The sequence below is a fragment of the Streptomyces sp. NPDC057486 genome (assembly GCF_042802415.1).
Taxonomy (GTDB): Bacteria; Actinomycetota; Actinomycetes; order Streptomycetales; family Streptomycetaceae; genus Streptomyces; species Streptomyces yanii.
In genome coordinates, this window is sequence record NZ_JBHVEE010000006.1 from 1 (window position 1) to 57,671 (window position 57,671).

Genomic DNA, 57,671 nt, shown 5'->3' on the forward strand with positions numbered 1-57,671 from the left:
CCCGCACCTGATGTGGTGCGGGGCCGCTCTCCTGCCGTACGGGTGGTGCGGGCTACTCGACGGTGACGGACTTCGCGAGGTTCCGCGGCTTGTCGATGTCGCGGCCCATGGCCAGCGCCGTGTGGTACGCGAAGAGCTGGAGCGGGATGCCCATCAGGATCGGGTCCAGCTCGTTCTCGTTCTTCGGCACGACGATGGTGTGGTCGGCCTTCTCCTGGACCTGGTGCGCGACCGCGAGGATCCGGCCGCTGCGGGCCTTGATCTCCTCCATCGCGGCGCGGTTCTTCTCCAGCAGGTCGTCGTCCGGCACGATCGCGACCGTCGGCATCGCGGGCTCGATCAGGGCCAGCGGGCCGTGCTTCAGCTCGGACGCCGGGTAGGCCTCGGCGTGGATGTACGAGACCTCCTTGAGCTTCAGGGAGGCCTCACGGGCGACGGGGTAGCCGCGCACCCGGCCGATGAACATCATCGACTTGGCGTCCGCGTACTCCGCGGCCAGCTTCTTGATCTCGTCCTCGTTCTCGAGGATCTCGGTGATCTGCGCGGGCAGCCTGCGCAGCCCCTCGATGATCCGCTTGCCGTCGGCGACCGACAGGTCGCGGATGCGGCCCAGGTGCAGGGCGAGCAGCGCGAACGCGACCACCGTGTTGGTGAAGCACTTGGTGGAGACGACGCAGACCTCGGGGCCGGCGTGGACGTACGTACCGCCGTCGGCCTCCCGGGCGATCGCCGAGCCGACCACGTTGACCACACCGAGGACCCGTGCGCCCTTGCGCTTGAGCTCCTGGACGGCGGCCAGCACGTCGTAGGTCTCACCGGACTGGGAGACCGCGACGTACAGGGTGTCGGGGTCGACGACCGGGTTGCGGTAGCGGAACTCGGAGGCGGGCTCGGCGTCCGCGGGGATGCGGGCCAGCTCCTCGATGAGCTGGGCGCCGATCTGGCCCGCGTGGTACGAGGTGCCGCAGCCCAGGATCTTGATCCTGCGGACCCCGCGCGCCTCACGGGCGTCCAGGTTGAGACCGCCCAGGTGCACGGTGGAGAACCGGTCGTCGATGCGGCCGCGCAGCACCCGGTCGACGGCGTCGGCCTGCTCGGAGATCTCCTTGTGCATGTACGTGTCGTGGCCGCCCATGTCGTACGACTCGGCCTCCCACTCCACGGTGGTCGGCGTGGCCGTCGTGGACGAGCCCTCCGTCGTGTACGTACGGAAGTCGTCGGCCTTGAGGGTGGCCATCTCGCCGTCGTCGAGGGTGACGACCTGGCGGGTGTGGGCGACCAGCGCGGCGACGTCGGAGGCGACGAACATCTCCTTCTCGCCGATGCCCAGGACGACCGGGGAGCCGTTGCGCGCGACGACGATGCGGTCGTTGAAGTCGGCGTGCATGACGGCGATGCCGTACGTGCCCTCGACGGAGCGAAGCGCCTCGCGGACCTTCTCCTCGAGGGTGTCCGCCTGCGCGCGGGCGATCAGGTGGACCAGCACCTCGGTGTCGGTCTCGGAGAGGAAGACGATGCCGTCGGCGACGAGCTTCGCACGGAGCTCGGAGGCGTTGTCGATGATGCCGTTGTGGACGACGGCGACCTTGTTCTCGGCGTCCAGGTGCGGGTGGGCGTTCTCGTCGCTCGGGGCGCCGTGGGTGGCCCAGCGGGTGTGGGCGATGCCGGTGGTGCCGGTGAAGCGCTTGGGGACGCGGGCCTCCAGCTCGCGGACCCGGCCCTTCGCCTTGACCATCTTCAGCGTGGCGGGCTTTCCGGCCGCTGCCTTGCCGGTGATGACGATGCCCGCGGAGTCGTACCCCCGGTACTCCAGTCGCTGCAGCCCCTCCAGCAGCAGCGGTGCCACATCACGCTTTCCGATATATCCGACGATTCCGCACATAGAACCTCTGCCCCTCCATCGACGTCGTTGTGGTGCCTGGTGCTCAGCCGTAGACGATGCGGCGCAGCTGGCGGAGCGAGAGCTCCGGCGGCGCGACCGCCCGGTGCGGCAGCTCGGCCGCGATGCGTTCGAAGATCTCCGTGTTCACCAGGCCGCCGGACTGCAGTTCGCGGTGGCGGCGGCGGACGAAGTCGTCGGTCGTCTCGTCGAAGTACGCCAGCACATCGAGGATCACCCGGGCGGCTTCGCCGCGCTGGAGCGTGGTGGAGCGCACCAGGTGATCGATGAGGTCGTCGTGTGACGAGCGGCGTTCAGGCACTCGTTGATATTGCGGTGCACGGGGCCTCAACGCAACAATTCTGCCCGATTTCGGGCAAGGGTGAGTGTGATCAGACTCTCCTTCGCGCCCGGACCGGTGCCGGAACCGCCCGGGAGTCACTCCGAGGCGCTTCGGCCCGACCTGCTCGGCGGCGGTGAACCCGCCCGGCGGCGGGCGTCCCGCCACCCCTCGCCGGAGGACTGCCCGCTACTCCACTCCGGCCCTTCTGTGCGCGCTGTGCCGCCAGGGATGACGGCGCAGCCTCCAGCGGTCGCATGCCGGGTGATTCCGTCGGTCGCGGAACGGGGAAGTGGTCTACACCTTGACCACGCGTGAGACGCACGATACGCATGGTGATGGTTCGTTGCTCAGGAGATCCACAGGTGTGAACCCGTCGAAAGGGACCCGGCTTGTGAGACTGCACATGACACAGCGCACCGCACTTCCCCGTCTGCTCGGCTCGCTGCTGCTCGTCACGGCGGCCGGAATCTCCAGTGTCGGCGCGGCTCCGGGGGGAGCCGCAGCGCACAGCGGCCAGGCCTCCGCCACCGCGCCCCGTCCGCTCGGGCAGATCGTGCCCGCCCCGGCCGAGGTGAAGGCGGGCGGATCCCCGTTCACCATCACCGCGGGAACGAAGATCCGCGTCGACGGCGACTCCGCCGAGACCCGGAGGATCGGCACCTACCTGGCGGGCGTACTGCGCCCCTCCACCGGGTATGCCCTGCCGGTCACCGACCGCGGGGGCAGCGACGGCATCCGGCTCCGGCTCGGTTCCCACGACAGTGAGCTGGGCGCGGAGGGCTACACGCTGAAGTCGAGCCCCGGATCCGTCACCATCACCGCGCGCGGCCCGGCAGGCCTCTTCCACGGCGTCCAGACGCTCCGTCAGCTGCTCCCCGCGGACGTGGAGAAGAACAGCCGCCAGGCGGGGCCGTGGCAGGTCGCGGGCGGCACGGTCACGGACGCGCCGCGCTACGCGTACCGCAGCGCGATGCTCGATGTCTCCCGGCACTTCTTCTCCGTCACCGAGGTCAAGCGCTACATCGACCAGCTCGCCCTCTACAAGATGAACAAGCTCCATCTGCATCTCTCCGACGACCAGGGCTGGCGCATCGCCATCGACTCCTGGCCGCGGCTGGCCACGTACGGCGGGCAGACCGAGGTCGGCGGGGGAGTCGGCGGCTACTACACCAAGAGCGACTACAAGGAGATCGTCCGGTACGCCTCCTCGCGCTACCTGGAGGTCGTCCCGGAGATCGACCTGCCGGGCCACACCAATGCGGCACTCGCCTCGTACGCCGAGCTGAACTGCAACGGGGTCGCACCGCCGCTCTACACCGGCACGAGCGTCGGTTTCAGCTCGCTGTGCGTGCCGAAGGAGATCACGTACACGTTCGTGGACGACGTGGTCCGTGAGCTGGCCGCGCTGACGCCGGGCAAGTACCTCCACATCGGCGGCGACGAGGCGCACTCCACCAGCCACGACGACTACGTGACGTTCATGAACAGGGCGCAGGCAATCGTCGGCACGTACGGCAAGACCGTGGTCGGCTGGCATCAGCTGACCGGGGCCACGCCCGTCGCGGGCGCGGTCGCCCAGTACTGGGGTTACGACCGGACGGGCGCCGCCGAGCGCAAGCAGGTGGCGGACGCGGCGAAGAACGGCACGAAGCTGGTGCTGTCCCCTGCGGACCGTACGTACCTCGACATGAAGTACGACAAGGACACCAAGCTGGGCCTGGCCTGGGCCGGCTATGTCGAGGTGCAGCGTTCGTACGACTGGAACCCGTCGACGTACCTCGAAGGCGCCCCGGAGGACTCGATCCTCGGGGTCGAGGCGCCGATCTGGTCGGAGACGGTGACGAACAGCGACGAGGTCGAGCAGATGGCGTTCCCGCGGCTGCCGGGCGTTGCCGAGCTGGGCTGGTCGCCTGCGTCCACGCATGACTGGGACGCGTACAAGGTGCGGCTCGCGGCGCAGGGGCCGAGGTTCGCCGCGCTGGGGATCGACTACTACCGGTCGGCGCAGGTGCCGTGGCCTGCGCAGTGAGGTGACCGGGCGTCCGGCGGACGCTCCGTCCCCGATCGCAGGGCGGGTTCGATCTTCCGGACCCGCCCGGCGATCGGGGTAACCGTTGCCGGTCAAGGCACTAGAATCCCGCGATCGGGTTCCTGAGTGTGCCGACGAGCTGCAGCGCACCCGAAGGGTCCGTCAGGTCGACCATCTGCTTGTTGTTGCGCAGCTGGAGCCGGTTCAGGCAGGACAGTGCGAATTCCTCCGTGAACATGTCGTACCGCTTGAACTTGTCCGCGAGCTGCGGCACCGACTCCTGGTAGCCGGACACACAGGCGGCGACCGTCCGCCAGAACGTCTCCTCGTCGAGGATCCCCTCGGTGGCGAGCCCGGCGCCCAGGAAGCGGAGGAAGCAGTCGAAGACGTCGGTGAGGACCGACAGCAGTTTCATGTCGTCCGGGACCTCGGCGCGGATCCGCTCGACCTGGGGCGGCAGGACCGCGTCCGGGTCCATGACAGCGATCTCCTCGGCGATGTCCTTGAAGACCGTGCGGGTGACGACGCCGTTCTCGACGACCAGGATGACGTTCTCGCCGTGCGGCATGTACACCAGGTCGTACGCGTAGAAGCTGTGCAGCACCGGCACCAAATAGGCGTCCAGGTAGCGGCGCAGCCAGTCGGCGGGGGCCAGTCCCGACTCGGCGATCAGTGCGCCCGCGACGGAGTTGCCCTCGTGGTCGGAGTGGACGAGCGATGCCATGGTCGCGACCCGTTCGCCCGGCGTCAGTCCGGGCACCGGACTCTCCCGCCAGAGCGCGGCGAGCATTTTCAGGTACGGCGAGCCCTTGGCGGTGGCCGCCTCGTACGTCCGGTGGTGGTAGCCGATGGCCGCTCGCTCGCGGATGATCGAGAACCGGGCCGCGCGCAGCACCTCGTCGCGCTCGACGATCCCGGACAGCCAGTCGTTGATCGCGGGCGTCGCCTCCATGTACGCGGCGGAGAGCCCGCGCATGAAGCCCATGTTCAGGACGGACAGTGCCGTCTTCACGTAGTGCTTCTCCGGGTTGCCGGTGTTGAAGAAGGTGCGGATGGACTGTTGCGCGAGGTAGCTGTCGTCGCTCTCGCCGAGGCAGACCAGACGGTGCCGGGCGAGTTCTCCGGCGAAGGTGACGGCCAGTTTGTTCCACCACTGCCAGGGGTGGACGGGGATGAGGAGGTAGTCGTCGGGGTCGAGCCCGAGGCCGGTCAGCGTGTCGGCGAACCTTTGCCGGGTCTCCGCGCTCAGTTCGCCGCTGATCAGCGTCTCGTAGTCGAGCCCGGCGCCCGCTGTGAACGTGGCGCGGTCGCGGTGGGCGGCGAGCCAGACCAGCCGGATCGCGCTCGCCGCTTCGGGGGCGTACGCGCGGTACTCGTCGATGCCGAAGCCGAGCCGCCCGTTGTTGGCGACGAAGCAGGGGTGGCCCTCGGTCATGCCCGTCTCGATCGCCTGGAATCCGGCGGCGACGAGCGCGGCGGAGGTCACCGGTTCCTTGGTGAGTTTGTACGCGGTTCCGGCCAGCGTGGAGGAGATCTCCTCCAGGTAGACCGGCAGGATCTCCGCCGAAAGCCCCAGCGTCTCGCGTAGTTCGACGAAGAATTCCAGTGCGTCCAGGGGCAGTTCGGTGCCGTGCCGGTGGCGGGTGACGGAGGCGGCGTCGACCTGCCAGTGGTCGAGCGCGAAGCGCCGGGCGGCGAAACGGTACTCGGTCGCCGTGTCGTCGCTGCGCACGGCGTAGAGGCCGGTGCCGAGCGGCTCGGGGGTCAGCAGCCGCTCGTGGGCGAACTCGGCGAGGGCTTTGCGGACGAGCTGCCGGTTGGCGGTGGCCCAGCGCTCGGGGGTGAGGTGCGCGACGGCGGCGGTGGTGGTCATCGGGCCTCTCCTGCGCGCGCGGCGTGGAACTGTTCCCGGGTACAGGCGCTGAGCAGGGCGGTCTTCTCCGGCTTGGCGATCTCGCGGAGGACCTCGAAGCCCACGGCCTTGTTGAGCGCGTGCACGGCCGTGTTGCGGACGTCCGGTTCGACGACGACCCGGCGTACCGACGGATCGGCGAACAGCGTCTCCAGCACAGTGGTGATCACGGCGTGCGTGAACCCGTGCAGCGGGGTGTCCGTCGGGGCGACGAGGAAGTGCATCCCGATGTCGCCCGGCTCGGCCTCGTACAGCCCCTTGAGCTCCACCTCGGCGGGGTCGTACCGCTCCATCAGGAAGGCGGGCTCTCCGTTGTGCAGTCCTATGAACGCGTCGTGGTGCGGGTTGGCGGCGATCGCCATGTACTCCCGCTCGACGTCCTGCAGCCGGGCGTCGCCCATCAGCCAGAAGGACGCCTTGGGGTGGGTGACCCAGTTGTGCACCAGTTCGGCGTCGGACATGGAGCCTGATCCGCTCGGACCGGGCCGAGAGGTCGGGGAGGGATCGAGGGCGCGGACGGTGAACGTACCGAGGTCGGTGTTCATACGGCGAACTCCTGGAAGGCGATGGACTTCTCGACGGGGTAGTACGCACGGCCGAGCAGCTCGCCGATGATGTACGCGTTGCGGTAGGCACCCATGCCCAGGTCGGGCGAGGTGATCGAGTGGGTGTGCGTGCCCGCGTTCTGCAGGAAGACGCCGCGCCCGGTGGTGTCGATGGAGTAGTTGCGGGCCACGTCGAAGCGGCCGTGGCTGTCGTGGCGCAGCCGTGCGGTGATCGGCTCCAGGAAGGCCGGCGGGGTGTAGCGGTAGCCGGTGGCGAGGATCAGCCCCTCGGTGGTGAGGCTGTACTCCTTGTCCTGCTCCTCCTGGTGCAGGCCGAGCGTGTATGTGCCGCTGCTCTCCTCGTACCGCGCACTGCGCACGGCGGAGTTGGTGAGGAGGCGGGTGGGGACCGGTCCGGGCAGGTTCTTCTGGTAGAGCAGGTCGAAGATCGCGTCGATCAGTTCGCCGTCGATGCCCTTGAAGAGCCCCTTCTGGCCGGACTCCAACCGGTAGCGGGTCTGTTCGGGCAGGGTGTGGAAGTAGTCGATGTACTCGGGGGAGGTCATCTCCAGCGTCAGCTTGGTGTACTCCAGCGGGAAGAACCGCGGTGAGCGTGTCACCCAGTTCAGTCGGTAGCCGTGCACATCGATCTCGGAGAGCAGGTCGTAGTAGATCTCCGCCGCGCTCTGCCCGCTGCCGACGAGAGTGATGGACTCCTTCGCCTGGAGGGCTGCCTTTCTCTCCAGGTAGCGGGAGTTGTGCAGGAAGTCGCCGCCCAGGTCCCGGCACGCCTCCGGGATGTACGGCGGAGTTCCCGTGCCCAGTACCAGGTGCCGGGCGCGGAAGGCGCTTCCGGCAAGGGTGCGGGCGGTGTAGAGAGCGGTGCTCTCGTCGTACGTGACCGACTCGACGGTCTCGTTGAAGCGGACGCTGCTCAGCCGGGCGGCGGCCCAACGGCAGTAGTCGTTGTACTCGGTCCGCAGCGGGTAGAAGTTCTCCCGGATGTAGAAGGAGTACAGCCGCCCGCGTTCCTTCAGGTAGTTGAGGAAGGAGTACGGCGAGGTGGGGTCGGCCATCGTCACCAGGTCCGACATGAACGGCGTCTGGAGATGGGCGCCTTCGAGGAACATCCCGGCGTGCCACTCGAAGTCCGGCTTGGACTCCAGGAACACACCGCTGAGTTCGTCGATGGGTTCGGTCAGGCAGGCGAGGCCGAGATTGAACGGGCCGAGGCCGATCCCGATGAAGTCGTGGGGGTCAGGAAGCGCGGTCAAGAGAGTCTCCCAGGTACTGCTCGGCGTGGCCGGCGATCAGGTCGAGGACCGCGGCGATGTCCTGTGCGGTCGTTTCGGGGTTGAGCAGGGTGAATTTCAGGTACTGGCAGCCGCCGACCTTCGTCCCGGCGACGACGGCCTCGCCGGAGGCGAAGAGCGCCTTGCGGGCGTAGAGGTTGGCGCGGTCGATCTCGGCGGGTGAGGTGACGGCGTCCGGGACGCAGCGGAACACCAGCGTGGAGAGCTGCGGCTCGACGACGACGTCGAAACGCGGGTCGGCGGTGAGCAGCTGCCAGCCCTCGGCGGCGAGGTCGCAGACCTCGTCGAAGAGCTCGCCGATGCCGTCCGCGCCCATGACGCGCAGAGTCATCCACAGTTTGAGTGCGTCGAATCTGCGTGTGGTCTGCAGGGACTTGTCGACCTGGTTGGGGATGCGCTCGGCGGCCATGCGCTGCGGGTTGAGGTACTCCGCGTGGTACGTGGCGTGGCGCAGGGTGGCCCGGTCGCGGACCAGCACGGCCGAGGAACTCACCGGCTGGAAGAAGGACTTGTGGTAGTCCACGGTCACGGAGTCGGCGTGCTCGATGCCGTCGAGGAGATGGCGGCGCTCGCCGGAGGCGAGCAGCCCGCAGCCGTACGCGGCGTCGACATGCATCCAGGTGGAGAACTGCTGGCAGAGCGCGGCGATTTCGGGCAGGGGGTCGATCGAGCCGAAGTCCGTGGTGCCCGCGGTGGCGACGACCGCCATCGGGACGGCACCCTCGGCGGCGCACTGCTCAAGGGCGCGGGCGAGGGCCACGGTCTGCATGCGCTTGTTCCGGTCGACGGGGACGGAGACGACGGAGTCCGGTCCGAGACCGAGGAGTTTCGCCGACTTCTGGACGCTGAAGTGGCTGCACTCGGAGGTGAGGATCCGCAGTCGGTCGAACTGCCCGGGGCGGGACTTGGCCTCTTCGCGGGCGAGCAGCAGGGCCTGCAGGTTGGACTGCGTGCCCCCGCTGGTGAAGATGCCGTCGGCGGCCGGGCCGAGGCCGATCCGGGCCGCGGTCCAGTCGATCAGCCGGCGCTCGATCAAGGTGCCGCCCGCGCTCTGGTCCCAGGTGTCCAGGGAGGAGTTGACGGCCGAGAGGACGGCTTCACCGAGGACGGCGGGGATGACCACCGGGCAGTTGAGGTGGCCCAGGTAGCGGGGGTGGTGGAAGTAGACGGCGTCACGGAGATAGACGCGGTCGAGCTCGTCGAGGGCGGCGGACGCATCGCCCAACGGACGGTCCAGATCGATCGCGTCGACGACCGGGGAGAGCTCGTCGACGGAGATCCCGGAGAACGGCCGGTCGGTGGCGGCGAGTTTGGCTGCGACCCGTTCGACCCCTGCGGTCACGGAGCGACGGTAGTGCTCCGCGGTCGAGTCATTGAGCAGGTGCGAACGCATGAAGGGGTCCTCCCGGATGCGGGGAAACTTCATCGGCGCCCTCAGGGCAGAGGAATGGGGGGCGAGGGCTCGATGTCGAAGTAAGGTTAGCCTAACCTAACTTCACATCGAGTTGTTCCCTCGCCCCCCACGGGACGCCGAAGTTGTCCGGATCACGCGTCCTCGGTGGCCGCTTCCGCGCGCAGCTGCTCCTCACTCATCCCGCGACGCCAGTAGCCGACGAACGTCACCCGCCTGCGGTCGAACCGGCGCTCCTGGACCAGATGGCGGCGCAGCGCCCGTACATTCGACGACTCGCCCGCGATCCAGACGTACGGGGTTCCCTCGGGCAGCTCGGCGGCGCGTACGGCGTCCACGGCGGACGGTGCGCCCTCGTCCCGGACGAGCCAGCTGATCCGGGCGCGGGCCGCGGTGGTGAGCGCCTGGCGGTCCTCGGTGTGCTGGACCTCGAGCCAGACGCGGGCCCGCATGCGGGCGGGCAGCCACTCCAGGGCTGCCGACGCGGCGGGCAGCGCCGTCTCGTCGGCCCAGATCAGCACCCAGTCGGTGTCCTCCGGGGGCCGGAAGCGGACGGCCGTGTTGTCCTCGACGGCCGGGCCGAGCGCCTTGAGGAGATCTCCGGGGGCGGCGGTGGCGGCCCAGCGGCAGGCGGGTCCGCCGTCCTCGTGCAGTGCGAAGTCGATATCGATTTCGGTCGATCCGTCGGGAGCGCGGCGCTGCGCGCGGACGGTGTACGAGCGCATGACGGCCCGTATGTCCTCGGGCAGGGCGCGCCACGCGGCGAACCAGTTGCCGTCCTTGTCGACCGGAACGACTGGTTCCGGCTGGTTGGGGTGGGGCAGGAACAAAGACAGGCTCTGGTCGCGGCCCCCGGCGGCGAAGCCGTCGAGCCCCGGACCGCCGAAGGTGATCCGGAGCATGGAGGGTCCCAGCCGCCTGGTCCGGGTGACCGTCAGGCCGAAGAACCGGAAGGGGGCGACGGGGGGTGCGGCTGCGGTCGTCATGCGAGGGCTCCTTCCAGGAACCGGGAAGCGAAGGGAAACGGCCCGGCCCGGCCGGGGGACAACCCGGGCCGGGCCGGAGGGGAGGGTGCCTGGCGCTCGGTCAGCTGACCTTCTTCGCGTCCTCGATGGCCTTCGCGAGGTCCTCGAGGATCGGCGCGCACTTGTCGTAGGAGTAGATCGGCTCGGTGGTACGCGGGATGACCTGACCGGCCTTGACGGCGGGCAGCTGCGCCCAGGTCGGCTTGGACGTCAGGGCGTCGGGCTGCAGGGCCGAGGAGCGGTTGTCCATCATGATGATGTCGGCGCCGTACTTGTCGACGTTCTCCCAGCTCAGCTCCTCGAAGAAGCCCGCGGCGTTGACCTTCGGCTCGACGAACTTCACGCCCAGCTCCTGGAAGTACAGGGTGTCCGCGGACATCTTGGCGAGCGAGACGTAGAAGAGGTCCTGGCTGGCCGAGCCGATCACGACCTTGATGTTCGGCTTGGACTTGGCGGCGGCGCGCAGCCGGGCCGCGGCCTTCTCGAAGCGGGCCTTGGCGTCGGTCACCGCGGCGGCCTTGACGTCGGCGCCGAGGGAGGCGGCGAGATCCTCGTGGCGCTGGATCGCCTTGGGGACGGTGGTCTGGGCGGCCCACAGGGCCACGCTCGGGGCCAGCTTCAGGATCTTGTCCTTGGACTCGTCCGGCACGTACCAGAGGGCGTCCTTCTCCCACATGGCGGTCACGAGCAGCTCCGGGCCGAGCGCCGCGTACTTCTCGACGTTGAACTCGCCCCAGACGTTGCCGAGGATTTCGACCTTGCCGACGTCGAGGTCGCCGGCCTGCACATCGGCCTTGCCGTCCTTGGTCTTCGTCGGGCCGAAGACGCCCTTGACCTCGATGCCGTAGTCGTGGAGGGCGGCGGCGACACCGGTGAAGGCGACGATGTTCTTCGGGACCTTTGCGGCCTTCACGGTCTGGCCGCGGTCGTCCTTGAACGTCCACGGCCCGGACTTCTCGGCACTCGAACCCGAGCCGGAGCCGGAGTCCTTCGAGTCGCTGTCGCCGCACGCTGCGAGTACGGCGCCGAGACCGACGGCGCCGCCGGCGGCAAGCAGGCCGCGACGGGAGAGGGGGGTGGTCCGGACCTTGGGCATGGGTGTGTCTGCTTTCGTACGCGCCGGTGGGCGCCCGCTGACGAGTTCAAAGGTAGGTTAGCCTAACCTCACTAACTGTCCAGGGGGCGGCCTGCCCGACCGGCCCGGCTACCAGACGAGCACCCCGCCGCCGACGTCCTGGGCCCGCCGGGCCGCAGCGGTGATGTTCGCCAACCGCTCGCCCACATAGCCCTCGCGGTAGCCGCAGTGCGCGTCGAGCTCCCCCGCGTGCGGGCGCAGCAGTTCGCACTCGGCGAGGAAGTCCTCGATGTCCTCCGGTTCGACGTACAGGTCGTAGGACGCGAGTTCCGGCAGGAATCGCGCCCCGAGCGCCCGGACCCGCTCCGACCCCCACAAGTCGGTCCGGCAGCTCTCGAACCCCGCCGTGTCGCCGCCGTCCGGGGGGTCGTCGAGGAGGTGCGGCTTGCCGCTCCTCCCCCGTACGAAGGTGTGCACCAGGAGCGTCATCCGCCGAATTCCTTCCGGCACGCGTCGAGTCCGGCGATCCGCACATCGACGGTGCGGTGCTCCTCCCAGCGGTCGCGGTCGATCCGCAGTCGCTGCAGGGTGACGCGAGCGCCCCGCAGCGCGGCCACCTCCAGCCCGTCGGGCAGATAGCCGAGCCGGCGCGAGACGCCCAGCGAACGGGGGTTGTCCGTCATCGCGGACGAGATCGCGCTTTGGGCGCCGAGCCCGGCGAACGCCAGATGCAGCACGGCGGCCCGCATCTCGGTGCCGATGCCCTGGCCCTGGTGCACCAGCCCCAGCCACGACCCGGTGTGCACCTCACCGGTCACCGCGAAGTCGCGCGCCCCGAGGTCCTGCCGTCCGACGACCTTGCCCTCGTGCAGCACGACGAGGCTCAGGACCCACTCCCGTACCGACCAGTTGGCGACGGTGGACAGCACATGCTGGTACACGGCCCGGCCGCGTTCGGCGGGCGGGCCGTCGGTCCAGGGCACGGTGAACGGCATGCTGTCCGGCGCATGCACTCCGTCGGCGGCGACGCCTGCCAGTTCGTCGAGCAACTCCAGGTCCGGCAGGCGGAGTTCCAGGCGGGGCGTGCGGATGCGGAGCCCGTACAGGGGCCAGTGCTGGGGGTCCATGAACAGACTCTGCCGGGGCGGTCCCGGACCTGTCGAACGAATTGCCCGCGCTGCGACGTCCTACGGGACAGCCCTTAGGGCATGTGCCGCGGCGGTTCTCGGCGGGCGGTGCTCCGCGCTGAATCGTGGCGGTCTGCTCGTGGCGCAGGAAAGGCCACCGCTGACTCCTGGAGATCATCGCGCTCGAAGAACACCTGGCCACCGGAGGGAGGTTCCGCCGTGCGTCGGGTGCTCGACGCACGGCGGCTGCGGAGTCCTGCCTCACATCCCTCAGGCAGGCAGCCCCAGCTCCCGCGCGATCAGCATCCGCTGCACCTCGCTCGTACCCTCGCCGATCTCCAGGATCTTGGAGTCGCGCCACATCCGCGCCACCGGGTACTCGTTCATGAAGCCGTAGCCGCCGTGGATCTGCGTCGCCTCACGCGCGTTGTCCACCGCCACCGTCGACGAGTACAGCTTGGCGAGCGCCGCCTCCTTCTTGAACGGTTCGCCGTGCACGAGCCTCGACGCCGCGTCCCGCCAGCCGATCCGGGCCATGTGCGCCCGCATCTCCATGTCCGCAATCTTGAACTGGACGGCCTGGTTGGCGCCGATCGGCCGGCCGAAGGCGTGCCGCTCCTTGGCGTACTTCACCGACTCGTCCACACAGCCCTGCGCCAGACCCGTGGACAGCGCCGAGATCGCGATCCGTCCCTCGTCGAGGATCCGCAGGAACTGCGCGTACCCGCGGCCCTCCTCGCCCAGCAGGTTCGCCGCCGGGACCCGCACGTCCGAGAAGGACAGCTCACGGGTGTCCGACGCGTTCCAGCCGACCTTGGAGTACGGAGCGGCGACCGTGAAGCCGGGGGTGCCGGACGGCACGACGATCGACGAGATGAGCGGGGCGCCGTTGTCCTTGCGCCCGGTCACCGCCGTGACCGTGACCAGCGCGGTGATGTCCGTACCGGAGTTGGTGATGAAGCACTTGGAGCCGTTGATCACCCACTCGTCCCCGTCGCGCACGGCCGTCGTCCGGGTGGCGCCCGCGTCCGACCCGCCGTCCGGCTCGGTCAGTCCGAAGGCACCCAGTGCCTCGCCCGAGCAGAGCTTCGGCAGCCACTGCTGCTTCTGCTCCTCCGTACCGAACCGGTAGACCGGCATGGCGCCGAGTGAGACCCCGGCCTCCAGGGTGATCGCCACGGACGAGTCGACGCGGGCCAGCTCCTCCAGGGCGATCCCGAGGGCGAGATAGTCTCCGCCCATGCCGCCGTACTCCTCCGGGAACGGCAGCCCGAACAGGCCCATCCGCCCCATCTCGCGCACGATCTCGTACGGGAACTCGTGGCGCTCGTAGAAGTCGCCGATCTTCGGGGCGACCACGTCGTGCGCGAACTCCTCGACGGTGCGGCGCAGTTCCTCGTGTTCGGCGGTCAGCCGGTGATCCAGGGACATGGCGGGGGTCACTCCTTGTGGGACTGTGTTTATTGAACCGAGAGCGCGCGGACGGTACGGGACGGGCTCGGGCGGCCCAGTTGTTCGGCGAGCCACACGCTGGTGGCGGTGAGCGCGTCGAGATCGACCCCGGTTTCGATGCCGAGGCCGTGGAGCATCCACACGAGGTCTTCGGTGGCGAGATTTCCGGTGGCGCTCTTCGCGTACGGGCAGCCGCCGAGGCCGCCCGCGGAGGCGTCCACGGTGGCGACACCGTGCTGGAGCGCCGCGAGGGTGTTGGAGAGCGCCTGGCCGTACGTGTCGTGGAAGTGCACCCCGATGGTGTTGGTGTGCACTCCCTCCTCGTTCAGCTCGGAGAGCAGATCCTGCACATGGCCGGGGGTGGCGACGCCGATGGTGTCGCCCAGGGAGAGTTCGTCGCAGCCGAGGTCCATCAGCGCCTTGGCGACGCGCACGACCTGGTGGACGGGGACCGGGCCCTCCCACGGGTCGCCGAAGCACATCGACAGATAGCCGCGGACGTGCACCTTGTCCGCCTTGGCGCGGGCGACGACGGGCTCGAACATGGCGAGCGACTCGGCGACCGTGCGGTTCAGATTGCGGGCGGCGAACGTCTCGGTCGCCGACCCGAACACGGCGATCCGGCGCGCACCGAGAGCGAGGGCGCGGTCCAGCCCGCGTTCGTTCGGTACGAGCACGGGGAGCGCGACCCCCTCGATGTCCCCGAGGCGGGGGTAAAGGTCCTCCGCGTCGGCGAGTTGGGGCACCCACTTCGGATGGACGAAGCTGGTTGCCTCGATGGTGGTCAGGCCGGCCGCGGCGAGGCGGTGGATGAACTCCGCCTTCACCTCGGTCGGGACGACCGCCTTCTCGTTCTGCAGACCGTCGCGGGCGCCGACCTCGTGGATGCGCACCCGGGCGGGCAGATCCGGTGCGGGCACGGTCATGGGCAGGTTCCCGGCGGTCATGCTTCCTCCTCGCTCGGAACCACCACGGCCAGCACCTGGTCCATGGCGACGGTGGTACCGGCCGTCACATCGAGTTCGGTGACGGTCCCGGCGTGCGGGGCGGAGATGACGTGCTCCATCTTCATCGCCTCCACGACGAGCAGGCTCTGCCCGGCGACGACCTCGTCCCCGACGGCCACCTTCACCACGGTGACCGTGCCCGGCATGGGCGCGGCGAGCGTGTCCGCGCCGCCGTGTGCGGCGCCGCTGAGGGACGCCTCCACGGGGTCGTGGTCCTGTACGTGCCAGGTGTCGCCGTCTCGGCCCAGCCAGGTCCCCTCCGGCGAGGTGGCATGGGTGAACGTATGCGTGACACCGGCGAGTTCGAAGGTGAGCCGGTGGGCGGAGACATCGATGACCCTGGCTGTCTCCATGCCGCCGGGCAGTGGGGCCAGTGGGCCGCAGGTGCCCGTCGCGGGCGCCGGCGGCAGTGCGCCCTCACCGACATGACCGAACGTCAGCTCGGTGCCCGCCGGACAGGAGCGCACGCCGACCTGCACCGGGTCGTGGCCCGGCAGCCGGAAGTGGCGGACCGTGCGGGCGGGAGCGCCGCCCAGCCGCCAGCCGTCGGCCACCGAGAACGGGTCGACCCAACCTGAGCCGGCCCCGGGCGAGGTGCCCCTGGCGGCCGGCTGCCGCAGCAGCGCCGCCGCCGCGTACACCTCCTCCGGCACCCCGTCCGGCACCAGCCCGTCCACCGCGCGCTCCACCAGCCCGGTGTCGAGATCGCCCGCCACCACCGCCGGGTGGGCGAGCAGCCGGCGAAGGAATCCGGCATTGGTCGGCACGCCCAGGATCACCAGCTCCGACAGGGCGGTGCGCAGCCGCCGCAGCGCCGTGGCCCGGTCGGGTCCGTGGACGATGACCTTCGAGAGCATCGGGTCGTACAGACTGCCGACCTCGACCCCCTCGCTGAGACCCGAGTCGGTCCGTACACCCTGGCCGTTCGGCTCGCCGAGGGAGAGCACCGTGCCGCCGGACGGCAGAAAGCCGCGGGCCGGGTCCTCGGCGCAGATCCGGGCCTCGATCGCATGCCCGGTGAGCGTGATGTCCGCCTGCTTGTACGGGAGTTGTTCGCCGGAGGCGACCCGCAGCTGCCACTCGACCAGGTCCAGGCCGGTGATCAGTTCGGTGACCGGGTGCTCGACCTGGAGGCGGGTGTTCATCTCCATGAAGTAGTACGACGCGGGGTCGTTGCCCGGGACGATGAACTCCACCGTGCCCGCGCCGACATACCCGCAGGAGCGGGCCGCCTGGACTGCCGCCTCGCCCATCGCCGCCCGGGTCTTCTCGTCGAGCAGGACGGACGGCGCCTCCTCGATGATCTTCTGGTGGCGGCGCTGGAGCGAGCACTCGCGCTCGCCGAGATGCACCACGTTCCCGTGACCGTCGGCCAGGACCTGGATCTCGATGTGGCGCGGCCGGTCGATCCACCGTTCCACGAGCAGGGTGTCGTCCCCGAACGAGCCACGCGCCTCGCGCCGGGCGGCGGCAATCTCGTCGGCGAGGAGCGCCTCGTCGCGCACCAGCCGCATGCCCTTGCCGCCGCCGCCCGCCGAGGGCTTGAGCAGCACCGGCATACCGATCGTGCGCGCCGCATCGGCGAGCTGTGTGTCGCTGAGCCCGCTGCCGGAGGACCCCGGCACGACCGGAACTCCGGCCGCCGCGACGGTCTCCTTGGCCCGGATCTTGTCGCCCATCAGCGAGATCGCGGAGGCGGGCGGCCCGATGAAGACGAGCCCCGCGTCCGCGCACGCCTGAGCGAACCCCGCGTTCTCGGCGAGGAATCCGTACCCCGGGTGCACGGCCTGCGCGCCGGTGCGGCGGGCGGCCTCCATCAGCGCGGGCACGCTGAGATAGCTCTCGGCGGCGGGTGCGGGTCCGATCCGCACCGCCGTATCGGCCTCCCGTACATGCCGGGCGTCGGCGTCCGCGTCGCTGAAGACGGCGACGGACCGTACACCCAGTTCGCGCAGGGTCCGGATCACCCGGACCGCGATCTCGCCGCGGTTGGCGACCAGAACGGTGTCGAACATCGTCATCTGTTCCTCACATCCGGAAGACGCCGAAGCCGGGCTCACCCAGCGGGGCGTTGGCACACGCGGTCAGAGCGAGCCCCAGCACCTGCCGGGTCTCCAGCGGGTCGATCACCCCGTCGTCCCAGAGCCGGGCGGTGGCGTAGTACGCGTTGCCCTGCGTCTCGTACTGTGCGCGGATCGGCGCCTTGAAGGCTTCCTCGTCCTCCGTGCTCCAGTCGTCGCCCAGCTGGTCGCGCTTGACCGTCGCGAGGACGGACGCGGCCTGCTCGCCGCCCATGACGGAGATCTTGGCGTTGGGCCACATCCACAGGAAGCGCGGCGAGTAGGCCCGCCCGCACATGGAGTAGTTCCCCGCCCCGTACGAGCCGCCGACCACGACGGTCAGCTTCGGGACCCGGGTGCAGGCGACGGCCGTGACCATCTTGGCGCCGTGCTTGGCGATGCCGCCGGCCTCGTAGTCGCGCCCGACCATGAACCCGGAGATGTTCTGCAGGAAGACCAGCGGGATGCCGCGCTGGTCGCAGAGCTCGATGAAGTGCGCACCCTTCTGGGCGGACTCGGAGAACAGGATGCCGTTGTTGGCGACGATGCCGACCGGATGCCCATGGATCCGGGCGAAGCCGGTGACCAGCGTCGTCCCGTACTCCGCCTTGAACTCGGCGAACCGCGACCCGTCGACGACCCGCGCGATGACCTCCCGTACGTCGTACGGCGTCCGCGAATCGACCGGCACGACCCCGTACAGCCCCGCAGGATCGACCTTCGGCTCCTCCACGGCCTCCACGGACCAGGGCAGGGCCCCGCGCGCGGGCAGCGTGGCCACGATGTTCCGGACGATCCGCAGGGCGTGCGCGTCGTCCTCCGCGAGATGGTCGGTGACGCCCGACGTACGGGAGTGGACCTCGCCACCACCCAGCTCCTCCGCCGTGACGACCTCACCGGTAGCGGCCTTCACCAGCGGCGGACCGCCGAGGAAGATCGTCCCCTGGTTCCGCACGATCACGGCCTCGTCGCTCATCGCGGGGACGTACGCCCCGCCGGCCGTACAGGACCCCAGCACGGCCGCGACCTGCGGAATCCCGGCCCCCGACATCCGCGCCTGGTTGTAGAAGATCCGCCCGAAGTGCTCCCGGTCGGGAAACACCTCGTCCTGCATCGGCAGGAACGCGCCACCGGAGTCCACGAGGTACAGACACGGCAGCCGGTTCTCCAGCGCCACCTCCTGGGCCCGCAGGTGCTTCTTCACCGTCATGGGGTAGTACGTGCCGCCCTTGACCGTGGCGTCATTGGCGACGATCACGCACTCCCGGCCGCTGACCCGCCCGATCCCGGCGATCACCCCGGCCGCCGGAGCGGCGCCCCCGTACAGTCCCTCGGCCGCGAGCGGTGCCAGCTCCAGGAAGGGCGACCCCGGGTCCAGCAGGGTGTCCACCCGCTCCCGGGGCAGCAGCTTGCCGCGCGCCACATGCCGGGCGCGGGCCTTCTCACCCCCGCCCAGCCTGGCCGTGGCCAGGCGCGCCCGCAGCTCGTCGCCGAGCGCGCGGTGCGCCTCCTCGTTGGCCAGCCAGCCCTGAGACGCGGGATCCGCCGCACTCGCCAGCACCGGTGCCTGCTGCATCCGTCGAGCCCCCTTGCCCGGTCGGCCGGTCCGCCGATCCGGTTAATGAGCGTTAACACGTTGCCTTCAGGTTAACGCTCGCTAACGCCACTGTCTAGAATCGAATCCATGACCACCAGGACGGACGCCCCGACGCGCCGCGAGCAGATCCTCAAGGAGGCTGCCCGCCTCTTCGCCGAGCGCGGCTTCCACGGTGTGGGCGTCGACGAGATAGGCGCAGCCGTGGGGATCAGCGGCCCCGGCCTCTACCGCCACTTCCCCGGCAAGGACGCGATGCTCGCCGAGCTGCTGGTCGGCATCAGTGAGCGCCTCCTGGCCGGCGGAAGGCTCCGCGTCACGGAGGACGCGCGCTCCGGCGACGGCTCCCCGGAGGCCCTGCTGGACGCGCTCATTGAGGGCCACATCGACTTCGCCCTGGACGACCGCCCCCTGATCACCCTGCACGACCGCGAGCTGGACCGCCTCCGGGACAGCGACCGCAAGCGCGTGCGGCAGCTCCAGCGGCAGTACGTGGAGCTGTGGGTCGAGGTGGTCAGCGCCCTCTATCCGCTCCTCCCCGAGAGCGAGGCCCGCGCCACCGTCCACGCGGTCTTCGGCCTGCTCAACTCGACCCCGCACCTGGGCCGCCCCGGCGCCCTGCCGGGCCGCGCGGCGACGGCGGCGCTGCTGCACCGGCTGGCGCGGGGGGCGTTCGCCGCGGCGGCCGTGGAGCGCTGAGGCATATGCCCGCCAACCGGACCGATATCCAGCCCGGTTGGCGAACCTCACCCTTGTGGGTGACGGAAGGCAGGGCAGGGTGGGGTGGGGAGGGTGGTTCCCCAAGGGATCAAAAGCATGTGACGGCGTGGCACACCGCGTCGCGACCGCCCGGGTCCTGACCCACGGGGTCGCGGGCCACCGGGTCGCGACCGCCGCGATCCGGTGGGGCACGTCCATCCGCTCGGTGGTACGGGAAGGGCGCCCGCGCCCCGCCCCATCGGGCCGCGGGAGCACCACTGCGCGGCGGAGCACCGGGATCGGACCGCTGCGTGACGGTCCGAAGAAGGCAGCGCTTCCCGCCCCTCCGCGTCCGCCGTGCAAGACACCCGGCACACTGCGCACACCTGACGGCACAATGGGTTCATGCCGATACCCAGCCGCGCCGCCCTCGTCGAACACCTCGTCCGCACGCGTATCGCCGGAGACGTCGCCACCCCCCGCGACAACAACCTCACCCACTACCGCAGGCTCGCCAACGGGGACCGCCACTACTGGCTGGGGCTGGAGCTCGGCAACCGGTGGGCCGATGAGCAGGACGTGCTCGCCGTGATGGCGGAGCGCTGTGGGGTCAACGATGATCCGGAGCACCGGCAGGGGCAGGACACCATCGATCCCGAGCTGACCGTCGACGCGCTGGAGCGCATGGCGGCCCGGTTGCGCAAGGCGGCGGCCGGGGCAGAGCGGGTGCTGTTCGCGACCGGGCATCCGGGTGGGCTGCTGGATGTGCACCGGCAGACCGCGGATGCGCTGCGCGGCGCCGGGTGCGAGATCGTGCGGATTCCCTCCGGGCTGATGGCGGACGAGGGCATGGTCTTCCAGTTCGCCGATGTGGCCGTGATGGAGCGCGGGGCGACGCTGTGGCACACGCACTCACCGGCGCCGATGGCGGCGATCCTGGACGGTCTTGAGCGCGAGGGGCGGCCGCTGCCGGACCTGGTGGTCGCCGACCACGGGTGGGCGGGGTGCGCGGGACAGCGGGGGCTCGACGCGGTCGGGTACGCGGACTGCAACGACCCGGCGCTCTTCCTGGGTGAGGCGGAGGGCACCCTGCAGGTGGTGGTGCCGCTGGACGATCACGTGCTGGACCCACGGTTCTACGACCCGATGACGGACTATCTGCTGGACGCGGCCGGGCTGCTCTGATGCGTACGGACGGCACGGGGCAGATCCGGGCCGACAGCTGTGAGGTGCTTCGCCCTGCGGACATGCCGGAGGCGGACGGAGCGTCACAACAGTCCGGGACCCGGTGATTTCCATGCAGGAGCGACCGTCGGCAGGCGTGATCCGCCGAGGTGGGACCGGTCAGCGGTTCGTGTTGAGGAAGCCGATCGCGACCGCGCCCCACCAGCAGGCCTGGGACAGGAGCGGCGTGCTTCCGGACCCGTCCGGCCGCAGCCGCGCCGTTGCCCGGCCTCGAGCAGCTTCACCGCCGGGGCCCTCCGGCTCCCTGCGGGCACGCTGCCTGGCCGTCGCCGTATCAGGCCCCCGTACCGGTGTCCGGCCCCGCCCCCGGCCGGCCTGCCCGTCGCTGCAGCCCCAGCCCCGGCGTCGGGTCCAGATACACCCGGCGGATCGCCGGATACCGCTCCTGCAACTGCTCCTCCGCCTCCTCGCACGCCCACTCGATCTGCTCCGCAGTCGACGCGTCCCGGAAGTCGATCTTCGCGGCGACGAGGATCTCCGTCGGTCCCTGGATCAGGGTGGTGAGCTCCAGGACCTCGATGATGTGCGGTACGGAGAGAAGCTCCTCGCGGACCCCCTCCCGCATCTCCTCCGGTACCGGGCGGCCGATCAGCAGCTGGGCGTTGGAGCGGCCCAGCACCCAGGCCACGTACACCAGCAGGGCGCCGATCAGGATCGACGCGATGCCGTCCCAGACGCCCGAGCCGGTGAGCGTGCCGCCCAGGAGGCCGCCCGCGGCGAGGACCAGGCCGGCCAGGGCCGCCGAGTCCTCCATCACGACCGCCTTGACCGCGGTGTCGGGCGTGTGGCGCAAGTAGTGCGTGGTGGGTGCGCCCAGACGGGCGGCCTCACCGCGGACCTGGCGCAGGCCCGTGCGCAGGGAGTAGCCCTCCAGGACGAACGCGACGGCCAGCACGATGTACGAGACCAGCGGGTCGCCGAGTTCCTCGCCCCGGACGAGCGTGTGGATGCCGTCGTAGACGGCGAACACCGCGCCGCCGACGAACGTGGCGACCGACGCGAGCAGCGCCCAGATGTAGCGCTCGGGGCCGTAGCCCAGCGGGTGTTCCTCGTCGGCGGGCTTCTCGCTGCGCTTGAGGGCGGTGAGCAGCAGGACCTCGGTGACGGTGTCGGCGACCGAGTGCGCCGCCTCGGAGAGCATCGCGCTCGATCCGCTGATCAGCCCCGCGATCGCCTTCGCCACGGCGATACCGAGGTTGGCGATCGCCGCGACGATGACCGTGAACGTGGACTCCCCACCGGTCGCGCTGCCGCTGGTGCTGTTCTCGGCGCTCATGGTGGGGAGTATCCATGAGGGGGCGGGCCGCGGCCCGCCGGGACCGGCCGGCACATGGGAGGCGGCTTCCTCCCCCGGGTGCCGGTCGGTCTCAGTCCCGCGGGACCCGGACCACGCCCTCCTGGATGACGGTGATCGCCAGCCGGCCGTCCTGCGTGTAGATGCGGGCCTGGCCGAGCCCGCGCCCGCCGGACGCGGACGGCGACTCCTGGTCGTACAGCAGCCATTCGTCGGCCCGGAACGGCCGGTGGAACCACATCGCGTGGTCCAGGCTCGCGCCGACCACGTCGCCGACCGTCCAGCCGCCGCGCCCGTGCGCGAGCAGCACCGAGTCGAGCAGCGTCATGTCGGAGACGTACGTGGCCATGCAGACGTGCAGCAGCGGGTCGTCCGCGAGTTTGCCGTTGGTGCGGAACCACACCTGGGAGCGGGGCTCCTGCGGTGTGCCGACGTTGGCGAACGGCGGGGCGCCGACATAGCGCAGGTCGACGGCGGCCCGCGCCTCCAGCAGCCGGTCCATGACGCCCGGCTCGGTGAACGCGTCCGCGTACCGCGGGAGCATCTGTTCCGCCGTGGGCAGCGTCTCCGGGTCGGGAGCGGGCGGCATGTCCGCCTGGTGCTCCAGGCCCTCCTCGTACGTCTGGAAGGACGCCGAGAGATGGAAGATCGGCTGCCCGTGCTGGACGGCCACCACCCGGCGGGTGGTGAAGGAGCGGCCGTCGCGGATCCGGTCGACGCTGTAGACGATCGGCGCGCCCGGGTCGCCCATCCGCAGGAAGTAGGAGTGCAGGGAGTGGGCCAATGGGGCCTCCCCTGCTCGAGCGGAGCCGAGAGCTTGGGGAAGGTCCGCGGGGACGGTGCGGCCCGCGGCAACGAGTGCCTGGGCCGCGACCTGGCCGCCGAACACCCGGGGCACGACCGCCGAACGGCTCGTGCCCCGGAAGATGTCCCGCTCGATCTGCTCCAGGTCGAGCAGATCGAGCAGGGATTCAAGTGCTGCGCTCATGGAGAAGAACGTAACCGTTCTACAGACCCATGGACTTGGCGATGATCGACTTCATGACCTCGCTGGTGCCGCCGTAGATACGGTTGACGCGGTTGTCCGCGTACAGGCGGGCGATCGGGTACTCGTTCATGAAGCCGTAGCCACCGTGCAGCTGGAGGCAGCGGTCGATCACGCGGTGCGCGACCTCCGTGCAGAACAGCTTCGCGGAGGCGGCCTCGGCGGCGGTCAGCTCACCGGCGTCGAGAGCCTCCAGCGCACGGTCGGCGACGGCCTGGGCCGCGTCCACCTCGGCCTGGCAGGCGGCCAGCTCGAACTTGGTGTTCTGGAACGACGCGACGGTCTTGCCGAAGACCGTGCGGTCCTGCACGTAGCTCTTGGCGAACCGGACGGCGGCAGCGGCCTGCGCGTACGCGCCGAAGGCTATGCCCCAGCGCTCGGACGCCAGGTTGGTGCCGAGGTAGCCGAAGCCCTTGTTCTCCTCGCCGAGCAGGTCCTCGACGGGGACCTTGACGTCGACGAAGGCCAGCTCGGCGGTGTCGGAGACCTTCAGGCCGAGCTTGTCCAGCTTGCGGCCGACGGAGTAGCCCGCCGACTTGGTGTCCACGGCGAACAGGGAGATGCCGAAGCGGCGGTCGTCCTCGCGGGGAGCGGACGTACGGGCGCACACGATCACGCGGTCGGCATGCACACCACCGGTGATGAAGGTCTTGGCGCCGTTGAGGACGTAGTGCGTGCCGTCCTCGGAGAGCTTGGCGGTGGTCTTCATGCCCGCGACGTCGGAGCCGGTGCCCGGCTCGGTCATCGCGAGGGCCCACATCTCCTCGCCGGTGGTGAACTTCGGCAGCCAGCGCTTCTTCTGCTCGTCGGTGGCGAGCATCTTGATGTACGGCAGGCCGAGCAGGGTGTGCACACCCGAGCCGCCGAAGGAGACACCGGCGCGGGCGGTCTCCTCGTAGATGACGGCCTCGTACTTGTGCGAGTCGATGCCGGCGCCGCCGTACTCCTCGTCCACCTCGATGCCGAAGACGCCCAGCTCGCCGAGCTTGTGGTAGAACTCGCGCGGCGCCTGGCCGGCGGCGAACCACTCGTCGTAGACGGGGACGACCTCGGCCGCGATGAAGGCGCGGATGGTCTCCCGGAACGCCTCGTGGTCCTCGTTGAATACCGTACGGCGCACGGGGGTGCCTCCTCTGTCGGCTTCGGTCAGCTTCGGGCGAGCATCGGCCAGCGGGTGGCTAAGCGCTTGCTCAGTTCTGGTCAAAAGTTACCCGGCGGTCACTGAAGCTGTCCAGAGTTCTCCGCCGGTGGTCGCCCACATCACAGCCCGACGTCGCCGGGCGCCTCCGCATGAACCGCGGCACGCAGTCACTGGCGCCGCAGCGCGAACCACAGCTCCGTCCGTACGTCCATGTCGTCGAGGTCCGCGTCCAGCAGCGTCGCGCAGCGGGCGATGCGCTGGCGGACCGTGTTGCGGTGGACCTGCAGCGCCACCGCCGTCCGGTCCCAGCTGCCGTGCAGGCCCAGCCAGCAGCGGAGCGTCTCCGCGAGCGTGGGGGTGAGCGGGGCGAGCAGGGCGCGGGCGTGCGCCTCCGCCTCGGCGGGCGGGACGAGCGCGGCCAGGCCCTGCCCCGCGTCGGTGTGGTGATGGGCCAGTGGGGTGCGGGTGGCCACGGCCCGGCCCAGGGCGCGGGCCGCCTGGCCGTCGGCGAGGTCCAGCGCGGTGATGGAGACGGGAGCGGAGGTGCCGAGTGTCCAGCCGGGCTGCGGGGTGACCCGCTCGCCACCCGGGACCAGGACCTTGACCGCGTCGCCGCCCCGGCCCGCGTCGACCAGTGCCGATCCCAGCGCGGCCCCCAGTGCCCCGGCGGTCAGCGGGTCGACGGGGCCGCCACCGCTGCGCCGGGCATGCACCACCGTCCAGAGCTCGGCGCCGCCGAGCAGCGGGGCGACGGCCGCCGGGTCCGCGCCCAGCAGCATCCGCACCAGTGCCGCCGACCGGCCCGCGGCGTCGGCGCCCTGGTGCGGGGCGGCCAGCAGGGAGAGTAGGACGACCGCGATACCGGTGACCGTGTGGTCGCCCGCCTCGCGCCGTCCCGTCGACAGCGCCAGGACGAGCCCCTGGCCGCCGCCGAGCGCGTACGCGAAGAGATGCGTGTCGCCGACGGCGTCGGTCGCGGACGTGGGGGCGGGGGAGGCGGCAGGCGCGGCGGGGGAGACCACGCGGGTCAGCCGGGTCAGCGCGGCCCGCACCTCGGGGGGCGGGCGGCGGCCCGCCGCGTGCAGCTCCTCGCCGGCCGCGGAGAGCAGGACCGCCCGCCCCGACAGCTGGGCGGCGAGCTGGTGCAGCACCGCGGGGACCGGATCCGGCCGGGCCGCCGCCGTGGCCAGGGCCTGCTGGGCGCGCGTCACCCGGCGCAGCTCCCGGTGCCGGGCCTCGGCCATCAGGCGCCACACCGCTCGGGCGATCGCGGTGAACGGGGTCTCGGGCGGCACCTCCACCAGGGGCAGCCCATGCCGGTCGCACGCCTCGATCAGGGCCTGCGGCACGGCGTCGTGCACCGGCGTGACCCCGAAACCGAGCGCCGCCGCCCCCGCCTCCACCAGCCGGGCGACATAGGTGTCCGGGTCCTCGAGCAGCACCCCGGCGCTCAGCAGCAGCTCACCGCCGAGCAGATACGGGTACGGGTCGGCCATCTCCGAGGTGTGCACCCACAACAGGTCCGCATGGTCCGGTCCCGCGATCCGGCGCAGCCGGAGTTCCTCGCGGGCGAGCAGCTCGGCGAGCGGGATGGGCGGGGTGGGGGGAGCGGATCCGGCGGGGGAATGGCGCCCGGTGGGAATGTCCGGCATGGATGGTCCATCCATCGGCTACGACGAGAATGGATGAAACGTACACTTCAGCGCTGCTTGTGGGCCACCTACCGTCTTCACGAAACACATACCCGCAACATTTCGCGAAGCGACTGAGACGGAGGTAAGCCCATGGCTGTCGACTATGCAGTGATCATCGTCTATCTGGCCGGCATGCTCGCGATGGGCTGGTGGGGCATGCGCCGCGCCAAGTCCAAGAGCGAATTCCTGGTGGCAGGCCGCCGCCTCGGCCCCTGGATGTACTCCGGGACCATGGCCGCGATCGTCCTCGGCGGTGCCTCCACCATCGGCGGCGTCGGCCTCGGATACCAGTACGGACTCTCCGGCGCCTGGATGGTCTTCACCATCGGCCTCGGGCTGCTCGCCCTGTCCATCTTCTTCTCGGCACGCATCGCCCGGCTGAAGGTCTACACGGTCTCCGAGATGCTCGACCTGCGCTACGGCGGCCGGGCCGGACTCATCTCCGGTGTCGTCATGTGGGCGTACACGCTGATGCTCGCGGTCACCTCGACCATCGCGTACGCCACCATCTTCGACGTCCTCTTCGACCTGAACCGCACCGTCGCGATCATCCTCGGCGGCGCCATCGTCGTCGCGTACTCGACGCTCGGCGGCATGTGGTCGATCACGCTCACGGACATGGTCCAGTTCGTCGTCAAGACGATCGGCGTCCTGCTGCTGCTCCTGCCGATCGCCGTCATCAAGGCCGGCGGCTTCAGCGAGATGAAGGCGAAGCTGCCCACCGAGTACTTCGACCCGCTGGGCATCGGCGGCGAGACGATCTTCACCTACGTGCTGATCTACACCTTCGGCATGCTGATCGGCCAGGACATCTGGCAGCGCGTGTTCACCGCGCGCACCGACCGCACCGCACGCTGGGGCGGCACCGTCGCCGGTACGTACTGCCTGGTGTACGCGATCGCCGGAGCTGTCATCGGCACCGCCGCCAAGGTCATGTACCCGAAGCTGCCCAGCGCCGACGCGGCCTTCGCGACCATCGTCAAGGACGAACTGCCGGTGGGTGTACGCGGACTGGTGCTGGCCGCCGCACTCGCCGCGGTGATGTCGACGTCGTCCGGTGCGCTGATCGCCTGCGCCACCGTCGCCAACAACGACATCTGGTCGAGGCTGCGGGGCGCGGTGACCCGGAGCGGCGGCGAGGAGCACGACGAGGTGAAGGGCAACCGGGCCTTCATCCTCATCATGGGTGTGGCCGTCATCGCCATCGCCATCGCCCTCAACAACGTCGTCGAGGCCCTGACCGTCGCGTACAACCTGCTCGTCGGCGGGCTGCTCGTGCCGATCCTCGGTGGTCTGCTGTGGCGTCGCGGCACGGCCGCCGGTGCGCTGGCCGCGGTGGCCGTCGGTGGCCTCGCGGTGATCGGTCTGATGGCGTCGTACGGAATCCTCGCCAACGAGCCGGTCTACTACGGGCTGCTGGCCTCGCTCGCGGTGTACGTGATCGTGTCCCTGGCCACGAAGCCGACCGACGCGGCGGTGCTCGCCACCTGGCGCGAGCGACTGGCGGGCCGGGGCGCCGAAGCGGAGGCGCCCGACTCGGACCCGGTGACCGTCTGATCACCTGTCCTCAATCGCCGGGCGGGCCGTTCACGCCCGTCCGGCGGTTGAGGACGGAACCGTTTGCCGTGGGGGCCCTCACTCGCACTCCACCGCACCCCGCACACTGAATACCGCACGAACGCCCACGAAGCGTGCACCACCCGCATCGCCCGAAGAAAGGCACTCCACATGAGCAGCAACGAAACGCCGCGCGGCCCCGTCGACTCCTCCCGCGTCCCGCGGTACGCCGGTCCCGCGACGTTCGCGCGGCTGCCCCGGCTCGACGAGGTCGGCACCGCCGATGTCGCCGTCGTCGGTGTGCCTTTCGACACGGGCGTCTCCTACCGCCCCGGCGCCCGCTTCGGTGGCAACGCGATCCGTGAGGCGTCGCGCCTGCTGCGCCCCTACAACCCGGCGCAGGACGCCTCGCCGTTCGCCCTCGCGCAGGTCGCCGACGCAGGTGACATCGCCGCCAACCCGTTCAACATCAACGAGGCGGTCGAGACGATCGAGGCCGCGGCCGACGACCTCCTCGGCACCGGCGCCCGCATGATGACGCTCGGCGGCGACCACACCATCGCGCTCCCGCTGCTGCGCTCCGTCGCGAAGAAGCACGGCCCGGTCGCCCTGCTCCACTTCGACGCCCACCTCGACACCTGGGACACCTACTTCGGCGCCGAGTACACCCACGGCACCCCGTTCCGCCGGGCCGTCGAGGAGGGCATCCTCGACACGTCCGCGCTCTCCCACGTCGGTACCCGCGGCCCGCTGTACGGCAAGCAGGACCTCGACGACGACGCCAAGATGGGCTTCGGCATCGTCACCTCCGCCGACGTCATGCGCCGCGGTGTCGACGAGATCGCCGACCAGCTGCGCGAGCGCATCGGCGACCGCCCGCTGTACATCTCCATCGACATCGACGTCCTGGACCCGGCGCACGCGCCCGGCACCGGCACCCCCGAGGCGGGCGGCCTCACCTCCCGCGAGCTCCTCGAGATCGTCCGCGGCCTGTCCTCCTGCAACCTGGTCTCCGCCGACCTGGTCGAGGTCGCCCCCGCGTACGACCACGCGGAGATCACCTCCGTCGCCGCCTCCCACACCGCGTACGAGCTGACGACGATCATGTCCCGTCAGATCGCTGCGGCGAAGGGGACGCAGGGCAAGTGACCCACGACCACCACGACGAGCGCCCGCAGCTCACCCCCGAGCAGATCGCGGACGCACTGAACCCGGCCGCCGGACGCAACGGCGGTGACCTCGTCGTCGAGACCCTCCAGGGCCTCGGCGCGACCACCGTCTTCGGGCTGCCCGGTCAGCACGCGCTGGGCATGTTCGACGCGCTGCGCCGCTCCTCCCTCTCGTACGTCGGCCTGCGCGTCGAGAACAACGCGGGCTTCGCCGCCGACGCGTACGGCCGGATCACCGGCGAAGTGGCGCCGCTGCTGCTCTCCACCGGGCCGGGCGCACTCACCTCCCTCGCCGCGCTCCAGGAGGCGGCGGCCGCGTCCGCCCCCGTACTGGCCATCTCCAGCCAGATCCCGACCGCGGGTCTGGGCGGCGGCCGTCACGGCTATCTGCACGAACTCCGGGACCAGAAGGCGTCGTTCCGCGACATCGTGAAGTCGGTCCACACGGTCCGTACGGCGTCGCAGATCCCGTCCGCGATCGCCGCCGCGTGGGAGTCCGCGCTGACGGCCCCGCACGGGCCGGTCTGGATCGAGATCCCGCAGGACGTACTCCTGGCCGAGACCACCCTGCCCGCCGTCACGGCGATGGACGCCACCCCGCGCCCCCTGCACCCGCGTCCCGAACTGACCGCCGTGGCAGCGCACCTGCTGTCGAACGCCGAACGTCCGGCGATCATCGCGGGCGGCGGAGTCGTGCGCTCCGACGCGTCCGGCAAGCTGCTCGCCCTCGCGGAGAAGATCGACGCCCCGGTCGTCACCACCTTCGGCGGCAAGGGAGCGTTCCCCTGGGAGCACCCCCTCTCGCTCCAGTCCTGGCTGGAGGACCGCCACACGACGGACTTCCTCGAAGCGGCGGACGTCCTGCTGGTCATCGGCTCCGGACTCGGCGAACTCTCCTCGAACTACCACACGTTCAGCCCGCGCGGCCGGGTCATCCAGATCGAGGCGGACGCCGGGAAGCTGGAGTCCAACCATCCCGCGCTCGGCATCCACGCCGACGCCCGCGAGGCCCTCGCCGACCTCCTCGAAGCGGTCGACCGCCGCGAGGACGAGGCGGCGGCGGACCGTGTGCGAGCGGTCCTCGACGCGGTACGGACACGGATCGCAGGCCAGGACCTCACGCTGGAGCAGCAGCTCATCGCCTCGGTCCGCGAGGCGCTGCCCGACACGTCCCCCAGCTTCTGGGACATGACGATCCTCGCCTACTGGGCCTGGTCCGCCTTCGACGCCCGCCACCCGAACACGATGCACTCGGCGCAGGGCGCGGGCGGTCTCGGCTACGGCTTCCCGGCAGCGCTCGGCGCGGCCGCGGCCGACCGTACGAGGCCGGTCCTGGCGGTCTCCGGCGACGGCGGCGCGATGTACTCCATCGCGGAACTGGCCACGGCCCGTCAGTACGACCTGCCGGTCACCTGGCTGATCGTCGACGACGGCGGCTACGGCATCCTGCGCGAGTACATGACGGGTGCGTTCGGCGAGGCCACGGCGACGGAACTGTCCCGCCCGGACTTCGTCGCCCTCGCCGAGTCGTTCGGCGTACCGGCGGTCCGTACGACCCCGGAGACGCTCGCCGACGACCTGGCGAAGTCCTTTGCGGAGCCCGGCCCTTCGGTGGTCGTGCTTCCGGCACTGCTGAGGATGTTCGAGCCGACGCATCTGTAGGCCGCGGCCCCGCTAGGGTCCCGGGGCATGGAATCGGAACCTCCCCTCGTCCACGAGGTCTTCCCGGACCTCGTGGACGGGTCGGCCGCCCTTCTCGGAGACGAGGAGGAGCGACATCCGGCACGCCCGGATCATGTCCGTCGAGCTGCTCCGGCGGTCCCCGATGCGCGATCGGCCGCAAACCCCTTGGACACGCATCCCGCAGCCGGTGTCCCCGCGTCCGAATCCGGCCGTTCCGGCTGCGGCGCGTACAACTTTTCGGCCGGTCGTGAGTCATCCCTGACGGGTGTGCAGGGGGCGCACCGTACAGATCACTCAGGGGGGACACGTCCCATGACGGACCAGCCTCGTATATCCCGCCGCGCGCGCACCGCGCTCGCCGTCACGCTCGCCGCGGGCATGCTCGCGCCCGTGACCCTCGCGGCCACGCCCGCCGCAGCCGCGACGCCGACCGTGAGGTGCACTTCCGACAAGGCGGGACTCGCCGCCAAGCTGACGACCGACATCACCGCCGCCCTCAAGGGGCGCAGGTCGACCACGGCGATCGCGCTCTACGACCGGACCACCAAGACGTCCTGCACGATGCGGTCCACGAGCACGTACGACTCCGCGAGCATCGTGAAGGCGACCGTCCTCGCGACGCTGCTCTGGGACAACAAGAAGCACAACCGCTATCTCACCCAGCGCGAGATCAACCTCACCACCGCCATGATCACCAAGTCCGACAACAACGCGACCACCAGCCTGTGGAAGCAGCTCGGCGTGACCAAGGTGAAGGCGTTCCTGAAGGCCGCGGGCATGACGCACACCGTGCCCGGCTCCGGTGGCTACTGGGGGCTGACCCAGATCACCGCGCAGGACGAGCTGCGGCTGCTGACGCTGCTGACCGCCAAGAACTCCGTACTCAGCGACAACGCGCGCGCGTACGAGCTCGGCCTGATGCGCAAGGTCATCTCCTCGCAGCGCTGGGGAACGCCCGCCGGAGCCCCGTCCGGGGTGACCGTCCAGGTCAAGAACGGCTGGCTGCCGCGTGCCACGCACGGCTGGCGGGTGCACAGCATCGGTGCGTTCACCGGGAAGGGGCACGACTACGGCATCACCGTGCTCACCCAGGACAACAAGACGATGAACGACGGCGTCAACACCATCCAGGCCGTCGCCCGCGCCATCCACAAGGACCTGAATCCGGCCGCCGTGACCAGGGCGACCGTCGCCCCGCCGGCCACGCCGCAGGAGGCGGTCCCGGCGGTGCCCGAGGCCCCTGCCGTGCCGATGCTGACGGCCACGCCCGGGTCGTAGGGCGCGCCCGAGCCGCGCCCCCACCCCCGTGCGCTCCGTCGGACGACGTACGCCGGTCCTACTCCGATGGGACGGTCTTTGTAACGGCGGGATGAAATCCGCAGCTGATCGCGTTGGTGCCTTCCGGTAGACCAGGTCGAACGGGAGGCACCGGTGACGGACGGCGACACGGACGCAGCACAGCAGGGCTGGGCACGGCGACTGGGCGGTTACGCATGGCGCTATCGGCGCAATGTGCTGCTGGCGCTCGGTTCGTCGCTCGCCGGGATGGCCGTGCTGGCAGTCGTCCCGCTGATCACCAAGGTGATCATCGACGATGTCGTCGGCAACCACACCCGTTCCCTCGGCGTCTGGACCGGCCTCCTGATCGCCACCGCCGTGCTGGTGTACATATCGACGTACATCCGCCGCTACTACGGCGGCCGGCTCGCCCTCGACGTACAGCACGATCTGCGCACCGACATGTACCGGACGCTCACCCGGCTCGACGGGAGGCGGCAGGACGAGCTGTCCACCGGGCAGGTCGTCGGGCGCGCCACCAGTGACCTGCAGCTGATCCAGGGGTTGCTGTTCATGCTCCCGATGACGATCGGGAACGTGCTGCTGTTCCTCATCTCCCTGGTGATCATGGCGTGGCTCTCGCCGCTGCTGACCCTCGTCGCGCTCGCCGTCGCCCCCGCGCTCTGGTTCATCGCCCGACGCTCCCGCTCCCGGCTCTTCCCCGCCACCTGGTACGCCCAGGGGCAGGCCGCCGCCGTCGCCGGAGTCGTCGACGGGGCCGTCTCCGGGGTCCGGGTCGTCAAGGGGTTCGGACAGGAGGAGCAGGAGACCGGGAAGCTGCGCGAGGTCGGGCGGAAGCTGTTCGCCGGGCGGCTGCGCACGATCCGGCTGAACTCCAGGTACACCCCCGCCCTCCAGGCCGTCCCCGCGCTCGGCCAGGTCGCGATGCTGGCGCTCGGCGGCTGGCTCGCCACTCGCGGCGAGATCACGCTCGGTACGTTCGTCGCGTTCTCGACCTACCTCGCCCAGCTCGTCGGGCCGGTCCGGATGCTCGCCATGGTCCTCACCGTCGGGCAGCAGGCCCGCGCCGGTGTGGAGCGAGTCATCGAGCTGATCGACACCGAGCCGACCATGACGGACGGCACGGTGGAGCTCCCCGCCGACGCCCCGGCGACCGTCGAGTTCGACGACGTACGGTTCGGGTACGACCCCGAGCGGCCGGTCCTCGACGGGTTCTCGCTCACCATCGAACCCGGCGAGACCGTCGCCGTCGTCGGCGCCTCCGGCAGCGGGAAGTCCACCGTTTCCCTGCTGCTGCCCCGCTTCTACGACGTGGCGCACGGCGCCGTCCTGGTCGGCGGCCACGACGTCCGGGAGCTCACCCAGGACTCGCTGCGGGCCGCCATCGGCCTCGTGCCGGAGGACAGCTTCCTCTTCTCCGACACGGTCCGCGCCAACATCGCGTACGGGCACCCGGACGCCACCCAGGAGCAGATCGAGCAGGCAGCCCGCGCCGCCCAGGCGGACGGGTTCATCGCCGATCTGCCGAACGGCTACGACACCAAGGTCGGCGAGCACGGGCTCACCCTCTCCGGCGGCCAGCGCCAGCGCGTCGCGCTCGCCCGCGCCATCCTCACCGACCCCCGGCTGCTCCTCCTCGACGACGCCACATCCGCCGTCGACGCCCGCGTCGAGCACGAGATCCACGAGGCCCTCGCCCAGGTCATGGAGGGGCGGACGACCCTCCTCATCGCCCACCGCCGCTCCACCCTCGGCCTCGCCGACCGCATCGCCGTACTCGAGAACGGCCGGCTCGCCGACATCGGCACGCACGAGGAGCTGGAGCGCCGCTCCGCCCTCTACCGGCGTCTGCTCACCGACCCGGACGAGCTGGGCGGCACCTCCCCGGGCCACCAGCCGGTGATGACCGACACGGCCGTCGAGGACAACCGGGCCCTCCAGGAGGAGCTGGAAGCCGATTTCGACGCCGAGCGCGGCATCAGCCCCGGACTCTGGGTCCGCAAGGAGGAGCCCCGCGACACCGGCGCGGCCGGCATGCCCGCCACGCCCGAGCTGCTCGCCCAGGTCGAGGCGCTTCCCCCGGCCACCGACACCCCCGGGATCGACGAGGCACGCGCCGTCCGGCGCGAGGAGTCGTACGGGCTTCGCCGGCTGCTGCGCGGCTTCGGGCTTCCGCTGGCGGTCAGCCTGGCGCTCGTCGCCGTCGACGCGGGCATGAGCCTGCTCCTGCCCGTACTGATCCGGCACGGCATCGACCAGGGCGTCACGCAGATGGCGACCGGTGCGGTCTGGGCGGCGTCCGTGCTCGCCCTGTTCGTCGTGCTGGTGCAGTGGGCGGCGCAGATCGGCGAGACCCGGATGACGGGCCGCACCGGAGAGCGGGTGCTCTACTCGCTCCGGCTGAAGATCTTCGCGCAGCTCCAGCGGCTCGGCCTCGACTACTACGAGCGCGAGCTCACCGGCCGCATCATGACCCGGATGACGACGGACGTGGACGCGCTGTCCACGTTCCTCCAGACCGGTCTGGTCACGGCCTTCGTCTCCGCCGTCACGTTCTTCGGCATCATGGGCGTGCTGCTCGTCCTCGACGTCCAGCTGGCGCTCGTCGTCTTCGCGACCCTGCCGGTGCTGGTCATCGGTACGTTCTTCTTCCGCCGCAAGAGCGTCAAGGCGTACGAGCTGGCCCGTGAGCGGATCAGCGTCGTCAACGCCGACCTCCAGGAGTCCGTCTCCGGGCTCCGGATCGTGCAGGCGTTCCGCCGCGAGAAGGACGGCGCGGAGCGGTTCGCCGACCGCAGCGACCACTACCGCGAGGCCCGGGTGCGCGGCCAGTGGCTGATCTCGGTCTACTTCCCGTTCGTGCAGCTGCTGTCGTCGGTGGCCGCGGCCGCCGTACTGATCGTCGGCGCGGGCCGCGTCGACAACGGCACGCTCACCACCGGCGCCCTCGTGGCGTATCTCCTCTACATCGACCTGTTCTTCGCGCCCGTGCAGCAGCTCTCGCAGGTCTTCGACGGCTACCAGCAGGCCACGGTCTCCCTCGGCCGCATCCAGGAACTCCTCCGGGAGCCGACCTCCACCGCCGACTCCGAGGAGCCGCTGGACGTGCCTTCGCTGCGCGGCGAGATCGCGTTCGAGGACGTGACCTTCGCGTACGGCTCCGGGGACGACGAGGACGAGGCACTCACCGGCATCAACCTGCGGATCCCGGCCGGGCAGACCGTCGCGTTCGTCGGGGAGACCGGCGCCGGGAAGTCCACCCTGGTCAAGCTCGTCGCCCGGTTCTACGACCCGACGGGTGGCCGGGTCACGGCGGACGGCGCCGATCTGCGTCGCCTCGACCTCACCGCGTACCGGCACCGGCTCGGAGTCGTACCGCAGGAGGCGTACCTCTTCGCGGGTACGGTCCGGGACGCCATCGCGTACGGGCGGCCGGACGCCACCGACGCCCAGGTGGAGGCGGCGGCCCGGGCGGTCGGCGCGCACGACATGATCGCCACGCTGGACAGCGGCTATCTGCACGAGGTCGCCGAGCGGGGCCGCAACCTGTCGGCCGGTCAGCGCCAGCTGATCGCACTCGCCCGCGCCGAACTCGTCGACCCCGACATCCTCCTGCTCGACGAGGCGACCGCCTCCCTGGACCTCGCCAGCGAGGCCCTGGTCAACCAGGCGACCGACCGGCTGACCGGCCGGCGCACCACCCTCGTCGTCGCCCACCGGCTGACCACGGCCGCCCGCGCCGACCGGGTCGTGGTGATGGACCACGGCCGGGTCGTCGAGGACGGCACGCATGACGAACTTCTCGCCGAGGAAGGGCATTACGCCGTGCTGTGGCGCACCTTCATCGGGGAGGACGAGCCGGCGGGAGTCTGAGAGTACCCGGCAGTAGGCAGCCCCGCGACGCCGCGAAGCTTACTGCCGGGCACTCTGAACCGCGGGTCTCAGCGGATGCCGGAGATCTTGCCGGTCTGCAGGTCCGGCTGAACGGTCAGATACGTGTACACGGGATGCTTGCCGCCGCTCCAGGTCAGCCGCACCTTCGACCAGGTGTGACCGGCGCCGCTGTCGCCCGCTGTCACCTGGACGGCGAGCGGTGTGTTCTGGGCGCGGAGCACCCCGTCCGCGTGGTTGCGCGCCTCCCAGGTGCGCAGCTGTGAGCGGAGCCCGGGCGTCAGGTAGAACGACCGGAGGGCGGTGGCGAGCTTGCCGCCGCCCTCGGCCGTGACCGCGTCGATATAGGCGCCGTAGAAGTGGGCCACCTGCTGATGGGCGGGGGCGGAGTGGGTGCTGCGCATCTGCGTCGCGCGCGCCGGATTCTGCGGCGCGGCAGCGGCGGCAGGGACCACGGAGGCGGCGGCCAGGAGAGCGGTCACGAGAAGGGTGCGGCCGACGCTGCGGCGGCCGCGCGAGCCGGGCGCCTTGCGGAGTTGGAGCACGACAGTTCCTACCTTTCGTATGACTCTGCCCTATTGGACCCATGGTGTGGAGGTTCGGTTGCGCGGTATGCGGAGCGCGCCGCATGCAACCTTCGGATGGCCCTTCGCGTCGTACGCATGTGCGCGTATGAGCCGCGCGGGGGCGAGAGCGTTCGATGGGGTGAGGGAACTGCTGGGGAACAGGAATGCGAAAACCGCCGGAGGCGGCGGTACCGGACGGCGTGCACTGGTCCAGGTGTTCGTACTGGCGCTGGTGACCGCTGTCGGGCTGGTGCTCGGCGGTCCCGGGGCCGGCAGCGCCGACGCCGCATCGTCCTGCGGCGGACGGCTCGCGAAGACAGTGACGTTCTCCACGGGTGAGGTGCGCATCTTCAGGAGCCGCTCCTACGCCTGCGCGATCACGGTCGCGAAGAAGCCGGGCCCGCGCCGCAAGATGTCCGTCATGATCCAGGCGCGTGGCGGCCGGCCCGTCGCCGACAGCGGCAGGTTCACCAAGCAGACCGGCCGGGTGACCGTCCACGCACTGCACCGATGTGTCCGGGCCGCGGGTTCCGTCGCCGGAAAATCCGGCGCCACGGGCTGGATACTCTGCTGATAATTCTGACGAAGTGACAGGAGGGGCTGGTCAGCCGGGTGTTGCACCGCTAGATTCGCGATGAATCTTGTGAATCCAGGTGAAATTCCCGGGGAGGGTGCATGCGCAAGGCGCTCAGAGGTTTCCTTTCGCTCGCGGTGCTCATAGGCACGGTGAGCGCGACGGGTGCCTCCGTCGGTGCGGCCAGTGCCGCGGACGCGACCGCGATCCGGTCCGTCGGGTCCGACAGTTCCGCCGATGCGACCGCGGACATCAAGGACCGCATCCTGGCCATACCCGGGATGAGTCTGATCGAGGAGAAGCCGTACGCCGGCTACCGCTACTTCGTTCTCAACTACACCCAGCCGATCGACCACCGGAACCCGTCGAAGGGCACGTTCCAGCAGCGCATCACCCTGCTGCACAAGGACACCTCGCGCCCGACGGTCTTCTACACCGGCGGGTACAACGTCTCCACGAACCCCAGCCGCTCCGAGCCGACCCGGATCGTCGACGGCAACCAGGTCTCGATGGAGTACCGCTTCTTCACCCCGTCCCGCCCCGCCCCGGCCGACTGGTCGAAGCTCGACATCTGGCAGGCGGCCAGCGACCAGCACCGCGTCTTCACCGCACTGAAGCAGATCTACACCGAGAACTGGCTGAGCACCGGCGGTTCCAAGGGCGGTATGACCGCCACGTACTTCGAGCGCTTCTACCCGAAGGACATGGACGGCGTCGTCGCGTACGTCGCGCCGAACGACGTGGTCAACAAGGAGGACTCGGCATACGACCGGTTCTTCGAGAACGTCGGCACGAAGGAGTGCCGCGACCGGCTGGAGGGCGTGCAGCGCGAGGCGCTGATCCGCCGCGAGCCGCTGGAGAAGAAGTACAAGGAGTACGCCGACACCAACGGCTACACCTTCAACACCGTCGGATCCCTCGACAAGGCGTACGAGGCCGTCGTCATGGACTACGTCTGGGCGTACTGGCAGTACAGCCTGCTCGCCGACTGCGACACCATTCCCGCCGATGCCAAGACCGCGCCCGACCAGGCGATCTGGGACTCGATCGACACCATCTCGGGCTTCTCCGCCTATGTGGACCAGGGCCTGGAGCGGTACACGCCGTACTACTACCAGGCGGGCACCCAGCTCGGTTCGCCGGACATCAAGCAGCCGTGGCTCGGCAATCTCAGCCGCTACGGATACCAGCCGCCGCGCAACTTCGTGCCGAGCTCCATCCCGATGACGTTCCAGCCGTCGGCGATGCGGGACGTCGACACCTGGGTGAGGCACAACGCCACCCGGATGATGTGGGTGTACGGGGAGAACGACCCGTGGGGTGCGGAGCGCTTCCGCCTCGGCAGCGGCGCCCATGACAGCCACGTCTACACGGTGGCCGGCGGCAACCACGGTTCCAATGTGGCCGGTCTCGCCGCCGACGAGAAGGCGAAGGCGACTGCCGACATCCTTCGCTGGGCGGGCGTCGCCCCGGCCGCCGTGCAGTCGGACCCGGCCAAGGCGAAGCCGCTCGCGCCGTACGACGCGCGGCTCGACAAGCGGGACCTGACGAGCGAGCGCAGGCAGGGCCCCGCGTTGCGGCCGTAGAAGGCCGGCACGGTGTGGTGCGTGCCGGGTCCGAACCGTGCGGTTCGGGCCCGGCACGCGCGCGTAGCCCGTCGGGTCAGTACGTCAGGCCGTAGCCGACCGGGTACAGCACCTTCGTCGGATCGTCCGCCCGTTGCACCGGCACCGGCAGTCGGCCCTCCGGTTCGGCGCGGCCCGCGATCACCCGGGCCGCGGCGCGCAGTTCGACGTCCGTCCAGGAGTACGCGGCCAGGCTCGCCGCGTGGGCGGGCAGCTGGGCGATGTCGTACGGGTTCCGGATCGCGATCGTGATCACCGGGACGCCGGTCGCCACGAGGGCGCTGACCAGGGTGCGCTGGGAGCTGGTTGCCGAGACGTTGTACGTCCCCACGATCACCGCGTCCTTGCCCTGTGCGGCCGCCACCGCCTCGGCGATCTTCGCCTGGCTGGGCGCGGTGCCGGTGGACACTGCGGTCGCCGCGTACCCCAGTTCGGTGAAGGCGCCGGCGAGGGTGGTGGTCGGCGGTCCGGTGGTGCCGGACGGGGAGGCGGGATCGGCGCCGACCACGAGGAGGTTCTTGTGGGAGCGGCGGGACAGCGGCAGCACCGCACCGGTGTTGGCCAGCAGCGTGGTGGTGTGCTCCGCGATCCGGTCGGCGGCGGCGAGGTGCGACCGGGTGCCGACGGCACGGTCCACGCCCTCCTGGCTGACGAACGGGTCGTTGAACAGCCCCAGCTTCGCCTTCAGCCGCAGGATGCGCAGGATCGATTCATCGATCCTGGACTCGCTGATCTCGCCGCTCTTCACGGCCGCCAGAACGGCGTTCCAGGAGACGTCGAGGCTCGGCGGGTTCAACAGCTGGTCCACACCCGCCTGCAGGGCGAGGACGGGCACGCGGTCGTCGCCGTACTTCGTGCGCACCCCCTCCATGCCGAGCGAGTCGGTGACCACGACACCGTCGTAACCGAGCTCCTCGCGCAGGATGCCGGTGAGGATCGGCCGGGACAGGGTCGCCGGGTCCTCGGCTGCGTCGAGCGCGGGAACGACGATGTGCGCGGTCATGATCGCGTCGATGCCCGCGGCGATCGCGGCGCGGAACGGCGGCGCGTCCAGCTCGGCCCACTGGTCGCGGGAGTGGTGGATGTAGGGCAGGCCGGTGTGGCTGTCGGTGCTGGTGTCGCCGTGGCCCGGGAAGTGCTTGGCCGTCGAGGCGATCCCGGCGCTCTGATACCCCTTCACCTGCGCGGCGACCATCCCGGCCACGGCCTGCGGATCGGAGCCGAAGGACCGTACGCCGATCACCGGGTTGGCCGGGTTGACGTTGACGTCGGAGTCCGGGGCGTAGTTCTGGTTGATGCCGATCGCGGCGAGCTCGGCGCCCGCGATCTGGCCGGCCCGGCGCGCGTCGGAACGCGAACCGCCGGCACCGAGCGCCATCGCACCCGGCATCAGCGTGGCGGGCTCGCCGACGCGGCAGACGATGCCGTGCTCCTGGTCGGTGGAGATCAGGAGCGGCAGGGGCGTGGGACCGGCGAGACCGGCGCGCTGGATGCCGTTGGAGAGGTCGGCGATCTGGTGCGGATCGCGGGTGTTGTGCGCCCAGGCGAAGTAGATGATTCCGCCGACGTGGTACTTGGCGATCATCTCGGCGGCGGTACGGACCCCGATCTCGGCCATGTTCGCGTTGATGTCGGCCTGGTCGGGCTCGGTGGCGGAGTGCCCGTACACCCGCATCACGAAGAGCTGACCGACCTTCTCCTCCAGGCTCATCCGGGAGATGAGCTGCTTGAGGCGCTCGGTGCCGGGGGCGGAGGAGGCTGCGGAGGCGGCGAATGCCCCGGGGGCGGAGACCGCACCGGTCGCAACCGCTGCGGCGGTCACGGCGGTGGCGGTGAGGAGGGTGCGTCTGGAGGTGCGGTGGTGCACGTGAGCTCCTTCGGCCGTGCTCAGGGGAGAGGGGGGCGGTGAAAGTAACTTCCAAAGGGCACGAATATCTAGAAAGTAACTTCCAGTCAAGGGGGCGGTCCGATAATCGGCTTGGTGACGTGCGATCCGGCTCGGCCCGTTCGGTGCTCGAGGCAGGCCCATGGCCACAGGCCCGCACCCTCGAAGCCCTCCGCGGCCCCTACCTCAGACCCGCCCCCGCCCCCCGCGCCTGAAGCGATTCCACCGCCACCGTGATCGCGGGCCGCCGGGCCGCCTCCGTGCGCCACAACGCGTACAGCCGCCGCACCGGTACGGGGTCCAGCGGCACCGCCACCACTCCCGCCGGCAGCGGTCCCCGCCCCAGCCGCGGGATCATCGCGACCCCGAGGCCGGCGGCGAGCAGAGCCAGTTGGGTGTGGTTCTCCTCCGCCTGGTGCCGGATGTCCGGCTCGTAACCCGCCGCCCGCAGCGTCCGTACGAGCCAGTCGTGACAGACCGTCCCCGGCGGCTGACAGATCCACCGCTCCTTCGCCAACTCCTCGCGCCGCACCGCGTCCCGCCCGGCGAGGCGATGCCCCTCCGGCACCAGCAGATCGCACCGGTCGTCACCGATCACCGCCTGCGCGATGCCCTCGGGGGCGGGCAACGGCGCGATGTCCCAGTCGTGCGCGACAGCGAGATCGATCACGCCCTTGGCCACCAGATCGACCGACAGATGAGGGTCGACCTCGGTCAGCCGCACGTCCAGGGCGGGGTGGTCCCGGTCCAGCTCGGCCAGCACGCCGGGCAGCAGACCGCGCGCCGCGGACGCGAAGGCGCCGATCGACAGTCGCCCCGTCGGCAGCCCCCGGCGCTCCTCGAGCGTCGTCTCGGCGCGCTCCACGATTGCCAGCAACTGCTGGGCGGTGGCGGCGAGATGGAGCGCCTCCTCGGTGAGCGCGACACCGCGCCCGCGCCGCTCCAGCAGCGTCGTGCGGGTCTCCCGCTCCAGCTTCGTGATCTGCTGGGAGACCGCCGACGGGGTGTAGCCGAGCGCGGCCGCGGCGCCCGCGACGGACCCGTGGACGGAGATGGCGTGCAGTGCGCGCAGCCGGGACAGATCGAGCACCGGAACCTCCCGGACCTTCCTGATTCATTAGCGATGCTCAATTTCACCATGAAGAAATCCGCGCTGGTGCTACATGGTCCCGGCGGGTGATCCTCGCTCCATGCGTCCCCTTCACATCGCCCTGGCCGCCCTGGTGGCTGCCGTCTGGGGCGTCAATTTCGTCGTCATCGAGGTCGGCCTCGGGCACTTTCCGCCGCTGCTCTTCTCCGCCCTCCGCTTCCTGGTCGCGGCGCTGCCCGCGGTCTTCCTCGTCGGGCGGCCCAAGGTCGCGTGGAAGTGGATCGTGGGCGTCGGGCTGGTCCTGGGCGTGGCGAAGTTCGGTCTGCTGTTCATCGGCATGGACCGCGGAATGCCCGCCGGTCTGTCCTCCCTCGTGCTCCAGGTCCAGGCGGTCTTCACGGCCCTCTTCGCGGCCGTGGCGCTCGGCGAACGGCCCGGCGGAGCAAGGATGTCGGGGATGGGGATCGCACTGGCCGGTATCGGGGTCGCGGCGGTGGACGAGGGTGCGAGCGGCCCCGTGCTCGCCTTCGTGCTGGTGATCGCGGCGGCGGCCTGCTGGGGCGTGTCGAACGTCCTGACCCGCAAGGCCGCCCCGCCCGACTCCCTCAACTTCATGGTGTGGGTCTCGACCGTGCCCGTCCTGCCGCTGCTCGGTCTCTCCCTCCTCTTCGAGGGCTGGGACCGCGACGCCGACGCGCTGGCCGCACTGGACTGGAGCGGCATCGGCATCATCGTCTACGTCGCCTGGATCACCACGGTCTTCGGCTTCGGGGCGTGGGGTTTCCTGCTGCGCCACCACCCGGCGTCGTCCGTGGCCCCGTTCACCCTGCTCGTCCCGGTCTTCGGGATGTCCTCGGCCGCGCTGTTCCTCGGCGAGTCGGTGAGTCCGCTGCGGTGGTGCGCTGCGGCGCTGCTGGTGGGCGGAGTGGCGCTCACGTCACTGGCGGGGACGCGCCGGACGCGTGCGACGGGTGGGCCCGACGACGATCCGGCCCCGGAGGGGGCGCCGGAGCCGAATCCGGCTCCCTCTGCGGCCAGGACCTAGTGCCTCGACCGGCAATGTTTGCCCCATGAGGAGCGCGCGTGCCGGGCGGTGCGACGGGGCGAAGCCTGCCGGGAGGGGCACTGGTTTCACCGGCGATGCCGTCGGCGGACCGGCAGCAGAACCCGGACATGACGGAGGACTCCCGGGAAGCCCTGCTTCCCGGGAGTCCTCCACCGCAGGCTCCTGCTACTCCTTCGGTGCACCCAGCCGCAGCAGATGCTCCCGTCCCGCGCTCAGCAGCCCGGGCAGTTCGGCCGCCTCCGGGTGCCAGCGCTTCTCGTACTCCCAGCAGACCCAGCTGTCCGCGTCCAGCGTGTCCAGACAGGCACCCAGCGGCAGCACCCCGGCCCCGAGCGCCAGCGGTTCGGTGTCCTCCGCCGACGCGATGTCCTTGACCTGTACGTATCCCAGGTGCGGGGCGAGCACCGCATGGCTCGCGACCGGCTCCTCGCCCGCCAGCCAGGTGTGCATGATGTCCCACAGCGCACCGACCTGCCGGTGTCCGACCGTCCCGGCGATCCGGGCCACGTCGGCACCGGCCCGGTGCGAGTCATGGGTCTCCAGCAGGATCCGTACGCCCAGGTCGGCGGCGTAGGGGGCGGCGGCGCCCAGTCGGCGGGCGGCGTTCGCATCGGCCACCTCCGGGTCCAGCCCGCCGCCGCCGGGGAAGACCCGGACGTGGGAGGCGCCCAGATCCCGCGCCAGCTCCACCAGCCCGGCGAGCTCGTCCAGTACCGGCTGGTCGTCCCCCTCGGCGGCGACCCGGACGTACCCGGCGACGGTCAGGATCTCGACGCCGCCCTTCTTGAACTCCTCGGCCACGTCGGCGCGTTCGGCCGAGGAGAGCCCCGGGTGCACCGGCTCCTCGGGGTGGGCGCGCAGCTCCACCCCCTGGTAGCCGTGGTCGACGGCCAGCCGGATGACGTCGGCGATCGGCATCCCCGGTACTCCGAGGGTCGAGAAAGCGAGCTTCACGTGCGTGTTCCTTCCGTCGGTACCTGCCCCTGCGCCGTACGGACCGGACAGCGGCCCGCACATCATCGGCCCACGGCACGCGGTACGAGTACCCCGGACCGGGGAGCGGAACCCGGACGCGTCACTTCCGCGGCGGCGCCGTCGACCCCCGCACCATCAGCTCCGCCGCGATCGTCGCGATGCCTCCGGGCGGCGGGGTCTCCTTGCCCATCGCCAGCCGGCCGGCCCGCGCCCCCGCCTCGAACAACGGCAGCCGTACGGTCGTCAGGGCCGGGACCGCGTCCACCGAGAACGGCAGGTCGTCGAAACCGGCCACGGAGATGTCCTCGGGGATACGCAGACCGCGGTCCCGGATCGCTGCGCTCGCGCCCAGAGCCACGGTGTCGTTGGCGGCGACGATCGCCGTCACCTCCGGTTCGCGGCGCAGGAGTTCGAGCGTCGCGTCGTAACCCGACCGGCGGTCGTACGGACCGTGGACGGTGAGACGATCCTCGTCCCGGCCGTTCGCGAGACGCCCTTCCACGGTTGTGTCGTCGCCGTACAGGCCCGCCGCCGCCATCGCGTCGCGGTGCCCTTCCAGCCGGTGGCGTGTCGTCGTCCGCTCCACCGGGCCCGCGACATAGCCGATCCGCCGGTGGCCGAGTGTCAGCAGGTGCTCGGTGAGGCGTCGGCCGCCGCCCCGGTTGTCGAAGGCGAGCGCCGCCACGACCGCTTCGCCCTCGGGCAGCGGGGGCCGCCCGCAGAGCACCACCTTGGTCCCGGCGTCCGCGAGTTTCGCCAGCTTCGCCGCCATTGCCGCCTGGTGCGCCGGGTCCTCCACCGCGCCGCCGGTGAGAATGACGGCCGCGGCGCGCTGACGCTGGAGCAGGGTGAGGTAGGTGAGTTCGCGTGCGGGGGAGCCACCGGTGTTGCAGACCACGGCGAGCTTCTCGCCCCCGGCCCGCCCGGAGCCGTCGCCCGGCCCGCCGATCTCGGTCTGCGCCGCCCCGGCCATGATCCCGAAGAACGGGTCGGCGATGTCGTTGACCAGGATGCCGACCAGGTCGGACGTGGCGGCGGCGAGCGAGCTGGCCGGTCCGTTGAGTACGTAGTCCAGGTCGTCCACCGCGCGCAGCACCCGTTCCCGGGTGGAAGCCGCCACCGGGTAGTTGCCGTTGAGCACACGCGACACGGTGGCGGGCGACACCCGGGCGCGAGCCGCCACGTCCGCGAGGGTGACTGTCATCGCTTCCTCCGAGGGTTTTGGACGGAGCCCTCTTGTCCGGGCCGCTGTCGGCAGGCTAGCGTCATACCGCATAGAAAGCGCTTGCTACGGCTGTATGGAGGGAACTTCGTGACACGCAGGACAGTGCGCATCGCCATGAACGGCGTCACGGGTCGCATGGGATACCGGCAGCACCTGGTGCGCTCGATCCTCGCGATCCGCGAGCAGGGCGGCCTCGACCTCGGCGACGGCGAGGTGCTGTGGCCCGAGCCCGTCCTCGTCGGCCGCCGCGCCCATGCGCTGGAGGAACTCGCCGACCGGCACGGTCTGACCGAGTGGTCGACCGACCTCGACGCGGTCCTCGCGGACGACACCATCGACATCTACTTCGACGCCCAGGTCACCTCGGCCCGCGTCGAAGCGATCAAGAAGGCGATCGCCGCGGGCAAGCACATCTACACCGAGAAGCCCACCGCGACGGACGTCGAGGGCGCACTGGAGCTGGCCCGCCTCGCCAAGGACGCCGGGATCAAGCACGGCGTCGTCCAGGACAAGATCTTCCTGCCGGGCCTGCTGAAGCTGAAGCGCCTCATCGACGGCGGCTTCTTCGGTGAGATCCTCTCCGTGCGCGGCGAGTTCGGCTACTGGGTCTTCGAGGGCGACTGGCAGGAGGCCCAGCGCCCCTCCTGGAACTACCGTTCCGAGGACGGCGGCGGCATCGTCGTCGACATGTTCCCGCACTGGGAGTACGTGCTCCACGAGCTGTTCGGCCAGGTCAAGACCATTCAGGCGCACGTCCAGACGCACATCCCGCAGCGCTGGGACGAGCAGGGCAAGCCCTACCCCGCCACCGCCGACGACGCCGCCTACGGCATCTTCCAGCTGGCCGGTGGCGCCGTCGCCCAGATCAACTCCTCCTGGACCGTCCGCGTCAACCGCGACGAACTCGTCGAGTTCCAGGTCGACGGAACGCACGGCTCCGCCGTTGCCGGACTGCGCAACTGCCGCGTCCAGCACCGCTCGGCCACCCCCAAGCCGGTCTGGAACCCCGACCTCCCGGTCACCGAGTCGTTCCGCGACCAGTGGCAGGAAGTCCCGGACAACGCCGTCTTCGACAACGGCTTCAAGGCCCAGTGGGAGCTCTTCCTGCGCCACATCGTGCTCGACGAGCCGTACACCTGGGACCTGATGGCCGGCGCCCGCGGTGTCCAGCTCGCCGAGCTCGGGCTCAAGTCCTCCGCCGAGGGCCGACGCCTGGACGTACCGGAGCTGACGCTGTGACGATCCACCTCCCGCAGGGCCCGTACGAACCCCGAACCACCCCGCTCGAACTCGCACCGGCCGGGGCTCCGCTCGCCTCCCGTACGGTCTTCTCCGCCGCCCATGTCGTCGCCGACCCGTACGCCGACATCAGCCCCGACGACCCCGCGGCCGTCGACTGGGACGCCACCCTCGCCTTCCGCCGCCATCTGTGGTCGCACGGTCTCGGCGTCGCCGAAGCCATGGACACCGCCCAGCGCGGCATGGGGCTGGACTGGGCCGGCGCCGCCGAGCTCATCCGCCGCTCCGCCGCCGAGGCAAAGGCCGTCGGCGGCCGGATCGCATGCGGCGTCGGCACCGACCAGCTCCCCGCAGGGCCCGCCACGCTCGCCGAGGTGAAGGCCGCGTACGAGGAGCAGCTCACCCTCGTCGAGGAGAGCGGTGCCCAGGCCATCCTGATGGCGTCCCGCGCCCTCGCCGCCGCGGCGAGCGGCCCCGAGGACTACCTGGAGACGTACGCACACCTGCTGCGCCAGGCCTCGGAGCCGGTCGTCCTGCACTGGCTCGGCCCGATGTTCGATCCCGCGCTGGAGGGCTACTGGGGCTCATCGGACCTCGACGCCGCCACCGACACCTTCCTCAAGGTCATCGCCGAGCACCCCGACAAGGTCGACGGCATCAAGATCTCGCTCCTCGACGCCGAGCGTGAGATCGACGTACGCCGCCGTCTTCCCGGCGGGGTCCGCTGCTACACGGGCGACGACTTCAACTACCCCGAGCTGATCGCGGGCGACGACCGGGGCTTCAGCCACGCCCTGCTCGGCATCTTCGACCCGCTCGGCCCGTTGGCCGCCCACGCGGTACGCGTCCTGGACACCGGGGACGTGAAGGGCTTCCGTGACCTCCTCGACCCCACGGTCGAGCTGTCCCGGCACCTCTTCCAGGCGCCCACTCGCTTCTACAAGACGGGCGTGGTCTTCCTGGCCTGGCTGGCAGGCCACCAGGACCACTTCACGATGGTCGGCGGGCTCCAGTCCGCCCGCTCGCTGCCCCACCTGGCGAAGGCGTACGAACTCGCCGACCGGCTGGGCCTGTTCCCCGACCCGGAGCTGGCCGAATCCCGGATGCGCGCCCTGCTCACGGTCGACGGAGGTGCCCGGTGACGGATGTGTCGCGCCTGAGCATCAACCAGGAGACCATCAAGCAGTGGTCGCTGCCCGAGCTCACCGAGGGGTGCGTCAAGGCGGGCATCGACAAGGTGGGCCTGTGGCGGGGCCCTGTCCAGGAGTACGGGGTCGAGCGCACCGCGCAGCTTCTGAAGGTCGCGGGCCTGACCGTCACCAGCCTCTGCCGGGGCGGCTTCTTCACCGCGCTCGACCCGGCCGAACGGGCCCGGGCCCTGGACGACAACCGCGCGGCGATCGACGAGGCGGCGGCCCTGTCCACCGACACCCTGGTCCTGGTATCGGGCGGTCTCCCGTCCGGCAGCCGCGATCTCCACGGCGCCCGCGAACGCGTTGCGGAAGCGCTTGCCGAGCTGGGCCCGTATGCGCAGGAACGCGGCGTGCGCCTGGCGATCGAACCCCTGCACCCGATGTTCGCCTCGGACCGCTGTGTCGTCTCCACCCTGTCCCAGGCACTGGACATCGCGGAGCGCTTCCCGGCGGAGCAGGTCGGTGTGGTCGTCGACACGTACCACATCTGGTGGGACGACCAGGCGGCCGCACAGATCGCGAGGGCGGGGGAGGGCGGCCGTATCCACTCGTTCCAGCTGGCGGACTGGATCACCCCGCTCCCGGCGGGGGTACTCCTCGGACGGGGTCAACTCGGCGACGGGAGCGTTGACTTCCGCGCATTCCGCGCGATGGTCGAGGCCACCGGCTTCGACGGACCGATCGAGGTGGAGATCTTCAACGAGGACCTGTGGGCGCGCGACGGCGCCGAAGTCCTCGCGGAGGTCGCGGCGCGGTACGTCGAGCACGCCTGCTGAGAGCAGATGCGACGCGGCGGGTAAAGACATCGCAAAGGGACGCAACCCTTCCGCGTCCTGCCGGGTCGTATGTTGCGTCGGGCGCTTCCGGGAGGGATCCGGGGGGATCGGGAAGCCCTGACGGAGGGGGAAAGCGAGAGGGGTCCGGTCTTCCGACCGGACCCCATTTCGTCTTGCCGGGCCCATCTTCTACGACTGCTGTGCCCGGTCGGACCGGACCGGGCCGGCTCGGTGGCCGCCGAGTCCGGCTTCGTCGCAGGCTGATCAGTAGGCCGAGTTGACGTTGTCGATCGAGCCGTAGCGGTGGGCCGCGTAGTTGCAGGCGGCGGTGATGTTGGCGACCGGGTCGTAGATGTTCCACGAGGTGCCGGGGACGTGGTACGCCTTGAAGGTCGGGTCTATGACCTGGAGCAGACCCTTGGACGGGATGCCCTTGGCGGCATTCGAGTCCCAGTTGTTGATGGCGTTGGGGTTGCCGGAGGACTCGCGCATCAGGTTCTTGTAGATGCCGTTGTAGGAGCCCGGGATGCCCTGCGCCCGCATGATCTCCAGTGACTGGTTGATCCACGTGTTGACGTTGCCGCCGGCCCGGGCGGGGGTGGCGGCCGAGGCGGCCGGGGCGCTGACGAGGGAACCGGCGACGACTGCGGCGCCGGCGGCGGCCATGCCCAGCGAGATCTTCTTGGTCTGGGTCATGCGAGCGAACTTCTTGGACATCGCGGAGATCTGCATCGGAAATTACCTCTTCCGTGGGGATGCCAAGAATTCTTAAACGGGGTTCAAGTTCCGGTCAATGACCCTCATTACTATCGGGATACGTACAGGGAATGGGCAACAGTGTCCGAAATGGCCGCAAACGGGCCAGGAGGAGGGCTCTTTGCCCTACTAAGTCGTATCATGGTGACGCACACCATATCGTCCACGTCACATGACAGAAGTGTTAAATCCTCCCAAAACGGACATGGATATATTGCCCTGCACCGACCGAAGAGCCTCTATTCGCTTCGCCACGCGTAATGAATAAAAAGCGCAAGGTAATGAAAGCGCGGTCGGCCCATTCAAAGCGGCCGGGGGAGTCGAGGGGCTGGGTGCCGAGCCTCTCCGCGCCATCCGGCTCGTCCGAGGCAGCCGGCTGCGGATCTGCCTGGCCCCGTGTGCGAGCGGGGGTGACCCATCGGCTGCTGGACGGAGTCAGGGGCTACCTGGGTCAGGAGTGTCGAGCCGGACCGAGTCGGCGCCGCGGCACGGGTCCCGGCGGGTCACCACCGGTCGCCGACACGCACCTTGTCCCACCGGCTCTTGGATATGCACAGCTCGTGCGCGTCGTCGTCCAGCTCGATCTGCCGGCACGCCGGATGCCGGTGCGAGACACGGTGGGTGCCGGTCCGCACCGTTCGGCACGACCTCTTGGTCTTGCCGTTGCTCCGGGCCGTGGTGCACTGCTTCTTCGTGACCGGCTCGGTCGTCCACGTGGTGCGGGCCGACTTGTACTCCTTCTCGGTTATGGTGCCGTGCACCTTGCTGCTGCCGCAGGAGGTCAACAGCAGTACGGACACGGACACTGCTGCAAGGGCGGCGATCCGACGGAAAGGCATGGGCGGTCCTCCGCGAAAAGGGGCGCTGTCGGGCCGGGTCGGGAATGCGGCGACGGCACCGGTCGGCGCAGCGTCATAGGGACGGCTGCCTGCGCGCGGCCAGGCCGTCCGGCGGAACGACGGCCGCTCCCCGGCGAGCCGGGCGTCCTCGAGCATGAGTGCCGGCAGCTCAGGTCCGGCCTCCTCCTACGCGGAGTGTGGCGCGGCGGGATTCGCTGTCACCAGGATGAGCGGAACGCCGTCACAGGGCCGTAGTTGGAGTCCGCCGTGTTCGATGCCGGTGGTGCGGCCGGTCAGTACCGTCGCGAAAATCGGGTCCTTGGCGAGCGAGCCGACCAGATGGTGAGGATCGGTGGAGGCGGCGACCCGGCCGCGTGCGTTCACCAGGCGGGCGGGTTCCGGCAGGCGTTGGAGCAGGGGCATGACGACCGATTCGAAGTGCCGCAGGTAGACGTCGGCAGCCGTCACCCCCATGAAGCGCCCTCCGACCGTCACCGGTGCGGAGAGAGTGAGGCTGTATTCGTCGGAGCAGAGGTAGTCGACGTACGGCCCGGCGACGGCCCGCTGCCCGGTGTCGCGGGGCAGGGTGTACCAGTCCCAGTGGGTGTAGTCGGAGTACATCGAGTGCTCCGGGTCCAGGTCGAGCAACAGCGGATGTACGGACCCGTCCACGGCGGTCTGCCACCACTCGAGCCACGCCGGTACGTCGTCGAGCAGTCCTGGCGCCGCGACGAAGCCGAGCCCCGAGACCAGTTCGTACTGGGCGAGGCGGGCATGCAGGCCGGGGCGGAGTGCGGCCAGATCGGCCGAGACCGGACGGTGGCCGTCCGCGACGGCCGGGGCGAGCACCGCCTCGGTGTCCACAGCAGTCCCGGCCACGGCGTCGAAGACTCCTTCGAGCGCGTCACGGACACGGGCGGCCGCGTCGGCGACGGTCAACTCGTCACGCAGGACCGGTCCGGCCTCGCTTGCGGGACGGGGACTGCTGTCCATCGGGGGCCTCCTTCGGGCGTGGACCGCGCGCACCGTCGGCAGAGCCGAGGCGGAGTTCGATCAGGCGCGCCATGGAGGCCTGCACGCATTGTTCGGCCAGGGTCCGGGCGCGGTCATCCGCCCCATCATGCACGGCCGAGATTACGGCGCGGTGACGATCCACGGAGTCCTCGAGATGCTCGTCCTCGCCGAGCGGGAGGCGCAGCAGCGCCCCCAGTTCGGTCTGGAGAGTGACCTCTTCCCTGGTCAGCCGGGCGGACTGGGCGGCCGCGGCCAGCTCGACATGGAAGCGCCCGACAATGCGACTGCGCGTCCCGGAGTCCTTGGCGTCCACCAACTCTCCCAGAGACCTGCGCAGTTGCCGCAGATCGTCGGGCTCGGTGCGCTGGGCCGCGAGCCGGGCGGCGGTCCCGGACACGGCCGCCCAGTGGTCGGCGAGATCGCGGAGTTCCTCGGTGCTCCACTCGGCGAGACGGGCCAGGAGCCGGTCCTCCGCGGGGCCCTCGGGCACGGTGACGAAGCTGCCTCCGCCACGCCCTCTGCGGGTGGTGACCAGCCCCTGCTGCCGCAGCGCCATCAGGGCCTCCCGCAGAGTCACGGTGGAGACGCCGAGCTGGGCCGCAAGGTCGGTCTCGCCGGGGAGTTGCTCGCCGTCGGCGAGCAGCCCGAGGTCGATGGCGTCACCGAGCCGCCGCACGACGGCGTCCACGCGGGCCAGGGTGTCGACGGGTGTGAAGACGACTCTGCGGGCGCCGGGTTTGTCTCGGTTCACGATCACCACCTTGCCAGAGTTGGCACAGCCTTTACCTTAGCGGGGCCTTGAAATTAGAACTATGACTTCATATGTTTACGGCCAACTCCCGACAGCACCAGAAAGGTTCCCGCCCATGGAGGGAATGGCCATTCGGCTGCAGAACCTGCGCAAGACGTTCGGCAGGACGGAGGCCGTGGCCGGAGTCGAACTGGAGATCGCGGACGGCGAGTTCTTCTCGATGCTGGGACCGTCCGGTTCCGGCAAGACCACGGTGCTTCGGATGATCGCCGGGTTCGAGGCCCCCACCAGCGGAACCGTCGAGCTCGCGGGCTCCGATGTCACCCGGCTGGCACCCTTCGAGCGCGACGTGCACACCGTCTTCCAGGACTACGCGCTCTTCCCGCACATGACCGTGGAGCAGAACGTCGCCTACAGCCTCAAGGTCCGCAGAGTGCCCAAGCCCGAGCGTCTGAAGCAGGCCAGGGAGGCTCTGGCGAGCGTGCGTCTCGCGGACTTCGGCACCCGCCGCCCGTCCCAGCTCTCCGGAGGCCAGCGCCAGCGCGTCGCGCTGGCCCGCGCGCTGGTCGGCCGACCGAAGGTGCTGCTGCTCGACGAGCCGCTGGGCGCCCTCGACCTCAAGCTGCGCGAGCAGATGCAGGTCGAGCTCAAGGCGATCCAGCGCGAGGTCGGCATCACCTTCGTCTTCGTCACCCACGACCAGGAGGAGGCGCTGACGATGAGCGACCGGATCGCGGTCTTCAACCAGGGGCGCGTCGAGCAGGTCGGCACTCCGGCCCAGATATACGAACGTCCCGCCACGCCGTTTGTCGCCGGCTTCGTCGGTACGTCGAACCTGCTGACCGACGACGCCGCGGAGCAGGTCGTGGGCGACCGGGCGACGTACAGCATCCGGCCGGAGAAGATCCGCGTACTCAAGGAATCAGCACTCGCCGACGAGCCGCGCCACTCCCGTGCCACCGGCACCGTCGCGGAGGTCGTCTACCTGGGGGACGCCACCCGCTTCCTGGTGGACCTCGACGCGGGCGGCCGGCTCACCGCCCTCCAGCAGAACCTGGAGACCTCGTCCGAGGACGTCGCCGCCTTCCGCGGCTCCCGGGTCACGCTCGAGTGGCACCAAAGGCACAACTTCAGGGTCCCTGGGACCCGGTGACCGCGTGGACACGCGCAACACAACTCCCGGGCCGCTGAAGCCCGGTGACCGTATGCACCCGCACAACCCTTCCCCGCCCTTTCCCCCTTCCGTGGAGACCCCTGTGCGTCTGAACCGAACGTCCCGAGCAGCGGCCGCGCTCGGCGCCCTGCTCCTTGCCGCCGCCTGCGGTTCTTCGGACACCGCCGGGACGTCGTCCGGCGGCGGCGCCTTCACCCCGCCCAAGCTCGCCGCGCAGAAGTCCCTCGGCAAGACGGAGGGGCAGGTGAACCTGATCGCCTGGGCGGGCTACGCCGAGGACGGCTCGAACGACCCGAAGGTCGACTGGGTCACCGACTTCGAGAAGCAGACCGGCTGTCAGGTCAACACCAAGACCGCGGGCACCTCCGACGAGATGGTCAGCCTGATGAAGACCGGCCAGTACGACGCGGTCTCGGCCTCCGGCGATGCGTCGCTGCGCCTGATCGCGTCCGGCGACGCCGCACCCGTCAACACCGAGCTGGTGCCCAACTACAAGGACGTCTTCTCCGGGCTCAAGGACCAGCAGTGGAACTCGGTCAAGGGTGTCTCCTACGGCATCCCGCACGGCCGTGGCGCCAATCTCCTCATGTACAACACGAAGAGCGTCTCCCCGGCACCCGACTCCTGGTCCGCGGTCTTCGACAAGTCCTCGGCGCACAAGGGGAAGGTCACGGCGTACGACTCGCCCATCTACATCGCGGACGCCGCCCTGTACCTGATGAAGAGCAAGCCGTCCCTCGGCATCAAGGACCCGTACGCCCTGGACCAGAAGCAGTTCGACGCCGCGGTCGCCCTGCTCAAGGAGCAGAACGCGAACGTCGGCGAGTACTGGAGCGACTACCTCAAGGAGGTCTCCGCCTTCAAGAGCGGTGACTCCGTGGTCGGCACCAGCTGGCAGGTCATCCTGAACACCGCCCAGGCCGAGAAGGTCCCGGTCAAGGCCGTCCTTCCCAAGGAGGGCGCCACCGGCTGGTCCGACACCTGGATGATCTCCGCGAAGGCGAAGCACCCGAACTGCGCCTACAAGTGGGTGGACTGGATCGTCTCCCCGAAGGTGAACGCCCAGGTCGCCGAGTACTTCGGCGAGGCCCCCTCCAACGCCGAGGCCTGTGCGGAGACCGCCGACAAGAACCACTGCACCACGTATCACGCGGCCGATGAGTCGTACTGGAAGCAGGTTCACTTCTGGACCACGCCCATCCCGCAGTGCGTGGACGGACGCACGGACACCACGTGCGTGCCGTACGCCAAGTGGGTCCAGGCCTGGACAGGGATCAAGGGCTGAGGGTCACCCACCGATGACCGACACCGCGCACGCCGCCGGACCCGTCCGACGGCTCGCCGGGATCCTGCACCGACGCCCCCGGCTGCAGCTGTCCCTGCTGCTCTCCGCGCCGCTGGCCTGGCTCGTCCTGGCCTACCTCGGCTCCCTCACCGTGCTGTTCCTGTCCGCGTTCTGGACCACGGACGCCTTCACCTCGAACGTGGTGAAGATCTGGAACACGGACAACTTCACCGCGCTGTTCACCACCGACGTCTACCGGCAGGTCGCCCTGCGCAGTGTCGGCGTCGCCCTGGCGGTCACCGCGCTGTGTGTCCTGATCGCCTTCCCCGTCGCCTTCTACACGGCCCGCGTCGCGCAGCCCAGGTGGCGGCCGCTCCTCGTCGTGGCGATCCTCACTCCGCTGTGGGCCAGCTACCTCGTCAAGGCGTACGCCTGGCGTCTCATCCTCGCCCAGGGCGGCCTGCTGGAATGGCTGTTGGGGCCACTCGGCATCAAGGGGCCCGGTTACGGTCTGACCGCGACCGTCCTCGTGCTGACGTACCTGTGGCTGCCGTACATGGTCCTGCCGATCCATGCCGGACTCGAGCAGCTGCCGGCCAACATCCTGGACGCCTCCGCAGACCTCGGCGCCCGCACCGGAAGAACCTTCCGCGCCGTGGTGCTGCCGATGGTCCTTCCGTCCGTCGCGGCCGGCTCGGTCTTCACCTTCTCGCTCAGCCTCGGCGATTACATCGCCGTACAGATCGTCGGCGGCAAGACCCAGCTCATCGGCAACCTCATCTACTCCAACATCACTCTGGATCTGCCGCTGGCCGCCGCGCTCGGCACGGTGCCGGTGGTCATCATCGTGCTCTATCTGCTCGCGGTGCGGCGCACCGGAGCCCTCAGCAGCCTCTGACGGTCCGCATCGCATCACGTACAGCGAAGGTCCCTACGATGAATCTCTCCCGCCCCGCACGCATCACCGTGCGCATCGCCGCCGGGCTCGGCTTCGCGGTGATCTACGTCCCGCTGCTCCTGGTCCTCATCAACTCCCTCAACCCGGACCGTAGTTCGGGTTGGCCGCCGCCCGGACTCACCTTCGACTGGTGGGTCGATGCCTGGCACAGCTCCGGCGCCCGCGGCGCGCTGTGGACCTCACTCAAGGCCGGGCTCGGCGCGACCGCGATCGCCCTGGTCCTCGGCACGCTCGTCGCCTTCGCCTGCCAGCGCTACAAGTTCTTCGGGCGCGAGGCCATCTCCTTCGTGGTCGTCCTGCCGATCGCGCTGCCCGGCATCGTCACCGGCGTCGCGCTCAACACCGCCTTCCGCACGGTCCTCGAACCGCTCGGCGTGGGCCTCGGCCTGTTCACCGTCATCGTCGGACACGCCACCTTCTGCATCGTGGTCGTCTTCAACAACGTGATCGCCCGGCTGCGCCGGATGCCCGGATCGTACGAGGAGGCCGCCATGGACCTCGGGGCGCACACCTTCCGTACGTTCGTCGACGTCACCTTCCCGCTGGTGCGCTCCGCGCTCGTCGCGGGCGGGCTCCTCGCCTTCGCGCTCTCCTTCGACGAGATCGTCGTGACGACCTTCACCGCAGGGCCCGGCGTCCAGACCCTCCCCGTCTGGATCTTCTCCAACATGGCCCGGCCCCAACAGGCACCCGTCGTCAACGTCGTCGCCGCCGTCCTGGTCCTGCTCTCCGTCATACCGATCTATCTCGCCCAACGGCTGTCGTCGGACACCGCCTCCGGCAGTCGTATCTGAGAGGAGCAGCTCCCACTCCCAAGAGGCTTCCCGGGCACCGAGGCCGTCTCCCGGGCCGCCTTCATCGGCTTCGCCGCCGAACGCGCAGGCGATCTCGCGGTCGGCGACCGGCTGCTGCACACCGAGCGGCGCCATGTCCGCGGCAGTTGTCCCACCGCGTGGGTCCGTGACTCGGCGTGTGGAGTGTCGGTGGCGCCCGATACCGTCGAGGCATGTCCAACATGGCCGTCCTCGAAGGGGTCCTGGAGCGGATCACCTACGCGAACGAGGAGAACGGGTACACGGTCGCCCGCGTCGACACGGGTCGGGGTGCGGGTGATCTGCTGACCGTCGTCGGTTCGCTGCTGGGTGCGCAGGTCGGGGAGTCGCTGCGGATGGAGGGGCGCTGGGGCTCGCACTCCCAGTACGGCAAGCAGTTCACGGTGGAGAACTACACGACCGTGCTGCCCGCCACCATCCAGGGCATCCGCCGCTACCTCGGCTCCGGACTGATCAAGGGCATCGGGCCGGTGATGGCCGACCGGATCACCACCCACTTCGGCGTCGACACGCTCGACATCATCGAGCAGCAGCCGAAGCGGCTGGTCGAGGTCCCGGGGCTCGGCCCGAAGCGGACGAAGATGATCGCCGCCGCCTGGGAGGAGCAGAAGGCGATCAAGGAGGTGATGGTCTTCCTCCAGGGTGTGGGTGTCTCCACCTCCATCGCCGTCCGTATCTACAAGAAGTACGAGGACGCCTCGATCTCCGTCGTGAAGAACCAGCCCTACCGGCTGGCCGCCGACGTCTGGGGCATCGGCTTCCTCACCGCGGACAAGATCGCGCAGGCGGTCGGCATCCCGCACGACAGTCCGGAGCGGGTCAAGGCGGGGCTGCAGTACGCGCTGTCGCAGTCCACCGACCAGGGGCACTGCTTCCTCCCGGAGGAGCGGCTGATCGCCGATGCGGTCAAGCTGCTCCAGGTCGATACGGGGCTGGTCATCGAGTGCCTCGCCGAACTGGCCGAGGATCCGGAGGGCGTCGTACGGGAGAAGGTGCCGTCGCCCGAGGGAGGCGAGCCGATCACCGCGATCTACCTCGTACCGTTCCACCGCGCCGAGGTCGCTCTCGCCGCGCAGGTGCAGCGGCTGCTGCGGACCCCCGAGGACCGGCTGCCGGCCTTCCAGGACGTGGACTGGGGCAAGGCCTTGACGTGGCTCGCCGGTCGTACCGGGGCGACGCTCGCCCCCGAGCAGGAGGCGGCCGTACGGCTCGCGCTCAGCCGGAAGGTCGCTGTGCTGACCGGCGGACCCGGCTGCGGCAAGTCGTTCACCGTTCGCTCCATCGTCGAGCTGGCCCGTGCCAAGCGCGCGAAGGTCGTTCTGGCCGCGCCCACCGGGCGGGCCGCGAAGCGGCTGTCCGAGCTGACCGGCGCCGAGGCGTCCACCGTGCACCGGCTGCTGGAGCTGAAGCCCGGCGGGGACGCGGCCTACGACCGGGACCGTCCGCTGGACGCCGATCTCGTCGTCGTCGACGAGGCGTCGATGCTCGATCTGCTGCTCGCCAACAAGCTGTTCAAAGCGGTGGCACCCGGTGCCCATCTGCTGCTCGTCGGGGATGTCGACCAGCTGCCCTCGGTCGGCGCGGGGGAGGTGCTGCGCGACCTGCTCGCCGAGGGCGGACCCGTTCCCGCGGTCCGGCTGACGACGATCTTCCGCCAGGCCCAGCAGTCCGGAGTCGTCACCAACGCCCACCGGATCAACTCCGGGACGCCGCCGCTCACCCAGGGCCTGAACGACTTCTTCCTCTTCGTCGAGGACGAGACGGAGGAGGCGGGCGTCCTCGCGGTGGACGTCGCCGCCCGCCGTATTCCGGCCAAGTTCGGCCTCGACCCGAGGCGTGACGTCCAGGTCCTCGCCCCCATGCACCGCGGTCCGGCCGGCGCGGGCACGCTCAACGGACTGCTGCAGCAGGCCATCACCCCGGCCCGCCCCGACCTGCCGGAGAAGCGGATGGGGGGCCGGGTCTTCCGGGTCGGCGACAAGGTCACCCAGATCCGAAACAACTACGACAAGGGGGAGAACGGCGTCTTCAACGGCACGGTCGGCGTCGTCACCGCCCTTGACCTCGATGAACAGCAGCTGACGGTCCTCACCGACGAGGACGAGGAGATCCCGTACGACTTCGACGAGCTGGACGAGCTGGCACACGCGTACGCCATGACGATCCACCGCTCCCAGGGCAGCGAGTACCCGGCCGTCGTCATCCCCGTCACCAAGAGCGCCTGGATGATGCTCCAGCGGAACCTGCTGTACACGGCCGTGACGAGGGCCAAGAAGCTCGTCGTGCTGGTCGGCTCCCGGCAGGCGATCGGCCAGGCGGTCCGCACGGTTTCCGCAGGCAGACGCTGTACGGCGCTGG

At 70.2% G+C, this 57,671-nt stretch carries 46 protein-coding genes (1 of these 46 running past the window's edge); 19 read left to right on the forward strand and 27 right to left on the reverse strand.

Annotated elements, in window-relative coordinates:
• Positions 1-52: 52 nt before the first annotated feature.
• On the reverse strand, positions 53-1,882 hold the full coding sequence (gene glmS, locus ACFU6I_RS04920) for a glutamine--fructose-6-phosphate transaminase (isomerizing) (protein ID WP_266985376.1): 1,830 nt from the start codon (positions 1,880-1,882) through the stop codon (positions 53-55).
• A 43-nt stretch (positions 1,883-1,925) separates the two neighbouring features.
• The gene (locus ACFU6I_RS04925; RefSeq protein ID WP_266985378.1) at positions 1,926-2,201 is read right to left on the reverse strand and encodes a hypothetical protein; all 276 of its coding nucleotides are present in this window, start codon (positions 2,199-2,201) and stop codon (positions 1,926-1,928) included.
• A gap of 424 nt (positions 2,202-2,625) precedes the next feature.
• On the opposite strand from ACFU6I_RS04925, the gene ACFU6I_RS04930 reads away from it, so the two are divergent.
• Complete coding sequence (locus tag ACFU6I_RS04930; RefSeq protein WP_384361635.1) at positions 2,626-4,251, forward strand: beta-N-acetylhexosaminidase; 1,626 nt, start codon at positions 2,626-2,628, stop codon at positions 4,249-4,251.
• 100 nt (positions 4,252-4,351) lie between these two features.
• Here ACFU6I_RS04930 and ACFU6I_RS04935 read toward each other — a convergent pair whose 3' ends face one another.
• The 12 genes from ACFU6I_RS04935 to ACFU6I_RS04990 form a co-directional block, all read right to left on the reverse strand.
• Positions 4,352-6,124 carry an IucA/IucC family protein gene (locus ACFU6I_RS04935; RefSeq protein WP_384361638.1) on the reverse strand — a complete coding sequence of 591 codons (1,773 nt, stop codon included), beginning with the start codon at positions 6,122-6,124 and terminating at the stop codon, positions 4,352-4,354.
• Entirely contained in the window at positions 6,121-6,708 is a 588-nt protein-coding gene (locus ACFU6I_RS04940; RefSeq protein WP_384361640.1) for a GNAT family N-acetyltransferase, read from the reverse strand. Before ACFU6I_RS04940 ends, ACFU6I_RS04935 begins: the two co-directional genes overlap by 4 nt.
• Positions 6,705-7,982 carry a lysine N(6)-hydroxylase/L-ornithine N(5)-oxygenase family protein gene (locus ACFU6I_RS04945; protein ID WP_384361642.1) on the reverse strand — a complete coding sequence of 426 codons (1,278 nt, stop codon included), beginning with the start codon at positions 7,980-7,982 and terminating at the stop codon, positions 6,705-6,707. Before ACFU6I_RS04945 ends, ACFU6I_RS04940 begins: the two co-directional genes overlap by 4 nt.
• Entirely contained in the window at positions 7,966-9,414 is a 1,449-nt protein-coding gene (locus ACFU6I_RS04950) for a pyridoxal phosphate-dependent decarboxylase family protein (RefSeq protein ID WP_384361645.1), read from the reverse strand. The genes ACFU6I_RS04945 and ACFU6I_RS04950 overlap by 17 nt, the downstream gene beginning before the upstream one ends.
• A gap of 152 nt (positions 9,415-9,566) precedes the next feature.
• Positions 9,567-10,418 carry a siderophore-interacting protein gene (locus ACFU6I_RS04955; RefSeq protein ID WP_384361648.1) on the reverse strand — a complete coding sequence of 284 codons (852 nt, stop codon included), beginning with the start codon at positions 10,416-10,418 and terminating at the stop codon, positions 9,567-9,569.
• A 100-nt stretch (positions 10,419-10,518) separates the two neighbouring features.
• Positions 10,519-11,553 carry an ABC transporter substrate-binding protein gene (locus ACFU6I_RS04960; RefSeq protein WP_384361651.1) on the reverse strand — a complete coding sequence of 345 codons (1,035 nt, stop codon included), beginning with the start codon at positions 11,551-11,553 and terminating at the stop codon, positions 10,519-10,521.
• A gap of 108 nt (positions 11,554-11,661) precedes the next feature.
• On the reverse strand, positions 11,662-12,021 hold the full coding sequence (locus ACFU6I_RS04965; RefSeq protein WP_384361654.1) for a hypothetical protein: 360 nt from the start codon (positions 12,019-12,021) through the stop codon (positions 11,662-11,664).
• Positions 12,018-12,659 carry a GNAT family N-acetyltransferase gene (locus ACFU6I_RS04970; protein WP_384361657.1) on the reverse strand — a complete coding sequence of 214 codons (642 nt, stop codon included), beginning with the start codon at positions 12,657-12,659 and terminating at the stop codon, positions 12,018-12,020. Before ACFU6I_RS04970 ends, ACFU6I_RS04965 begins: the two co-directional genes overlap by 4 nt.
• A gap of 270 nt (positions 12,660-12,929) precedes the next feature.
• Complete coding sequence (locus ACFU6I_RS04975) at positions 12,930-14,090, reverse strand: acyl-CoA dehydrogenase family protein (RefSeq protein ID WP_384361660.1); 1,161 nt, start codon at positions 14,088-14,090, stop codon at positions 12,930-12,932.
• Positions 14,091-14,119: 29 nt separating this feature from the next.
• Positions 14,120-15,058, reverse strand: coding sequence for a hydroxymethylglutaryl-CoA lyase (locus tag ACFU6I_RS04980; RefSeq protein ID WP_384361663.1), 939 nt, complete (start codon positions 15,056-15,058; stop codon positions 14,120-14,122).
• Entirely contained in the window at positions 15,055-17,133 is a 2,079-nt protein-coding gene (locus ACFU6I_RS04985) for an acetyl/propionyl/methylcrotonyl-CoA carboxylase subunit alpha (RefSeq protein WP_384361913.1), read from the reverse strand. The genes ACFU6I_RS04980 and ACFU6I_RS04985 overlap by 4 nt, the downstream gene beginning before the upstream one ends.
• Before the next feature lie 13 nt (positions 17,134-17,146).
• Complete coding sequence (locus ACFU6I_RS04990; RefSeq protein WP_384361666.1) at positions 17,147-18,754, reverse strand: carboxyl transferase domain-containing protein; 1,608 nt, start codon at positions 18,752-18,754, stop codon at positions 17,147-17,149.
• A 108-nt stretch (positions 18,755-18,862) separates the two neighbouring features.
• Between ACFU6I_RS04990 and ACFU6I_RS04995 the strand changes: the two genes are divergently transcribed.
• Positions 18,863-19,471, forward strand: coding sequence for a TetR/AcrR family transcriptional regulator (locus ACFU6I_RS04995; protein WP_384035100.1), 609 nt, complete (start codon positions 18,863-18,865; stop codon positions 19,469-19,471).
• Between the two features lie 405 nt (positions 19,472-19,876).
• Positions 19,877-20,656 (forward strand): phosphatase, encoded by a 780-nt coding sequence (locus ACFU6I_RS05000; protein ID WP_384361669.1) that lies wholly within the window; start codon positions 19,877-19,879, stop codon positions 20,654-20,656.
• A 334-nt stretch (positions 20,657-20,990) separates the two neighbouring features.
• On the opposite strand, the gene ACFU6I_RS05005 is transcribed toward ACFU6I_RS05000, so the two are convergent.
• The 4 genes from ACFU6I_RS05005 to ACFU6I_RS05020 all read right to left on the reverse strand — a co-directional run bounded on the left by ACFU6I_RS05005 (position 20,991) and on the right by ACFU6I_RS05020 (position 25,863).
• Positions 20,991-21,992 carry a cation diffusion facilitator family transporter gene (locus ACFU6I_RS05005; RefSeq protein ID WP_384361672.1) on the reverse strand — a complete coding sequence of 334 codons (1,002 nt, stop codon included), beginning with the start codon at positions 21,990-21,992 and terminating at the stop codon, positions 20,991-20,993.
• Positions 21,993-22,083: 91 nt separating this feature from the next.
• Complete coding sequence (locus ACFU6I_RS05010) at positions 22,084-22,998, reverse strand: acyl-CoA thioesterase (protein WP_384361675.1); 915 nt, start codon at positions 22,996-22,998, stop codon at positions 22,084-22,086.
• Positions 22,999-23,017: 19 nt separating this feature from the next.
• The gene (locus ACFU6I_RS05015; protein WP_266985418.1) at positions 23,018-24,175 is read right to left on the reverse strand and encodes an acyl-CoA dehydrogenase family protein; all 1,158 of its coding nucleotides are present in this window, start codon (positions 24,173-24,175) and stop codon (positions 23,018-23,020) included.
• A 188-nt stretch (positions 24,176-24,363) separates the two neighbouring features.
• Positions 24,364-25,863 carry a PucR family transcriptional regulator gene (locus ACFU6I_RS05020; protein ID WP_384361678.1) on the reverse strand — a complete coding sequence of 500 codons (1,500 nt, stop codon included), beginning with the start codon at positions 25,861-25,863 and terminating at the stop codon, positions 24,364-24,366.
• A gap of 117 nt (positions 25,864-25,980) precedes the next feature.
• On the opposite strand from ACFU6I_RS05020, the gene ACFU6I_RS05025 reads away from it, so the two are divergent.
• The 5 genes from ACFU6I_RS05025 to ACFU6I_RS05045 all read left to right on the forward strand — a co-directional run bounded on the left by ACFU6I_RS05025 (position 25,981) and on the right by ACFU6I_RS05045 (position 35,471).
• Complete coding sequence (locus ACFU6I_RS05025; protein WP_384361681.1) at positions 25,981-27,447, forward strand: sodium:solute symporter; 1,467 nt, start codon at positions 25,981-25,983, stop codon at positions 27,445-27,447.
• Positions 27,448-27,618: 171 nt separating this feature from the next.
• The gene (gene speB / locus ACFU6I_RS05030; RefSeq protein WP_384361684.1) at positions 27,619-28,596 is read left to right on the forward strand and encodes an agmatinase; all 978 of its coding nucleotides are present in this window, start codon (positions 27,619-27,621) and stop codon (positions 28,594-28,596) included.
• On the forward strand, positions 28,593-30,278 hold the full coding sequence (locus ACFU6I_RS05035; RefSeq protein ID WP_384361687.1) for a thiamine pyrophosphate-binding protein: 1,686 nt from the start codon (positions 28,593-28,595) through the stop codon (positions 30,276-30,278). Before speB ends, ACFU6I_RS05035 begins: the two co-directional genes overlap by 4 nt.
• Positions 30,279-30,677: 399 nt before the next feature.
• Positions 30,678-31,577: a serine hydrolase gene (locus tag ACFU6I_RS05040; RefSeq protein ID WP_384361916.1), complete on the forward strand. Its 900-nt coding sequence runs from the start codon at positions 30,678-30,680 to the stop codon at positions 31,575-31,577.
• A gap of 153 nt (positions 31,578-31,730) precedes the next feature.
• Complete coding sequence (locus tag ACFU6I_RS05045) at positions 31,731-35,471, forward strand: ABC transporter ATP-binding protein (RefSeq protein WP_384361690.1); 3,741 nt, start codon at positions 31,731-31,733, stop codon at positions 35,469-35,471.
• A 68-nt stretch (positions 35,472-35,539) separates the two neighbouring features.
• Here ACFU6I_RS05045 and ACFU6I_RS05050 read toward each other — a convergent pair whose 3' ends face one another.
• On the reverse strand, positions 35,540-36,034 hold the full coding sequence (locus ACFU6I_RS05050; protein WP_384361693.1) for a hypothetical protein: 495 nt from the start codon (positions 36,032-36,034) through the stop codon (positions 35,540-35,542).
• Positions 36,035-36,269: 235 nt separating this feature from the next.
• On the opposite strand from ACFU6I_RS05050, the gene ACFU6I_RS05055 reads away from it, so the two are divergent.
• Both ACFU6I_RS05055 and ACFU6I_RS05060 read left to right on the forward strand, forming a co-directional pair.
• Positions 36,270-36,629: a hypothetical protein gene (locus ACFU6I_RS05055; protein ID WP_384361695.1), complete on the forward strand. Its 360-nt coding sequence runs from the start codon at positions 36,270-36,272 to the stop codon at positions 36,627-36,629.
• A 101-nt stretch (positions 36,630-36,730) separates the two neighbouring features.
• Positions 36,731-38,215: a S28 family serine protease gene (locus tag ACFU6I_RS05060; protein WP_384361698.1), complete on the forward strand. Its 1,485-nt coding sequence runs from the start codon at positions 36,731-36,733 to the stop codon at positions 38,213-38,215.
• 76 nt (positions 38,216-38,291) lie between these two features.
• Here the strand turns inward: ACFU6I_RS05060 and ACFU6I_RS05065 are convergent, their stop codons facing one another.
• Positions 38,292-40,121 carry a glycoside hydrolase family 3 protein gene (locus tag ACFU6I_RS05065; protein ID WP_384361700.1) on the reverse strand — a complete coding sequence of 610 codons (1,830 nt, stop codon included), beginning with the start codon at positions 40,119-40,121 and terminating at the stop codon, positions 38,292-38,294.
• A 199-nt stretch (positions 40,122-40,320) separates the two neighbouring features.
• On the reverse strand, positions 40,321-41,229 hold the full coding sequence (locus ACFU6I_RS05070) for a LysR family transcriptional regulator (RefSeq protein ID WP_384361703.1): 909 nt from the start codon (positions 41,227-41,229) through the stop codon (positions 40,321-40,323).
• 100 nt (positions 41,230-41,329) lie between these two features.
• Here ACFU6I_RS05070 and ACFU6I_RS05075 point away from each other — a divergent pair, with 100 nt between their 5' ends.
• Complete coding sequence (locus ACFU6I_RS05075; RefSeq protein WP_384361705.1) at positions 41,330-42,274, forward strand: EamA family transporter; 945 nt, start codon at positions 41,330-41,332, stop codon at positions 42,272-42,274.
• A gap of 186 nt (positions 42,275-42,460) precedes the next feature.
• Here ACFU6I_RS05075 and ACFU6I_RS05080 read toward each other — a convergent pair whose 3' ends face one another.
• Complete coding sequence (locus ACFU6I_RS05080; protein ID WP_384361708.1) at positions 42,461-43,249, reverse strand: sugar phosphate isomerase/epimerase family protein; 789 nt, start codon at positions 43,247-43,249, stop codon at positions 42,461-42,463.
• 121 nt (positions 43,250-43,370) lie between these two features.
• Positions 43,371-44,474 (reverse strand): LacI family DNA-binding transcriptional regulator, encoded by a 1,104-nt coding sequence (locus ACFU6I_RS05085; RefSeq protein WP_384361710.1) that lies wholly within the window; start codon positions 44,472-44,474, stop codon positions 43,371-43,373.
• 108 nt (positions 44,475-44,582) lie between these two features.
• Between ACFU6I_RS05085 and ACFU6I_RS05090 the strand changes: the two genes are divergently transcribed.
• The 3 genes from ACFU6I_RS05090 to ACFU6I_RS05100 are packed head-to-tail and all read left to right on the forward strand — an operon-like array spanning position 44,583 to position 47,703.
• The gene (locus ACFU6I_RS05090; RefSeq protein WP_384361713.1) at positions 44,583-45,734 is read left to right on the forward strand and encodes a Gfo/Idh/MocA family protein; all 1,152 of its coding nucleotides are present in this window, start codon (positions 44,583-44,585) and stop codon (positions 45,732-45,734) included.
• Positions 45,731-46,876, forward strand: a complete 1,146-nt coding sequence (locus tag ACFU6I_RS05095) for a dihydrodipicolinate synthase family protein (RefSeq protein WP_384361716.1) — start codon at positions 45,731-45,733, stop codon at positions 46,874-46,876. Before ACFU6I_RS05090 ends, ACFU6I_RS05095 begins: the two co-directional genes overlap by 4 nt.
• Complete coding sequence (locus ACFU6I_RS05100; RefSeq protein ID WP_384361719.1) at positions 46,873-47,703, forward strand: sugar phosphate isomerase/epimerase family protein; 831 nt, start codon at positions 46,873-46,875, stop codon at positions 47,701-47,703. The genes ACFU6I_RS05095 and ACFU6I_RS05100 overlap by 4 nt, the downstream gene beginning before the upstream one ends.
• A 264-nt stretch (positions 47,704-47,967) precedes the next feature.
• On the opposite strand, the gene ACFU6I_RS05105 is transcribed toward ACFU6I_RS05100, so the two are convergent.
• From ACFU6I_RS05105 to ACFU6I_RS05120, 4 genes are all read right to left on the reverse strand, one after another.
• Positions 47,968-48,435: a transglycosylase SLT domain-containing protein gene (locus ACFU6I_RS05105; RefSeq protein WP_384361722.1), complete on the reverse strand. Its 468-nt coding sequence runs from the start codon at positions 48,433-48,435 to the stop codon at positions 47,968-47,970.
• Positions 48,436-48,962: 527 nt separating this feature from the next.
• Positions 48,963-49,298 carry a hypothetical protein gene (locus tag ACFU6I_RS05110; RefSeq protein ID WP_384361725.1) on the reverse strand — a complete coding sequence of 112 codons (336 nt, stop codon included), beginning with the start codon at positions 49,296-49,298 and terminating at the stop codon, positions 48,963-48,965.
• A gap of 186 nt (positions 49,299-49,484) precedes the next feature.
• A complete protein-coding gene (locus ACFU6I_RS05115; RefSeq protein ID WP_384361728.1) occupies positions 49,485-50,291 on the reverse strand; it encodes a cache domain-containing protein in 807 nt (268 codons plus the stop codon).
• The gene (locus tag ACFU6I_RS05120; protein ID WP_384361731.1) at positions 50,242-51,063 is read right to left on the reverse strand and encodes a FadR/GntR family transcriptional regulator; all 822 of its coding nucleotides are present in this window, start codon (positions 51,061-51,063) and stop codon (positions 50,242-50,244) included. Before ACFU6I_RS05120 ends, ACFU6I_RS05115 begins: the two co-directional genes overlap by 50 nt.
• Positions 51,064-51,178: 115 nt before the next feature.
• Between ACFU6I_RS05120 and ACFU6I_RS05125 the strand changes: the two genes are divergently transcribed.
• From ACFU6I_RS05125 to ACFU6I_RS05145, 5 genes are all read left to right on the forward strand, one after another.
• Positions 51,179-52,216: an ABC transporter ATP-binding protein gene (locus tag ACFU6I_RS05125; protein WP_384361734.1), complete on the forward strand. Its 1,038-nt coding sequence runs from the start codon at positions 51,179-51,181 to the stop codon at positions 52,214-52,216.
• A gap of 103 nt (positions 52,217-52,319) precedes the next feature.
• Positions 52,320-53,522, forward strand: coding sequence for an ABC transporter substrate-binding protein (locus ACFU6I_RS05130; RefSeq protein WP_384361737.1), 1,203 nt, complete (start codon positions 52,320-52,322; stop codon positions 53,520-53,522).
• A gap of 13 nt (positions 53,523-53,535) precedes the next feature.
• On the forward strand, positions 53,536-54,420 hold the full coding sequence (locus tag ACFU6I_RS05135; RefSeq protein WP_384361740.1) for an ABC transporter permease: 885 nt from the start codon (positions 53,536-53,538) through the stop codon (positions 54,418-54,420).
• A gap of 38 nt (positions 54,421-54,458) precedes the next feature.
• The gene (locus tag ACFU6I_RS05140) at positions 54,459-55,274 is read left to right on the forward strand and encodes an ABC transporter permease (protein WP_384361743.1); all 816 of its coding nucleotides are present in this window, start codon (positions 54,459-54,461) and stop codon (positions 55,272-55,274) included.
• Between the two features lie 212 nt (positions 55,275-55,486).
• Positions 55,487-57,671, forward strand: partial view of an ATP-dependent RecD-like DNA helicase gene (locus ACFU6I_RS05145; protein WP_384361746.1) — the 5' portion only. The gene runs 116 nt beyond the window's last position; only the first 2,185 of its 2,301 coding nucleotides appear in the window; it begins with the start codon at positions 55,487-55,489; its stop codon lies off the right edge, out of view.

Bases quoted from the DNA above. Each gene is read 5' to 3' on its own strand.
- glmS (WP_266985376.1), bottom strand. From the start codon at position 1,882: ATGTGCGGAATCGTCGGATATATCGGAAAGCGTGATGTGGCACCGCTG.
- ACFU6I_RS04930 (WP_384361635.1), top strand. From the start codon at position 2,626: ATGACACAGCGCACCGCACTTCCCCGTCTGCTCGGCTCGCTGCTGCTC.
- ACFU6I_RS04935 (WP_384361638.1), bottom strand. From the start codon at position 6,124: ATGACCACCACCGCCGCCGTCGCGCACCTCACCCCCGAGCGCTGGGCC.
- ACFU6I_RS04940 (WP_384361640.1), bottom strand. From the start codon at position 6,708: ATGAACACCGACCTCGGTACGTTCACCGTCCGCGCCCTCGATCCCTCC.
- ACFU6I_RS04950 (WP_384361645.1), bottom strand. From the start codon at position 9,414: ATGCGTTCGCACCTGCTCAATGACTCGACCGCGGAGCACTACCGTCGC.
- ACFU6I_RS04955 (WP_384361648.1), bottom strand. From the start codon at position 10,418: ATGACGACCGCAGCCGCACCCCCCGTCGCCCCCTTCCGGTTCTTCGGC.
- ACFU6I_RS04960 (WP_384361651.1), bottom strand. From the start codon at position 11,553: ATGCCCAAGGTCCGGACCACCCCCCTCTCCCGTCGCGGCCTGCTTGCC.
- ACFU6I_RS04965 (WP_384361654.1), bottom strand. From the start codon at position 12,021: ATGACGCTCCTGGTGCACACCTTCGTACGGGGGAGGAGCGGCAAGCCG.
- ACFU6I_RS04970 (WP_384361657.1), bottom strand. From the start codon at position 12,659: ATGGACCCCCAGCACTGGCCCCTGTACGGGCTCCGCATCCGCACGCCC.
- ACFU6I_RS04975 (WP_384361660.1), bottom strand. From the start codon at position 14,090: ATGTCCCTGGATCACCGGCTGACCGCCGAACACGAGGAACTGCGCCGC.
- ACFU6I_RS04980 (WP_384361663.1), bottom strand. From the start codon at position 15,058: ATGACCGCCGGGAACCTGCCCATGACCGTGCCCGCACCGGATCTGCCC.
- ACFU6I_RS04985 (WP_384361913.1), bottom strand. From the start codon at position 17,133: ATGTTCGACACCGTTCTGGTCGCCAACCGCGGCGAGATCGCGGTCCGG.
- ACFU6I_RS04990 (WP_384361666.1), bottom strand. From the start codon at position 18,754: ATGCAGCAGGCACCGGTGCTGGCGAGTGCGGCGGATCCCGCGTCTCAG.
- ACFU6I_RS04995 (WP_384035100.1), top strand. From the start codon at position 18,863: ATGACCACCAGGACGGACGCCCCGACGCGCCGCGAGCAGATCCTCAAG.
- ACFU6I_RS05000 (WP_384361669.1), top strand. From the start codon at position 19,877: ATGCCGATACCCAGCCGCGCCGCCCTCGTCGAACACCTCGTCCGCACG.
- ACFU6I_RS05005 (WP_384361672.1), bottom strand. From the start codon at position 21,992: ATGAGCGCCGAGAACAGCACCAGCGGCAGCGCGACCGGTGGGGAGTCC.
- ACFU6I_RS05010 (WP_384361675.1), bottom strand. From the start codon at position 22,998: ATGAGCGCAGCACTTGAATCCCTGCTCGATCTGCTCGACCTGGAGCAG.
- ACFU6I_RS05020 (WP_384361678.1), bottom strand. From the start codon at position 25,863: ATGGATGGACCATCCATGCCGGACATTCCCACCGGGCGCCATTCCCCC.
- ACFU6I_RS05025 (WP_384361681.1), top strand. From the start codon at position 25,981: ATGGCTGTCGACTATGCAGTGATCATCGTCTATCTGGCCGGCATGCTC.
- speB (WP_384361684.1), top strand. From the start codon at position 27,619: ATGAGCAGCAACGAAACGCCGCGCGGCCCCGTCGACTCCTCCCGCGTC.
- ACFU6I_RS05040 (WP_384361916.1), top strand. From the start codon at position 30,678: ATGCTCGCGCCCGTGACCCTCGCGGCCACGCCCGCCGCAGCCGCGACG.
- ACFU6I_RS05060 (WP_384361698.1), top strand. From the start codon at position 36,731: ATGCGCAAGGCGCTCAGAGGTTTCCTTTCGCTCGCGGTGCTCATAGGC.
- ACFU6I_RS05075 (WP_384361705.1), top strand. From the start codon at position 41,330: ATGCGTCCCCTTCACATCGCCCTGGCCGCCCTGGTGGCTGCCGTCTGG.
- ACFU6I_RS05085 (WP_384361710.1), bottom strand. From the start codon at position 44,474: ATGACAGTCACCCTCGCGGACGTGGCGGCTCGCGCCCGGGTGTCGCCC.
- ACFU6I_RS05105 (WP_384361722.1), bottom strand. From the start codon at position 48,435: ATGCAGATCTCCGCGATGTCCAAGAAGTTCGCTCGCATGACCCAGACC.
- ACFU6I_RS05110 (WP_384361725.1), bottom strand. From the start codon at position 49,298: ATGCCTTTCCGTCGGATCGCCGCCCTTGCAGCAGTGTCCGTGTCCGTA.
- ACFU6I_RS05115 (WP_384361728.1), bottom strand. From the start codon at position 50,291: ATGGACAGCAGTCCCCGTCCCGCAAGCGAGGCCGGACCGGTCCTGCGT.
- ACFU6I_RS05125 (WP_384361734.1), top strand. From the start codon at position 51,179: ATGGAGGGAATGGCCATTCGGCTGCAGAACCTGCGCAAGACGTTCGGC.
- ACFU6I_RS05135 (WP_384361740.1), top strand. From the start codon at position 53,536: ATGACCGACACCGCGCACGCCGCCGGACCCGTCCGACGGCTCGCCGGG.
- ACFU6I_RS05140 (WP_384361743.1), top strand. From the start codon at position 54,459: ATGAATCTCTCCCGCCCCGCACGCATCACCGTGCGCATCGCCGCCGGG.